Source organism: Neorhizobium lilium, from assembly GCF_004053875.1.
Lineage (GTDB): Bacteria > Pseudomonadota > Alphaproteobacteria > Rhizobiales > Rhizobiaceae > Neorhizobium > Neorhizobium lilii.
In genome coordinates this window covers 505834-562193 of sequence record NZ_SBIP01000002.1, presented here as the reverse complement: position 1 = coordinate 562193, position 56360 = coordinate 505834, and the positions used below count along the sequence as shown (strand labels likewise).

Annotated in this window: 52 protein-coding genes and 1 pseudogene (2 of these 53 only partly in view); 23 read left to right on the top strand and 30 right to left on the bottom strand. The window is 61.0% G+C overall.

The features are described 5' to 3' along the window. Together sbmA and EPK99_RS08895 are read left to right on the top strand one after the other, a co-directional pair. A protein-coding gene (gene sbmA / locus EPK99_RS08900; RefSeq protein WP_128442678.1) for a peptide antibiotic transporter SbmA crosses the window boundary here: on the top strand, window positions 1–494 show its final stretch. It extends 787 nt beyond the left edge of the window; only the last 494 of its 1281 coding nucleotides appear in the window; the start codon falls outside the window, past its left edge; it ends in the stop codon at window positions 492–494. Between the two features lie 541 nt (window positions 495–1035). Beyond that, window positions 1036–1251: a hypothetical protein gene (locus EPK99_RS08895; protein ID WP_128442677.1), complete on the top strand. Its 216-nt coding sequence runs from the start codon at window positions 1036–1038 to the stop codon at window positions 1249–1251. A gap of 9 nt (window positions 1252–1260) precedes the next feature. Here the strand turns inward: EPK99_RS08895 and EPK99_RS08890 are convergent, their stop codons facing one another. Next, complete coding sequence (locus tag EPK99_RS08890) at window positions 1261–2250, bottom strand: polysaccharide deacetylase family protein (protein WP_128442676.1); 990 nt, start codon at window positions 2248–2250, stop codon at window positions 1261–1263. A gap of 199 nt (window positions 2251–2449) precedes the next feature. Between EPK99_RS08890 and EPK99_RS08885 the strand changes: the two genes are divergently transcribed. Both EPK99_RS08885 and der read left to right on the top strand, forming a co-directional pair. After that, window positions 2450–3121 carry a tetratricopeptide repeat protein gene (locus EPK99_RS08885; RefSeq protein ID WP_128442675.1) on the top strand — a complete coding sequence of 224 codons (672 nt, stop codon included), beginning with the start codon at window positions 2450–2452 and terminating at the stop codon, window positions 3119–3121. Between the two features lie 29 nt (window positions 3122–3150). Continuing rightward, window positions 3151–4578, top strand: coding sequence for a ribosome biogenesis GTPase Der (gene der, locus EPK99_RS08880; protein ID WP_128442674.1), 1428 nt, complete (start codon window positions 3151–3153; stop codon window positions 4576–4578). Between the two features lie 219 nt (window positions 4579–4797). Here the strand turns inward: der and EPK99_RS08875 are convergent, their stop codons facing one another. Then, window positions 4798–5871 (bottom strand): glycosyltransferase family 4 protein, encoded by a 1074-nt coding sequence (locus tag EPK99_RS08875; RefSeq protein WP_128442673.1) that lies wholly within the window; start codon window positions 5869–5871, stop codon window positions 4798–4800. 169 nt (window positions 5872–6040) lie between these two features. Here EPK99_RS08875 and EPK99_RS08870 point away from each other — a divergent pair, with 169 nt between their 5' ends. Further along, a complete protein-coding gene (locus EPK99_RS08870; RefSeq protein WP_128442672.1) occupies window positions 6041–6286 on the top strand; it encodes a type II toxin-antitoxin system VapB family antitoxin in 246 nt (81 codons plus the stop codon). Next, window positions 6283–6713 (top strand): annotated as a pseudogene (locus tag EPK99_RS08865) (type II toxin-antitoxin system VapC family toxin). Before EPK99_RS08870 ends, EPK99_RS08865 begins: the two are co-directional and overlap by 4 nt. A 65-nt stretch (window positions 6714–6778) precedes the next feature. Here EPK99_RS08865 and EPK99_RS08860 read toward each other — a convergent pair. Together EPK99_RS08860 and EPK99_RS08855 are read right to left on the bottom strand one after the other, a co-directional pair. Continuing rightward, window positions 6779–7294 carry a hypothetical protein gene (locus tag EPK99_RS08860; RefSeq protein ID WP_128442671.1) on the bottom strand — a complete coding sequence of 172 codons (516 nt, stop codon included), beginning with the start codon at window positions 7292–7294 and terminating at the stop codon, window positions 6779–6781. Between the two features lie 142 nt (window positions 7295–7436). Beyond that, window positions 7437–8348, bottom strand: coding sequence for a sugar kinase (locus tag EPK99_RS08855; protein WP_128442670.1), 912 nt, complete (start codon window positions 8346–8348; stop codon window positions 7437–7439). Window positions 8349–8484: 136 nt separating this feature from the next. Here EPK99_RS08855 and bglA point away from each other — a divergent pair, with 136 nt between their 5' ends. Next, on the top strand, window positions 8485–10134 hold the full coding sequence (gene bglA / locus EPK99_RS08850; RefSeq protein ID WP_128442669.1) for a beta-galactosidase BglA: 1650 nt from the start codon (window positions 8485–8487) through the stop codon (window positions 10132–10134). 46 nt (window positions 10135–10180) lie between these two features. Here bglA and EPK99_RS08845 read toward each other — a convergent pair whose 3' ends face one another. After that, complete coding sequence (locus EPK99_RS08845; RefSeq protein ID WP_128442668.1) at window positions 10181–11722, bottom strand: cation:proton antiporter; 1542 nt, start codon at window positions 11720–11722, stop codon at window positions 10181–10183. A gap of 305 nt (window positions 11723–12027) precedes the next feature. Next, complete coding sequence (locus EPK99_RS08840) at window positions 12028–12792, bottom strand: TetR/AcrR family transcriptional regulator (protein ID WP_245582374.1); 765 nt, start codon at window positions 12790–12792, stop codon at window positions 12028–12030. Between EPK99_RS08840 and EPK99_RS08835 the strand changes: the two genes are divergently transcribed. After that, window positions 12767–13912, top strand: coding sequence for an FAD-dependent oxidoreductase (locus EPK99_RS08835; RefSeq protein WP_128442667.1), 1146 nt, complete (start codon window positions 12767–12769; stop codon window positions 13910–13912). The two genes, EPK99_RS08840 and EPK99_RS08835, sit on opposite strands and share 26 nt — an antisense overlap. Before the next feature lie 125 nt (window positions 13913–14037). Here the strand turns inward: EPK99_RS08835 and EPK99_RS08830 are convergent, their stop codons facing one another. From EPK99_RS08830 to EPK99_RS08800, 7 genes are all read right to left on the bottom strand, one after another. Beyond that, entirely contained in the window at window positions 14038–15144 is a 1107-nt protein-coding gene (locus EPK99_RS08830) for a branched-chain amino acid ABC transporter substrate-binding protein (RefSeq protein ID WP_128442666.1), read from the bottom strand. A gap of 297 nt (window positions 15145–15441) precedes the next feature. Further along, a complete protein-coding gene (gene aptA / locus EPK99_RS08825; RefSeq protein ID WP_128442665.1) occupies window positions 15442–16770 on the bottom strand; it encodes an omega-aminotransferase AptA in 1329 nt (442 codons plus the stop codon). Window positions 16771–17106: 336 nt separating this feature from the next. Next, on the bottom strand, window positions 17107–17427 hold the full coding sequence (locus EPK99_RS08820) for an ArsR/SmtB family transcription factor (RefSeq protein WP_128442664.1): 321 nt from the start codon (window positions 17425–17427) through the stop codon (window positions 17107–17109). A gap of 102 nt (window positions 17428–17529) precedes the next feature. Then, window positions 17530–18264, bottom strand: a complete 735-nt coding sequence (locus EPK99_RS08815; RefSeq protein WP_128442663.1) for a HugZ family pyridoxamine 5'-phosphate oxidase — start codon at window positions 18262–18264, stop codon at window positions 17530–17532. Between the two features lie 107 nt (window positions 18265–18371). Further along, window positions 18372–19430, bottom strand: a complete 1059-nt coding sequence (choV, locus tag EPK99_RS08810) for a choline ABC transporter ATP-binding protein (RefSeq protein WP_128442662.1) — start codon at window positions 19428–19430, stop codon at window positions 18372–18374. Beyond that, on the bottom strand, window positions 19427–20290 hold the full coding sequence (choW, locus tag EPK99_RS08805) for a choline ABC transporter permease subunit (RefSeq protein WP_128442661.1): 864 nt from the start codon (window positions 20288–20290) through the stop codon (window positions 19427–19429). The genes choV and choW overlap by 4 nt, the downstream gene beginning before the upstream one ends. An 85-nt stretch (window positions 20291–20375) precedes the next feature. After that, window positions 20376–21329, bottom strand: a complete 954-nt coding sequence (locus EPK99_RS08800) for a choline ABC transporter substrate-binding protein (protein WP_128442660.1) — start codon at window positions 21327–21329, stop codon at window positions 20376–20378. 189 nt (window positions 21330–21518) lie between these two features. Between EPK99_RS08800 and EPK99_RS08795 the strand changes: the two genes are divergently transcribed. From EPK99_RS08795 to EPK99_RS08785, 3 genes are all read left to right on the top strand, one after another. After that, window positions 21519–22136: a thymidine kinase gene (locus EPK99_RS08795; protein WP_128442659.1), complete on the top strand. Its 618-nt coding sequence runs from the start codon at window positions 21519–21521 to the stop codon at window positions 22134–22136. Window positions 22137–22193: 57 nt separating this feature from the next. Further along, window positions 22194–23105: a hypothetical protein gene (locus EPK99_RS08790; RefSeq protein WP_128442658.1), complete on the top strand. Its 912-nt coding sequence runs from the start codon at window positions 22194–22196 to the stop codon at window positions 23103–23105. Between the two features lie 101 nt (window positions 23106–23206). Further along, the gene (locus EPK99_RS08785; RefSeq protein ID WP_128442657.1) at window positions 23207–24382 is read left to right on the top strand and encodes a DUF2333 family protein; all 1176 of its coding nucleotides are present in this window, start codon (window positions 23207–23209) and stop codon (window positions 24380–24382) included. A 20-nt stretch (window positions 24383–24402) separates the two neighbouring features. Here the strand turns inward: EPK99_RS08785 and EPK99_RS08780 are convergent, their stop codons facing one another. Together EPK99_RS08780 and EPK99_RS08775 are read right to left on the bottom strand one after the other, a co-directional pair. Next, window positions 24403–25119 carry a helix-turn-helix transcriptional regulator gene (locus EPK99_RS08780; protein WP_164901737.1) on the bottom strand — a complete coding sequence of 239 codons (717 nt, stop codon included), beginning with the start codon at window positions 25117–25119 and terminating at the stop codon, window positions 24403–24405. A gap of 309 nt (window positions 25120–25428) precedes the next feature. Next, complete coding sequence (locus EPK99_RS08775; protein ID WP_164901736.1) at window positions 25429–27720, bottom strand: TonB-dependent hemoglobin/transferrin/lactoferrin family receptor; 2292 nt, start codon at window positions 27718–27720, stop codon at window positions 25429–25431. A gap of 325 nt (window positions 27721–28045) precedes the next feature. Between EPK99_RS08775 and EPK99_RS08770 the strand changes: the two genes are divergently transcribed. Together EPK99_RS08770 and EPK99_RS08765 are read left to right on the top strand one after the other, a co-directional pair. Further along, window positions 28046–29722, top strand: a complete 1677-nt coding sequence (locus tag EPK99_RS08770; RefSeq protein WP_128442654.1) for a formate--tetrahydrofolate ligase — start codon at window positions 28046–28048, stop codon at window positions 29720–29722. A gap of 118 nt (window positions 29723–29840) precedes the next feature. Next, window positions 29841–30107, top strand: coding sequence for a hypothetical protein (locus EPK99_RS08765; protein ID WP_128442653.1), 267 nt, complete (start codon window positions 29841–29843; stop codon window positions 30105–30107). Window positions 30108–30323: 216 nt separating this feature from the next. On the opposite strand, the gene EPK99_RS08760 is transcribed toward EPK99_RS08765, so the two are convergent. After that, complete coding sequence (locus tag EPK99_RS08760; RefSeq protein WP_128442652.1) at window positions 30324–31565, bottom strand: extensin family protein; 1242 nt, start codon at window positions 31563–31565, stop codon at window positions 30324–30326. Window positions 31566–31870: 305 nt separating this feature from the next. On the opposite strand from EPK99_RS08760, the gene EPK99_RS08755 reads away from it, so the two are divergent. Further along, window positions 31871–34060 carry an anthranilate synthase gene (locus EPK99_RS08755; RefSeq protein ID WP_128442651.1) on the top strand — a complete coding sequence of 730 codons (2190 nt, stop codon included), beginning with the start codon at window positions 31871–31873 and terminating at the stop codon, window positions 34058–34060. A 97-nt stretch (window positions 34061–34157) separates the two neighbouring features. Here the strand turns inward: EPK99_RS08755 and EPK99_RS08750 are convergent, their stop codons facing one another. Together EPK99_RS08750 and EPK99_RS08745 are read right to left on the bottom strand one after the other, a co-directional pair. Continuing rightward, complete coding sequence (locus EPK99_RS08750) at window positions 34158–34487, bottom strand: hypothetical protein (protein WP_128442650.1); 330 nt, start codon at window positions 34485–34487, stop codon at window positions 34158–34160. Window positions 34488–34593: 106 nt separating this feature from the next. Beyond that, window positions 34594–35514, bottom strand: coding sequence for a LysR family transcriptional regulator (locus EPK99_RS08745; protein ID WP_128442649.1), 921 nt, complete (start codon window positions 35512–35514; stop codon window positions 34594–34596). Between the two features lie 178 nt (window positions 35515–35692). Here EPK99_RS08745 and EPK99_RS08740 point away from each other — a divergent pair, with 178 nt between their 5' ends. The 3 genes from EPK99_RS08740 to queF all read left to right on the top strand — a co-directional run bounded on the left by EPK99_RS08740 (window position 35693) and on the right by queF (window position 38774). Beyond that, complete coding sequence (locus EPK99_RS08740; protein ID WP_128442648.1) at window positions 35693–37270, top strand: MFS transporter; 1578 nt, start codon at window positions 35693–35695, stop codon at window positions 37268–37270. Between the two features lie 131 nt (window positions 37271–37401). Next, entirely contained in the window at window positions 37402–38313 is a 912-nt protein-coding gene (locus tag EPK99_RS08735) for a cation diffusion facilitator family transporter (protein ID WP_128442647.1), read from the top strand. Further along, window positions 38310–38774 carry a preQ(1) synthase gene (gene queF, locus EPK99_RS08730; RefSeq protein WP_128442646.1) on the top strand — a complete coding sequence of 155 codons (465 nt, stop codon included), beginning with the start codon at window positions 38310–38312 and terminating at the stop codon, window positions 38772–38774. The genes EPK99_RS08735 and queF overlap by 4 nt, the downstream gene beginning before the upstream one ends. 79 nt (window positions 38775–38853) lie before the next feature. Here queF and EPK99_RS08725 read toward each other — a convergent pair whose 3' ends face one another. Both EPK99_RS08725 and EPK99_RS08720 read right to left on the bottom strand, forming a co-directional pair. Next, entirely contained in the window at window positions 38854–39708 is an 855-nt protein-coding gene (locus EPK99_RS08725) for a DUF2076 domain-containing protein (protein WP_128442645.1), read from the bottom strand. Window positions 39709–39809: 101 nt separating this feature from the next. Further along, the gene (locus EPK99_RS08720; RefSeq protein ID WP_128442644.1) at window positions 39810–40397 is read right to left on the bottom strand and encodes a HupE/UreJ family protein; all 588 of its coding nucleotides are present in this window, start codon (window positions 40395–40397) and stop codon (window positions 39810–39812) included. A 221-nt stretch (window positions 40398–40618) separates the two neighbouring features. Between EPK99_RS08720 and EPK99_RS08715 the strand changes: the two genes are divergently transcribed. The 3 genes from EPK99_RS08715 (at window position 40619) to leuA (ending at window position 44603) form a co-directional block, all read left to right on the top strand. After that, on the top strand, window positions 40619–41206 hold the full coding sequence (locus tag EPK99_RS08715) for an ATP-dependent Clp protease proteolytic subunit (protein ID WP_128443377.1): 588 nt from the start codon (window positions 40619–40621) through the stop codon (window positions 41204–41206). Window positions 41207–41383: 177 nt separating this feature from the next. After that, a complete protein-coding gene (locus EPK99_RS08710) occupies window positions 41384–42568 on the top strand; it encodes a benzoate/H(+) symporter BenE family transporter (protein WP_128443376.1) in 1185 nt (394 codons plus the stop codon). A 325-nt stretch (window positions 42569–42893) separates the two neighbouring features. Beyond that, complete coding sequence (gene leuA, locus EPK99_RS08705; RefSeq protein ID WP_128442643.1) at window positions 42894–44603, top strand: 2-isopropylmalate synthase; 1710 nt, start codon at window positions 42894–42896, stop codon at window positions 44601–44603. 90 nt (window positions 44604–44693) lie between these two features. Here leuA and EPK99_RS08700 read toward each other — a convergent pair whose 3' ends face one another. The 4 genes from EPK99_RS08700 to EPK99_RS08685 all read right to left on the bottom strand — a co-directional run bounded on the left by EPK99_RS08700 (window position 44694) and on the right by EPK99_RS08685 (window position 48021). Beyond that, on the bottom strand, window positions 44694–45602 hold the full coding sequence (locus EPK99_RS08700; RefSeq protein ID WP_128442642.1) for an agmatinase: 909 nt from the start codon (window positions 45600–45602) through the stop codon (window positions 44694–44696). Window positions 45603–45638: 36 nt separating this feature from the next. Next, window positions 45639–46478 carry an anti-sigma factor family protein gene (locus EPK99_RS08695; protein WP_128442641.1) on the bottom strand — a complete coding sequence of 280 codons (840 nt, stop codon included), beginning with the start codon at window positions 46476–46478 and terminating at the stop codon, window positions 45639–45641. A 3-nt stretch (window positions 46479–46481) separates the two neighbouring features. Continuing rightward, a complete protein-coding gene (locus tag EPK99_RS08690) occupies window positions 46482–46964 on the bottom strand; it encodes an RNA polymerase sigma factor (protein ID WP_128442640.1) in 483 nt (160 codons plus the stop codon). Window positions 46965–47064: 100 nt separating this feature from the next. After that, on the bottom strand, window positions 47065–48021 hold the full coding sequence (locus EPK99_RS08685; RefSeq protein WP_128443375.1) for a metallophosphoesterase family protein: 957 nt from the start codon (window positions 48019–48021) through the stop codon (window positions 47065–47067). Window positions 48022–48085: 64 nt separating this feature from the next. On the opposite strand from EPK99_RS08685, the gene EPK99_RS08680 reads away from it, so the two are divergent. Further along, complete coding sequence (locus EPK99_RS08680; RefSeq protein ID WP_128442639.1) at window positions 48086–48574, top strand: NUDIX domain-containing protein; 489 nt, start codon at window positions 48086–48088, stop codon at window positions 48572–48574. Window positions 48575–48615: 41 nt separating this feature from the next. On the opposite strand, the gene EPK99_RS08675 is transcribed toward EPK99_RS08680, so the two are convergent. Together EPK99_RS08675 and EPK99_RS08670 are read right to left on the bottom strand one after the other, a co-directional pair. Continuing rightward, a complete protein-coding gene (locus EPK99_RS08675; RefSeq protein ID WP_128442638.1) occupies window positions 48616–49680 on the bottom strand; it encodes a trypsin-like peptidase domain-containing protein in 1065 nt (354 codons plus the stop codon). 66 nt (window positions 49681–49746) lie between these two features. Further along, window positions 49747–50748 (bottom strand): glutathione S-transferase family protein, encoded by a 1002-nt coding sequence (locus tag EPK99_RS08670; protein ID WP_128442637.1) that lies wholly within the window; start codon window positions 50746–50748, stop codon window positions 49747–49749. Between the two features lie 269 nt (window positions 50749–51017). Here EPK99_RS08670 and EPK99_RS08665 point away from each other — a divergent pair, with 269 nt between their 5' ends. Next, on the top strand, window positions 51018–51518 hold the full coding sequence (locus tag EPK99_RS08665) for a GNAT family N-acetyltransferase (RefSeq protein ID WP_128443374.1): 501 nt from the start codon (window positions 51018–51020) through the stop codon (window positions 51516–51518). Window positions 51519–51588: 70 nt separating this feature from the next. After that, on the top strand, window positions 51589–52902 hold the full coding sequence (locus EPK99_RS08660; protein WP_128442636.1) for an MFS transporter: 1314 nt from the start codon (window positions 51589–51591) through the stop codon (window positions 52900–52902). Here EPK99_RS08660 and EPK99_RS08655 read toward each other — a convergent pair. The 4 genes from EPK99_RS08655 to EPK99_RS08640 form a co-directional block, all read right to left on the bottom strand. After that, window positions 52891–53328, bottom strand: coding sequence for a GNAT family N-acetyltransferase (locus EPK99_RS08655; RefSeq protein ID WP_128442635.1), 438 nt, complete (start codon window positions 53326–53328; stop codon window positions 52891–52893). The two genes, EPK99_RS08660 and EPK99_RS08655, sit on opposite strands and share 12 nt — an antisense overlap. Before the next feature lies 1 nt (window position 53329). After that, window positions 53330–53746, bottom strand: a complete 417-nt coding sequence (locus EPK99_RS08650; protein WP_128442634.1) for a GNAT family N-acetyltransferase — start codon at window positions 53744–53746, stop codon at window positions 53330–53332. A 2-nt stretch (window positions 53747–53748) separates the two neighbouring features. Then, on the bottom strand, window positions 53749–55827 hold the full coding sequence (locus tag EPK99_RS08645; RefSeq protein ID WP_128442633.1) for a hypothetical protein: 2079 nt from the start codon (window positions 55825–55827) through the stop codon (window positions 53749–53751). A gap of 264 nt (window positions 55828–56091) precedes the next feature. After that, window positions 56092–56360 carry the end of a DUF4159 domain-containing protein gene (locus EPK99_RS08640; RefSeq protein ID WP_128442632.1) on the bottom strand. Its footprint extends 2578 nt past the window's final position, so the window shows 269 of its 2847 coding nt (coding positions 2579–2847); its start codon lies off the right edge, out of view; the stop codon is at window positions 56092–56094.

Genomic DNA, 56360 nt, shown 5'->3' with positions numbered 1-56360 from the left:
TTGCCGTCGTCGGCATCAAATTGCCAGGGCTGCAGTTCCGCAATCAGCGCGTCGAAGCTGCGTTCCGTAAGGAACTCGTCTATGGCGAGGATCACGAGGACCGTGCCCAGCCGCCGACAATGCAGGAGCTTTTCGCCAACGTGCGTAAGAACTATTTCCGTATGTATTGGCATTACACCTACTTCAATTTTGCCCGTTACACATTTGGCCAGCTCGATGGGCAGGTCCTGACCTTCATGCTGATCCCGACCATCGTTGCGGGCAAGATCACAATGGGGTTGTGGCAGCAGATCGCCACTGCTTTCGGTCAGGTGAGCGACAGTTTCCAATATCTTGTCGCCTCCTGGTCGACGATCATCGAGCTGTTATCGATCCGCAAACGTCTGGTCGCATTCGAGGCTGCCATCGATGACCAGCCGCTGCCTGGTATCGACCAGCGCTATCTGGCCCGGGAAGAAATGGACGGCGGGATCGCAGCCGACAAGCCGTATTAATCGAGAGAGATTTCCAGCAGTTTTGGCCGCGCCGGATCGTCAGTCCGGCGCGGTTCTGCGTTTGGGGATCGGCAAGAGCAAGGGCGTGCCGATCCTTGGGAACGGGGCAGGCGGGGTATTAGGTATTGAGGGTGGTCGGGTTTTGCCTGCCCCGGCCGCTTGCGCCGTCCTTGGAGGATTTCCGAGCCCTCCTCGACTTGGCGCTCACAACCATCATCGGGAACCGGCTCCTTGGGAACCTTAAGGGGGAGGCCGGTTCGCGAACCCGGTTTCCCACCCGATGACAGGGCGATTATAGGTAACCTTGCCGGGGCGGGGAAAAAGGCCAGCGCCGATCCGCCAGATGATATTGATAGGTCAGCCGGATCTTTCGCGAGCGACGGCGGAACGTCCCCGCTATTGCGGTGCCGTAGTAGGCCGCCGCCGTTTACCCTGTTCGAAGTTAGTACAAATAGCGGTATTTATTTACCCGGTCTTTACCATAGGATGTCTACCGTCAGGTGTGCCCAATGAGTGGGTGTGCACCAGCTATGGAATCAACATGTACGTTGTGTCAGTGCTCGATAATGGCGACCTGCGGACTTTCGTGTCGCAAAGCCTCAAGATCCTGGACAGGGTCGTCTACGCCGTAGTGCGTGGTTCGGAAAAGCGTTTTCCGCTTTCGGAGATCGTGGACATCGTGCCCGTAAGCACGGCCCCGACCAAGGTTCCCGTCACCGTGGCGACGCCGCGGATGATCACCACCCAGATCCAGTAACGTGGCAGATCAGAGTCCGGAGGTTTCCGGCCGCTTCTCGCGTTCCTTCAGCATACGGATTGCTTCCGAATAGCTGACGCAGGCGACGTCCGCGCGGCTGCAGACGTCGGTCACCAGCCTCTCCATTGCCCGCCAATAGGCGCCGTCGTTCATCTCCACGAAATGCAGGCCGATCTGCAGCGGAATGCGTTCGCCGTCATACTGTTTGTCGAAGGCCGCCTTGAAGGCCGAATAGGCACGCTCCTCGTAGTCGGCGGCATGTGCGGGGTCGTTGACGCCCTTGGAATGCCGGACGAAGAGATTGTAGTCCATGGCGATGATGGGCTTGGCCGACGGGCCTTCCGGAATGAGCGGCAGACCGAAGCGCAGGAGGCTGTTTTCCTGCTGAGGCATGGCGGGACCTTTGGTCACGAGGCTCGCGTCATAGGCGATGCCGGCGGATTTCTCGGCCTCCACCATGCCGGCGCTTGTGGAAAAGTAAGGCGCGCGGAAGCCGCGAATGCCGTTCTGGACGAAATCCTGCCAGCCTTGCGGCTCTTGTGCTGCGACGCCGAGCCGCGTCCAGGCATTGCCCAGCACTTCGCGGAAGGTGTGGAACTCGGCGGTCCAGTCGCTCGCGGCCCAGTCCTTGCCGTCGAAATGGCCGCAGGTGTGGCTTGAAATGTCGTGGCCTTCGAGATGCGCCTGCCAGATGTGCTGCAAGCGCCCGCGGGCTTCTTCTGCGGTCTGGGCGAAGCCGATATTGGATTTGCCCGGCTTCTGGTGCGGCCCCTGATAGATTTTGGCGTTGGCGCGGTCGATCAACAACGTGCAGGACAGGAAATAGCTGAAATGCGCATTGTTGCGCTTGGCGATGTCGCGGCTCCTTTGCCAGAGGGCATTCGGGCCTGCGCCATCGAATGAGATCATCACCAGCTGCTTCGGCTTCTCCTCGGCCCGCGCACCGGCCGCAAACATGCAGGCAGCCATGACAAGGGCGAGAAGGGATGATGGACGCATGTATCGACTTTCCTTCAGATGAGGCCGAGCTTATTCGCTCCCGAATAAGGCGAAGCTTTGAAAAGCACCCTCCGAAAGACGAATTCCTATCGCTGTCGGCTTAACAAGGGCTTCGAGTTTTGCTTGGGGGCCTTACATCCGTTGCAAAATAGGCTAGAACGCGCTTTTCCCAAGGTGGGCCGCATGGCCGGAGACGTTGATGGCGCAGAACGACGACAGTTTTTTTCGCGAGGTGAATGAAGAGCTTCGTTCCGATCAGTTGCGATTTGTGTGGAAGCGGTTCGGCAGGATTCTCATCGGCGCCGCAGCACTGATCGTGATCGGCACGGCTGGCTATCGCGGTTACGAATACTGGGGTCAGCATAACGCCTCGCAATCCGGCGACCGCTTCATCGCCGCCCTGCAACTTGCATCCGAAAACAAGAACGACGAGGCGCTGGCTGCGCTCGGCGCCATCGAGAAGGAGGGCACGGGTTCTTATCCCGTGCTTGCCAAGCTGCGCGCCGCCTCCGTCCAGGCGAGCAAGGGCGATACGACCGGTGCCGTTGCAGGTCTGACCGAGATCGGCAATGACGGCAAGGCGCCGCAGGCCATTCGCGATCTCGCAAAGCTTCGCGCCGCCTGGCTGCTGATCGACACCGGCACCTACGAACAGGTTTCCGCCCAGGCGGAAGGCATGACGGCGCCGGGCCAGATGCTTGCCAATTCCGCGCGCGAGGCGCTGGGCCTTGCGGCTTACAAGGCTGGCAATCTCGCGCAGGCCAAGCAGTGGTTCAAGCAGATCGCGGACGACAGCACGGCCCCGCGCAATGTGGCCAACCGCGCGCAGATCATGCTCGACAATATCGCCGCTTCGGGCAAGGCGCCCTAACCAACCCGGATAGGGTTCGAGGAAACATCATGAGCTTTACCGTCGCCATCGTCGGCCGCCCGAATGTCGGCAAGTCCACGCTCTTCAACCGGCTCGTGGGCAAGAAGCTGGCGCTGGTGGACGACACGCCGGGTGTCACCCGCGACCGTCGTCCGGGCGACGCCAAGCTGCTCGACCTGAAGTTCATCATCATCGATACTGCCGGTCTGGAAGAGGCCGGACCGGACACGCTCGAAGGCCGCATGCGCGCGCAGACCGAGGCGGCAGTCGCCGAGGCCGACCTGACGCTGTTCGTGGTCGATGCCAAGTTCGGCCTGACCCCGCTCGACAAAACCTTCGGCGAACTTCTGCGGCGTAGCGGCAAGCCGGTGGTGCTGGTCGCCAACAAGTCGGAAGCCAAGGGTTCCGATGGCGGTTTCTACGACGCCTATACTCTGGGGCTGGGCGAGCCGGTGCCGATTTCCGCCGAGCACGGCGGAGGGATGCTGGACCTTCGCGACGCCATTGTAGAAGCGATCGGCGAAGAGGTGGCTTTCCCCGAGGCGGAGGACGTGGCCGAGACGGATATCGACCTGCCGCCCTCGCTGCCGGGGGACGGCGAAGACGACGAGGCCGAGCCGGAATATGACGAGACCAAGCCGCTGCGCGTCGCTATTATCGGCCGCCCGAATGCCGGCAAGTCCACGCTGATCAACCGTTTTCTCGGCGAAGACCGGCTGCTGACCGGCCCCGAAGCCGGTATTACCCGCGATTCCATTTCGGTGGAGTGGGAGTGGCGCGGCCGCACCATCAAGATGTTCGATACCGCCGGCATGCGCAAGAAGGCGCGCGTTCAGGAAAAGCTGGAAAAGCTATCGGTCGCGGATGCGCTGCGGTCCATCCGCTTTGCCGAAACCGTGGTCATCGTGTTCGACGCGACCATTCCCTTCGAAAAGCAGGACCTGCAACTGGTCGATCTGGTGATCCGCGAAGGCCGTGCCGCCGTGCTTGCTTTCAACAAATGGGATCTGGTCGAGGACACCCAGGCCGTGCTTGCCGATCTGCGCGAGAAGACGGAGCGCCTGCTGCCGCAGGCGCGCGGCATCCGCGCCGTGCCGATCGCTGGTCAGACGGGCTACGGCCTCGACAAGCTGATGCAGAGCATCATCGATACGGACAAGGTGTGGAACAAGCGCATCTCGACGGCGCGGCTCAATCGCTGGCTGGACGGCACTCAGGCGCAGCATCCGCCACCGGCCGTTTCGGGTCGCCGCCTGAAGCTCAAGTACATGACGCAGGTAAAGGCGCGGCCGCCGGCCTTCATGATTTCCTGTACCCGTCCGGAATCTCTGCCGGAAAGCTATGTTCGCTATTTGACCAACGGCCTGCGCGCGGACTTCGACATCCCGGGCGTGCCAATCCGCATCCACTTCAAGGCGAGCGAAAACCCGTTCGAAGGGCGCAAACGGAAGCGTTAGTTTTTCCTGATGCAAGGCAAGCTTGCAATTTGGCCAGTAGCATGATCCACTCTTCAGGTTGCTGCAACGCAGGAGGGCGTTGCAGGCGACCATTGGAGGAGAATTTCATGATCATTGTTGGCCTGTTGGCAGCCGTCTGTCTTGGTGCGGGAAGCGTCGTCTATTTCGTCTGGCGCGACCGCAAGGTCTGATCCGGCCGTTCCGAGGCCCGAATTGCACTCAGGCCGGGCCGATAAGCCGGTTGCTGTCCTTGGGCAGCACCGGAGCCGCCAGCAAGCTACGATTTTGTGCCGTCAGCACATTGCTCAGGAACTGCCTTGTGGCAGCTTCCCAGGTAAATTTGCGGGCGAGTAACCGCGCGCTTTCGCGCGAGCAGCGCAGGGCGGACAGGCAGGCTTCCCGCAGATCCTCGCTCATGGCGCCGGCGCCCGAACCTTCCTCGATGATATCCACCGGACCAGTGACCGGATAGGCCGCGACCGGAACGCCGCTTGCCAGTGCTTCCAGAATCGTGTTGCCGAACGTGTCGGTCTTGGACGGGAACACGAAGACGTCGGCCTGGGCATAGGCTTCGGCGAGCTCGTTGCCTGTCTTCATGCCGGTGAACAGCACGTTCGGATAGCGCTTCTGGAGATCCGCGCGGGCAGGGCCGTCTCCGACCACGACTTTGGAGCCAGGCAGGTCGAGATCCAGGAAAGCCGGCAGGTTCTTTTCCACCGCGACGCGCCCGACCGTAATGAAGATCGGGCGCGGCAGGCCGAAAGGATTGTCGTTTCGTTCCATGGGGTGGAAGACCGTCTGGTCTATGCCGCGGCTCCAGCGCAGAAGATTTCGGATGCCGAGCCTGGAGAGTTCGCGCTCGAGGCTTGCCGTGGCCACCATGCAGCCATTGCCGGCATTGTGGAACCAGCGCACGAAAGCATGCAGCCAGCGCAGCGGCACAGGAAACCGGGCGGACACATATTCCGGAAACCGCGTGTGGTAGCTGGTCGAGAAGGGCATGCGGTTCTTCAGGCACCAGCGGCGCGCAATGATGCCGAGCGGGCCTTCGGTGGCGATGTGGATGGCGGTCGGCAGGGTCGCTTCGATGGCATGCGCGACCTGGCCAAAAGTGGCAATGGACAGCCGGATTTCCGGATAGGTGGGGCAGGGGATGTTTGCGAAGTCCTTTGGAGTGACCATGCAGACCTCGACCCCCATCCGCGTCAGTTCGCGATTGGTGTTCTCGATGGAGCGCACGACGCCATTGACCTGGGGGTGCCAGGCATCCGAGACGATGGTGATTCTGGTCATCGACTTGGCCCCGTTGCCGACCCGCCGGCGACTCAAAGGCCGGCAAAGCGTTTCAGCTTCATATCGGCGATCATTGTAACAGGCGCATGAAGGGGCGTTCCGAGAGGCCTTGGCGACGATTGCGACCCGTCTCTCATGGTGATATCTTCCTGTAATATAGGAGATATCCATGGCTCTTTTTGTGCGCGATGAGGAGGTCTCGGCCATGACGGCGGAGCTTCAGGGCCTGCTGAAGGCTTCCACCAAGACGGAGACTTTGCGACTGGCTCTGCAGCATGAACTGGAGAGAGTCCGGGCCGCCTTGCCTATGCGCGAACGGCTTGCCAGAGCACGTGCCATTGCAGATTCAATTGGACCCTCCGATCCCGATTTCGACCAGAAAGCCTTTTCCGACGATCTTTGGGACGAAAGCTGATGTTCGTAGACGCATCGGTGATCGTGGCAATCCTGAAGCCGGAAGACGACGCGGAGCAGCAGATACAGCGCCTCAGCGATGCTGGTGGCCCTTTCTACATCTCACCCGTTGTACGAATGGAAGCGACTTTGTCGCTGGCCCGCGCCAAGGCGGCAGCAATGATGAAGGAAGGTCGTCCCACGTTACAAATGGTTGAAACTGCTGCATTGGCAGTTGATAGCTTCATAAATGGCCTGCAGGCGGAAGAGGTCGAGATCTCGGGCGCAATCGGGCTTGCTGCCCGCGATGCAGCGATGCGGTACGGCAAAATTGTCGGACACAAAGCGAAGCTTAATCTCGGCGATTGCTTTGCCTACGCTTGCGCTGTCAGTCTGGGCAGAAGATTGCTTACAAGGGCGGAGACTTCGTTCATACCGACATGGGATGAACGTGTGATTGACCTCGGGCCGCTTTGGGCTTGGCCCAAAGGTCAATCAATATGGGCTCAAGCCTTCACTCCACGATCGTCACATCCTGCTCGACAACCGAGGTCTGGTTGCCGCTCATGTCGTGGATCGTGTATTGCAGCTTGTACTTACCGGCCGGAACGCCGGTCAGCGTCAGGGTGAAATCCATCGAGAATTCCATGTTGGCGTTGTGGCTCTGGAGCACGTTCTTGGCAAAGCCCTTCTGGTCGGTGACGACTTCGCCACTTTCCGTCTTGAACAGCAGGTCGGAGACGAAGTTCATCTCGTACATGTCGCCCGGAAGCTCTTTCCAGCTATAGCCGATAGGCTCCACATAGGTGATGATCTTTTCGCCCACCTTGAAGATGCTGGACTGTTTGTCCTGATACATTCCGTAGCCCTGGGACGGGCCGGTGATGAAGGTCACGGCGCGTTCCGTCAGCGGCAGCTTGCCCCAGGCTTCGTAGGTCTTGGTTTCGGCCTTGGTGAGAACATCCACTGCATCGGCGTGGGCGGTTTGCGACAAGGCGATAAATGCGAAGGCGGTAATAAAAGCGCGCATGAATACTCCTGAGGATTAAATTTATAGCTCTCAGAATGTATGACACCAAATTATTGAAATAGAATTATAGTTCTTCATAAGAACAGCAGGATTGAGTGCTTTCGTAGCGCTCATTATCCATTTCAGGCATTGTCCTACCAGACTAGCGCGGGAGCAGGTCGGGGCTGATCAATGCGCCATGGTGGCCGATCACCACGGAGGCGATGGCGGCGCCGAAAGCCGCCGCGTCTCCCGGTGAATTGTCGCCGAGCAGGCGCGACAGGAAGGCGCCGTTGAAGCTGTCGCCGGCGCTGGTCGTGTCGATTATCTTGTCGGTTGCCACGCCCGGAACATGAACCTCCACCTCGCCGAAGCTCAGATAAGCGCCGTCCGCACCGTTCTTGACGACGACATCCCTGACGCCCAACCCGTGGTAACGCGCAATGGTATCGGTGATGGTGGCATCGCCGAAATGGGTGGCCTCGTCATCGAAGCTCGGAAGAACAAGACTGGCGGCGCGGGCGCCCTCCTCGATCGTGCGGAGCATGACATCATTGTTTATCCAGAGCCGGGGACGCAGATTGGGGTCGAAGGCGACGGTCTTGCCGGCCGCCTTGGCACGGCGCAGTTCGGCCAGCAGGGTATCGATGGCTTCGGGAGCCAGGATGCCGAGGGTAATGCCGGAAAAATAGATGAGATCGGCTTGTTCGATCGCCGCGCGAAGATGATCGGCATCGTCTGCAATCTTCCTGGCGGCGGCGCTGTCGCGCCAGTAGCTGAAGGTGCGCTCGCCGTTCTTCAGGGTAATGAGATAGAGGCCAGGCGTCTTGCCAGAGATGCGGCGGATGAAGCCGGTGCCGATTCCGGCAGATGTCATCATGTCGAGCATCTCGCCCGACAAGGGATCGTCGCCGAGGACGGTGAAATAATCGACACTCCAATCGGCAGGCAGGCAGGCGCGGGCATACCATGCCGTGTTGAACGTATCGCCGGCAAAGCCCTTGCGCAGAAGGCCTTCGCCCCCCTGCGACAGTTCCACCATGCATTCGCCGATCGAAAGAAGCCGTCCGCCCATCATGTTCCTCCACTTTTCTGTCGCATATGCCGAAGTTCCGAACGTGACAAGTGCAATGCAGGCCTTTGCTTTCGCGTTGTCTTTTGCGCGGGCCATACTAGGTTGGCTTGAAACGCAGGCAAAGGAATCGATGTGCATGGCGACAGAAGCGAAGGCAGCGGATGCAAACTGGTGGCGCGGCGCGGTGATCTATCAGATCTATCCGCGCTCCTTCCAGGACACGAGCGGTGACGGTCTCGGAGACATCAAGGGGATCACGCAGCGCCTGCCTTATGTCGCGTCGCTTGGCGTCGATGCGATCTGGCTCTCGCCCTTCTTCACCTCGCCCATGGCGGACATGGGTTATGACGTGTCCGATTACTGCAATGTCGATCCGATGTTCGGTACGCTTGCCGATTTCGACGAGATGATGGAGGAGGCGCATCGGCTGGGGCTGAAGGTGATCATCGACCAGGTGATCAGCCATACGTCCGACCGCCATCCCTGGTTCATCGAGAGCCGCTCCAGCCGCACCAACGCGAAGGCCGACTGGTATGTCTGGGCCGATCCGAAGCCGGACGGCACGGCCCCCACCAACTGGCTCTCCATCTTCGGCGGTCCGGGCTGGGAATGGGACGGAGTGCGCAAGCAATATTACATGCACAACTTCCTGATCTCCCAGCCGGACCTCAACTTCCACAATCCCGACGTCCAGGAGGCGATGCTCGGCACGGTCAAATTCTGGCTGGAGCGCGGCGTGGACGGCTTCCGGCTCGATACGGTCAACTACTACTTCCACGACAAGCAGCTGCGTGACAATCCGCCGATGGTCTACGACACCGACGGGGCCGGCATGGAGACGGATACCAACCCCTATTCCATGCAGAACCACCTCTACGACAAGAGCCAGCCGGAGAATATCGAGTTCCTGAAGCGGCTGCGGTCGCTGCTCGACACATACGAGAACCGCGCCACGGTGGGGGAGGTGGGCGATGGGCCGCGCTCCCTGACGACGCTTGCCATCTACACGAGCGGCAATGACAAGCTGCATATGTGCTATACGTTCGACCTGCTGGGGCCGGCGTTTTCCGCTGGTTATATCCGCAGGATACTGACCACGGTGCAAGACACGGTGACGAATGGCTGGGTCTGCTGGGCCTTTTCCAACCACGACGTGGTGCGCCATGCGACCCGCTTCATCGAGACGCCGGAGGAACAGGATCGGGTGGCGAAACTTTCGGTCACGCTTCTTTCCTCGCTGCGCGGCTCGATCTGCCTCTATCAGGGCGAGGAACTGGGGCTGACGGAGGCGGAGCTTTCCTTCGAGGACCTGCGCGATCCTTATGGCATCCGCTTCTGGCCGGCCTTCAAGGGCCGTGACGGATGCCGCACGCCGATGGTGTGGGATGCGGGCGCCCCGCATGCGGGCTTCACCAGCGGGTCGAAGACCTGGCTGCCGGTGCCCGGAGAGCATGCGAGCCGCGCTGTCGATGCGCAGGAATCGCTATCGGACTCGGTGCTGCACCATTACCGGGCAGCAATTGCCTTCCGTAAATCGCACCCGGCGCTGATCGACGGCGACATGACTTTCCTGGAGACCAATCAGGACCTGCTGGCCTTCATCCGCGAGAAGGGAGGCGAGAAACTGCTGTTCGTCTACAACCTGACGCGGGAGCCGCAGAGCTTCACCCTGCCGAAGCGAATGGGCGACGTTCTGCCGGTATCGCTGCCGGGCTTCCAGTCGTCGCGGATCGAGGGCGGCGTCGTCGCGCTCGACGCGCTGGACGTGTTCTGCGGCAGGGTGTGAGCCACCCACCCGCCGTGGGTCACCCTGCGGCGGGTGCTACAAGAGATCAGATCTCTTCGATGCGTCGTTCCTCTTCCGGGAGTACGGAAAGTTCGCGCCAGTCGATCTCTTCAAGGAGAAGATTGTAGAGATCCGGGTTGAGTTGATGCTCGATCCGCAAACGCTCAAGAGCCTGGCGCTGACCGGCAATCGCATCCAGCGCGAGCGTCCGGTAGCGTTTCAACGACGTCATTTCCTCTGTCGAAAGCGAGTGCTTCTCCATCCGCATCTTCGTGCGCAGCAACTCCGCCTCGTCACCCGTCGCACCTTCGAGCTTGGAGAGGCCCGCGATGGCGATATCCCGGCGAAGGTCGTTGAGATTGTTGCCGGCTTCTCCCTTGAGGTCGAAACGCAGCCATTGGATCACATAGCGCAGGGACAGGCCCTGGATGACCACCGTTGCCAGCACCACGGCGAAGGCCGTGAGCACAACCACATTACGATTGGGGAAATCGCCGGGCAGTGCGAAGGCGGTCGCAAGGGTCAGCAGGCCGCGCATGCCGCACCAGCCTGCGAGGATCGCCTGCTTGAAGCTTGGTGGCTGGTCGCGCCCGTCCCGCCTCGCCGCATAGGCCTCGTATCGGTTGAAGCCGATGCAGAGAGCGAAGCGTGTGACGATGACGATGACCACGACGCCCCCCGCAAAGAGGGCGGCTTCGCCCATGTGGTTCGGCTCCATGTCTGCCAGGATGGCGCGCACCTGCATGCCCATCAGCAGGAAAGCCATGACATTCAGCACGAAGACGACCACGCTCCAGACCGCATAGGACTGGACCCGCATGCGGGCGGAGGAGGCGAGTGGGTCGCTGAAATAGGCCGTTGTCATGGCAAAGGCGACGATGGCCAGAACCGGCGACAGATGCAGGCGCTCGGCGAGTATCCACAGGAGGAAAGTCTGCACGAACTGGAGGATGTTGCCGCCAAGCGTCCCGACGACGAAACGGTAGAGGTAACGCAGCACCCAGGCGGATGCCACACCGAGCAGGATACCGCCGGGAGCCGCTAGCACGAGGCTTGCCGTTTCGGCACCGTCCAATGCGCCGGCAGACTGGACCGAAAGCGCCGCGGTAAAGATCAGCAGTGCAGCAGCGTCATTGAAGAGGCTTTCGCCGCGCAGTACCGCATCGACATTGCGGGGAACAGAGACGGAGGAGAGGACAGCCGTGGAAGCAGCCGCATCCGGCGGCGCGACGATGGCGCCGAGTACCAGGGCGGCAGCAAAGGGCAGTCCGGCAAACGTCCAGCCGGCCAGCGCAACGGTCAGCGTGGTGACAACGACACCGCCAATGGCAAAGACAAGAAGCGGCAGCCAGAAGCGGCGCGCGGTCCCAAGCGGAAAATCATAAGCCGCATCGAGAAGTGCCGGCGCGATGAACAGGGCCAGTGCTATCTGCGGGTCAAGGGTCAGATCCGGCGTGCCGGGAACGATCGCCACGGCTATACCGGCCAGTGCCAGCATGGACGGATAGGGGATGAGGAGGCGCCGCGACACCTGCAGCAGGATAATCGCGACCAGGAGAAGCAGCAGCAGGCTTTCGAAAAACTGCATGGGTCGCTCGTGCCTTCTCGCGCAAAGCGCGTGCCGCTAATATATATGCCACCACCATAACCGTAGATGAGATCAGCGCAATATTGCAGGCAAGCGTTCTAAAGCGTGTCGCGATCTTCCAGATTCGCTTTCCACGCTTTGAGCCTTTGTCTTATCGCATGTCGTTGACGCAAAACCGATACACACTTTTGCGCGACATGCCGTAGGTGTGATGCGCGCGGGATACATCCAACTTGCGTTGATATTACCAGGACGTGAACCATCTACGCCGAATTGGTCGAAGCTCTGCGATCGTCGGGGTCTCGTCAGCGCTGCTGCGACACGCCCCCGAGGATGAGATCGATCCCGCCAAGAAAGTCTTCACGGTCGTCATGGATACGAAATTGTTGGGCTACACCCGTCGAGAACGGGTATTCCAGCGGGTCCAGCTGGGACCAGGCGGTCGAGACCTTGTCAAGGTAGTCGGTTCGATCGAGGTCGTTCTCCTTGGCCAACCTCGCGTTCGCCGCGTTCTGGCCAGCGACACCAAAAACGTAGCTGATAAGAGCCGAAGCCGTCACCCACAGTTTCTCTTGTTGAACGCCAAGCGCCTGCACCTGCTGCCCGATGGGTTCAAGCAGGCGCACCATCGGCATCTGTCCTGCCGATCGCGACAGCACCGAGCCAACCCACGGATGGACGTCGATCATGTCGAAGACGCGGAGCGCGATCCTTTTGATCGTTTCCTGCGGGGTCTCCCCCACGATCGAGGAGGACATCGCGGCAGCAACAACAGTGTCGCAGGCGGCTGCGATCAGGTCGTCCTTGTTCTCGACGTGCCAGTAGATCGCACCGGGGCCGGTCGATAGACGCTTGGACAAAACCTGAAACGTCAGACGGCCTTCACCGACTTCGTCCAGAAGCTTGATAGCCGCATCTACAATGCTCTCCCGGGTAAGGGAGCCCTGCCGCCGCTTGCTGTTTCCAGTTTTTCTCATGACGTATCTTGACACATCTGGAATGACATTCCAACTATGGAATAGTGTTCCAATGAAAGTTCGGTCAATGAACGACAAAAAGATAACAGTCATCGGAGCAGGTCTTGGCGGCCTGATGCTGGCCCGCGTCCTCGACCTCCACGGCATAGCCGCGACCGTGTACGAAGCGGATAGCTCGCCTGACATCCGCGCGCAGGGCGGCATGCTCGACATCCATGAGGCGGACGGACAGTTCGCTCTAAGGGAAGCGGGACTGTTCGAACGGTTTCTCGAACTGGTTCATCCCGGTGGCCAGCAGACCCGGGTCATGGACATGCATGGCACGCTTCTCTTCGACGAACCGGACGACGGCACAGGGGCACGGCCGGAAGTTCCGAGGGGCGAACTGAGACGAATCCTGCTCGAGTCCCTCTCTTCCGACAAGGTTCTTTGGGGACACAAACTCTCGTCGGCCCGTCCACTCGGTGATGGCCGACACGAGCTGACCTTCGCGAACGGCGGAACGGTGACGACCGATCTTCTCGTCGGAGCCGACGGTGCCTGGTCCAGGGTCCGCCCTCTTCTTTCGAACGCCAAACCAATTTATGTCGGTACGTCTTTCGTCGAGACCTATCTGACGGAGGCCGACACTCGTCACAAGGCAAGCGCGAATGCCGTCGGCGGGGGATCGCTGATGGCGGTGGCGCATGGAAAAGGCATTCTGGCGCATAGGGAACCCGACGGGGTGCTCCATGCCTACGTCGCCCTGGTCAAACCCAAGGACTGGATCGACGCTACCGACTTCAGCGATCGGGCATCGGCCACGGCCCGCGTGGCCGCAGAATTCGACGGCTGGGACCCGGCGCTGAGAGCGCTGGTCACGGATGCGGAAACTGCCCCCGTCCTTCGCGCCCTCCACCGCCTTCCAGACGACCATCGTTGGGAACGAATACTTGGAGTGACCCTGCTCGGCGACGCGGCGCATCTGATGGTTCCATCCGGCGAGGGAGCGAACCTAGCAATGATCGACGGCGCCGAACTCGGTAAGGCGATTGTGAACTGCGACGGTGATTTCGAGAAGGCGCTGATGTCCTTCGAGGAGAAGATGTTCGCTCGCAGCGCCGCGGCGGCTGCAGACGCCACCCAGCTTCTCGACGTCTTGTTCGGCCCAGACACGCCGCAGAGCCTGCTGGAATTCTTTGCCTCGTACCAGCCGACCTCACCTGGTCTTTGAGTAGACCCGTAACCTTAGCAGCGCTCTAGCTGTGAGCGCTGGCCCTAAGAGCACCTGCATGTTCGATACGGATTTGGTGATCCCGGAGACACTCACCATGCCGCCGGAATCGGTATTCGCAGTGGTTATTCGGCCGGCACGATCTTGCCGTCCTGCCATTTGAAGAGCGAGAAGCTCTGCGAGGTCAGGTCGCCCGTCTCGCCATAGGTCAGCTTTCCGATCGCGGTCGGGATCGGTTCCCCGCTCTTCAGCGCGGCCGCGACGGCTTCCGCATCGTCCGTGCTCTTTGCCTTCTCCATGCCAGCCTTGATGACTTCGACGGCGGCGTAGGCGTTGAGCGTGAATGCCTCGGCCGGGATTTTGCGCGCGGCAAGTGCCTCTGCTGCTGCCTTGGAATCCGGGCTTTTGGTGGCGTCTGCGGCATTGGTGAAGATGGTGCCGGCAGCGGCTTCGTTGCCGATCGTCCAGTATTCGCTGTTGGACAGGCCATCACCGCCGATGATCACCGCCTTGACGCCGAGATCGGCCAGCTGGCGGGCGAGCAGACCGCCTTCCGGATGATAGCCGCCGAAATAGACGACATCCACTTTTTCCGACTTCAGGCGGGTGGTCAGCGCGCTGAAATCCTTGTCGCCCGGAGTCAGGGCGTCGTTCAGAACTTCCTGCACGCCGCCGGCGTTCAACGTCGTCTTGAAGGCGTCGGCGAGACCCTTGCCGTAGGCGCCCTTGTCATTGATGATGGCGACCCGTTTGCCCTTCAGGGTCTTCAGCACGTATTGCGCAGCGACTTCGGCCTGCTGGTCATCGCGGCCGCAGGTGCGCAGCACGTTGGTAAGACCGCGGCTGGTGAGTGCCGGCGTGGTGGCCGTCGGCGTGACCATGAGAACGCCGTTCTCCGCCAGCGCATCGGAGGCGGGCATGGCGACACCCGAGGTGACGGGGCCGACCACGAAGTGGATGCCTTCGCCGACGAGTTGGTTTGCGGCCGAAACGCCCTGCTTGGGTTCTGCGGCATCGTCGGCGGCTTTCAGAACCACTTTCTCACCCAGAATTCCGCCCTTCTTGTTGATCTCGTCAATGGCGGTTTCGACCCCGTTCTTGACCTGGGCGCCATAGGCGGCGACCGGGCCGGTCAGCGGCGCGATGAGGCCTATGGTGATATCCGCATGCGCAAGCGGCGCAAACGACAGCGAGGCGAGGGCAGTTGCGCCCATAAAACTCTTGAAGTTCATGATCTGTCTCCTTGGGGCGGGGCCGATGGCCCCGGTCAGCGCCGCACCTCTGCCTCCGTCTGCGCGTACCCTGTGGGCACGCGTGCCAACGACGCCGGCGGATGCGGTCGATGCCGGTTCGAGTCATATTTGACTTTCGTCACCGGCTGCAGATTTTGTATGAATTGAAGTCATATTGCGCAAGAACATATCATTGCGCTGCCCATTTTTGTTGCTTTGGGCAATCGGAGGGCGGTCAAGACAACAAAAAAGCGGCCGTTGTGGCCGCTTTTCGTTCCCGTCATACCGTGCCTGCGGTCAGATATTGCTCGTCAGAATATCGCGCAGCTTTCCGAAGATCTCGTCGATATGGTGTTTCTCGACGATCAGCGGCGGCGACATGGCAATGGTATCGCCGGTGGTACGGATCAACAAGCCATCCTCATAAGCCTTCAGGAAGGCGGTGAAGGCGCGTTTGGTGGGTTCGCCAGCGATCGGATCGAGCTCGATTGCGCCGATCAGGCCGAGATTGCGGATATCGATGACGTTGGGCAGATCCTTCAGCGAGTGCAGAGCTTCTTCCCAATAGGGAGAAATGTCGAGAGCACGGTCGAACAGGCCTTCTTCCTTATAGGTTTCCAGCGTCGCAAGGCCAGCGGCCGAGGCAATCGGGTTGCCGGAATAGGTGTATCCGTGCATGAACTCGATCATGTGTTCCGGGCCGTTCATGAACGCGTCATGGATCTCGGAGGTCACGAAGACGGCGCCCATGGGAACTACGCCGTTGGTGAGGCCCTTGGCGGTGGTGATGATGTCCGGCTTGACGTCGAAATACTGCGCCGCGAAGGGCGCGCCCAGACGGCCAAAGCCGGTGATGACTTCGTCAAAGATCAGCAATATGCCGTGCTTGGTGCAGATCTCGCGCAGCTTCTGCAGGTACCCCTTCGGCGGAATGAGAACGCCAGTAGAGCCGGCAACCGGCTCGACGATCACGGCGGCGACGGTCGAGGCGTCGTGGAGGGTGACGATTCGCTCCAGTTCGGTCGCCAGATCGCCGCCATGTTCCGGCTCGCCCTTCGTAAAGGCATTTTGGGCCGGAAGATGCGTGTGCGGCATGTGATCGACGCCGGTCAGCAGCGTGCCGAACATCTTGCGGTTGGAGACGATGCCGCCCACCGAGATACCGCCGAAATTGACGCCGTGATAACCGCGCTCGCGGCCAATCAGGCGGAAGCGGGAGCCATTGCCTTTCACGCGGTGATAGGCGAGCGCCACCTTGAGGGCGGTCTCGACCGATTCGGAGCCGGAATTGGTGTAGAGCACATGGTTCATGCCCTCAGGGGCGATATCGACCAGCCGATTGGCGAGCTCGAACGCCTTGGGATGGCCAAGCTGGAAGGCAGGCGCGTAGTCCAGTTCGCCAGCCTGTTCGCGGATCGCCTCGGTAATCTTGGGGCGGCAGTGGCCGGCATTGACGCACCAGAGGCCAGCCGTGGCATCGAGCACCTGGCGTCCGTCATGCGTGGTGTAGTGCATGTCCTTGGCGCCGACGAAGAGGCGCGGTTCCTTCTTGAACTGGCGATTCGCCGTGAACGGCATCCAGAAGGCGCGTAGGTCGTTCGGCGTGGTGTTGAGGCGGTTGGACATGCTGTTCTCCTGCGGCCCTCTTCATTGTTCCCAGGGGCCGTTCCCGGTTGGCGGCGCAGCGCCAAGTGTGACTGAACTGCCAAACTATCAAGGGCATCGGGGGCGTCAACCCGGACCAGCGATGCAGTGGGCCGGTTTCCTGCGGAGAGGGCCTGCTTGCGATAGCGCGGCCGATCCGGTGCTCGGCGGCCGCAGGTGCTGTGAGCTGTGGCAGCAGGAAATACAACTAAGAAAACGGCGGCTTGCAAGGCCGCCGATTCTCACAGTCTCTATTTTCTACAATGACAGCGCTGACGCGACCTGCTCCCCCGAGCACGTCATGTCAGCGCTGTCATTTCATGCTGCAGCAGAGTGTTTTTCTTCCGGAGCGCAATAGAGCTCTTCGAGAGTCGCCAGTACCTTCAGGACCGATTCCGAAGTGCTGGAGTAATAGATGGTCTGTGCGTCGCGCCTTGTCTTTACGAGCTTCTGCGCCCGCAGCTTTGACAGGTGCTGCGAGAGGGCAGACTGGCTGAGGCCAACCTGCGACGCAAGCGCACCGACTGCGACCTCGCCTTTGACAAGGCAGCACAAGATCAGCAGCCGCTTTGGATTGGCCATGGCAGACAAAAGATTGGCCGCTGCCGTCGAATGCTCAGAAAGTGTTTTCGTATCCATAATAGAGTCCCCTCATGACCAAAGCAGCAACTTTGGCAGTCGTGCGTCCTTAGATTAGATCAATAGAAGTTGAAGTTAAATTCCTAGATTTAGGGTGATAATTTATTCTACTGCGGCTGGTTTGGACATGTAGTCCATCACATCACGCGGCGAAGAAAAAACTCTCTCAAATTCGTGCCGCAACTGGATATCACCTGCCACCAGATCAAGGCCCGCGGGATCCACGCCTCCGAAGCGCCAGCGGCGTTCCTTTTTTGCTCCAACTTTATCGGCAAAATCATTTGCCTCATTCGTCATGGTTTTCAAGCGTTTTTGCAGTTCCAGCCATTCTTCGACGCAAGTCGGCTCCTTGATGACCAGATCCGCGCCGGGCAGCGCGTAGGCGCGGCCGAAGCCGCCATTCAGCGAGGCGGTCACGGGCATCAAGCGGAAGAAGCGGAAATCGGGGAAGTCCACATAGAGCTCGGCCTTGGGGTGCCGGTCGAGAAAGCGCTGGCGGATGCGATCATGCGCTGCATCTGTTCGTGACACGGTTTCGGCGTCGCATTGGAGGGTGATCCTCGGATGGGCGAGCGGATCGCCCTTCGCCGGCTCTCCTGCCAGAAGCGAACAACGGCGGTCCGCGAGCAATGCCTTCGTATGGGCGGAAAGGCCCGAGACGAGAATTACCGGAACGCCGTCAAGATCGGTCGCCGTCAACACACGGCTGGCGGAGGGATAGCCCGTCTGCGGATCGACGACCGCGATTGCCATGTAGCGCGCACCGCGAACCAGCACGCGTGCAAGCTGGCGCGCCTCGTCGTCCGTTTCCCGCAGAACCTGGGGCTTATCTGCCATATGCCGTTTCTCACCGTTGAGAAGCGCGAGAATTAGCATGCTCCAACAAAGAGCGAAAGACGAGCGCCTTAGTCAACTTCAGTAATATAAGGTTGTTCGCGGCACTTCTAGCGGAGGCTCGCTCTGCGGCGGTGTCTCGTCAGACCAGTGATAACATCGTCCGACGAGATGGTGCCGATGATGGCTCCATTCTCCACGACGGCGATCGAGCCCGTCTGCCGCGACAGGGCATCGAGGATGTCCACCAGCGGTGTTTCGCTTCGGGCCGTGCCTGCGACCGATGCCGATGCCGCTTCCGGCTGAACCCCGGCGCGCATGACATCTCCGGCCGTGAGCATGGTGATCGGGTTGAGGTGCTGCACGAAGTCTGCGACGTAATTGTCGGCAGGCTCGCGGACAATCTCCTGCGGCGTACCGCATTGGACAATGCGGCCGCCTTCCATGATGGCGATGCGATTGCCGATGCGGAAGGCCTCGTCGAGATCGTGGCTGACGAAGAGGATGGTTTTCTTGAGCCTGCGCTGGAACTCCAGAAGCTCGTCCTGCAGGCGCGTGCGGATCAACGGATCGAGAGCGGAAAAGGGCTCGTCCATAAGAAGAATCGGCGCACCGGTTGCAAAGGCGCGGGCAAGGCCGACGCGCTGCTGCATGCCGCCCGACAGTTCGCCCACCTTGCGATCCGCCCATTTGGCCAGGTTCACCAGTTCGAGCTGTTCGGCGACCCGCTTGCGGCGTTCGGCCTCGGCCACGCCTGCAAGCTCGAGACCAAAGCCGACATTTTCGGCCACCGTGCGCCAGGGCAGGAGGCCGAACTGCTGGAACACCATGGAGACGGTGTGCATGCGCAGATCACGCAATGTCTTGGCGCTTGCCTTGTATGGATCGACCGGACCCGATGGCGTCGCCACGGTCACGCTGCCGCGCACGACCGGTGCAAGGCCATTGACCGCCCGCAGCAGGGTCGATTTTCCGGAGCCGGAAAGCCCCATCAGCACGAGGATTTCGCCTTCGCGAATGGCGAGCGAGGCATCGGCAACCCCGAGTACGATTCCCGTTTCGGCGGCGATCTCGTCTCGTGTGCGGCCCTGATCGATCAGTGCAATCGCGCGTTCCGGACGGTCGCCGAAGACGATGTCGACATTGCCGAAGATAACTGCGTCGCTCATGACTTCTTCCCCGCTTCAGCGGTGCGGAACATGCGGTCCAGGATGATGGCGAGGATGACGATGCAGAAGCCTGCATCGAAGCCGCGGGCGATGTTGACCGTATTCAGTGCCCGTACGACTGGGACGCCGAGCCCCGGGGCGCCGACCAGGGCTGCGATCACCACCATGGAAAGCGAGAGCATGATGGTCTGGGTGAGGCCGGCCATGATCTGCGGCATGGCATAGGGAAGCTCCACCTTGCGCAGTACCTGCGAGGGTGTGGCGCCGAAGGCAATGGCCGCTTCCGTCAGGGCTTCCGGCGTCGAGATGATGCCAAGCCTCGTCAGGCGGACGGGCGCCGGAATGGCGAAGATGACGGTTGCGATGAGGCCCGGGACCATGCCGAGGCCGAACAGGATGAGCGCCGGGATAAGGTAGACGAAGGTCGGGATGGTCTGCATCAGGTCGAGGATGGGGCGCAGGAATTCGTAGAGCCAGGGGCGGCGGGCGGAAGCGATGCCAAGCGGGATGCCGACAAGCATGCAGACGGCGGTTGCGGCGAGAACCAGTGCCAGCGTTTCCGTCGTCTCCTTCCAGTAGCCCTGGTTATAGATGAGCAGGAGGCCGATCCCGGTGAAGGCGGTGATCCCGATCGAGCGACGCAGCAGAAAGGCGAGGGCCGTGACCACAGCGATCAGCACGAAGGGGTTCGGCCACTGGAGGACGAAAAGAAGAGCATTGATCATGGCCGAAAGAACTGCGGAGAGCCAGTCGAAGAACCAGTCGGCATGAGCCGTCAGCCCATCCACGACGTCCTTCGCCCAGTTGCCGAGGCGCAGTTTGCCGGTCGAATCCGCGAGCCATTCGGGAAGCCAGTTCACGTCTCTTGCCTGCCTTGTCGGAGTAAAATCTCAGCCGGGAAGCGGAAGGGCCGGATGCCGGCCCTTCGCCATGACAAACGTGATCTTACAGGCCGAGCTTGGCCTTGACGGCTGCAGCACCGGGCTTGCCGTCCTTGGTCGTGACATTGGCCAGCCACGGCTCAACGGCCGAACCATTCGCTTTCAGCCATTTGGTGGCTGCCGCTTCCGGCTCGTCGCCATCGTTCAGAATGCTGCCCATGATCTGATTTTCCATGGGAAGAGCGAACTTCAGGTTCTTGATGAAGGTGCCAACATTCGTGCATTCCTGCGCATAGCCGGCGCGGATATTGGTAAAGACTTCGGCGCCGCCGAAATTGGGGCCGAAGACATCGTCGCCGCCGGTCAGGTAGGTGAGCTTGAAATTGCTGTTCATCGGATGAGGCTCCCAACCGAGGAAGATTACCGGCTGGCCGGCCTTTTCGGCGCGGGCGACCTGGGCCAGCATGCCCTGTTCGGAGGATTCGACCACTTCGAAGCCCTTGAGGCCGAAGCTGTTCTTTTCGATCATGCCGAGGATAAGGCGGTTGCCGTCATTGCCGGGCTCGATGCCGTAAATCTTGCCCTCCAGCGCATCCTTCTTGGCGGCGATATCCTTGAAATCCTTGATGCCGAGTTCCGCACCCTTGGCATTGGTTGCGAGCGTGTACTTGGCGCCGACCAGGTTGGGGCCGAAGGATTCGACGCTCTTGTCGGTCAGGAAGGGGCGAACATCGGCTTCCTGCGTCGGCATCCAGTTGCCGAGGAAGACGTCGATATCCTTGTTCTTGAGCGAAGAGTAGGTGACCGGCACGGACAGGACCTTGATGTCGGTCTCGTAGCCGAGCGCCTTCAGGAGCACGGAGGCTGTGGCGGTGGTGGCCGTGATGTCAGTCCAGCCGACGTCGGAGAACCGGACCTTGCCGCAGCTTTCAGGCTCGGCGGCCGCAGCCGTCCCCGCAAGGACGAGAAGAGAGGCGGCAAAGGCGAGGGTCGTCTTCAGCGGAGAGGTGATGCGCATGATGTGCTCCCGTTTTTATGTTCCCGCCATTATCAATAACTCTCTTCAACAGGCAAGCGTGCGCATTGCACCCTTTGAAGAGGGGTATTTGCGACATCGTGTTCCGCGGCATGATGGTGCCCCGAGTTTTTTGTGGTTATCGCAGCCCAGATGCTTCCCTTGGATCGCAATGCGCATCAAAAGACGCTCATGGCCAAGCTCTATTTCCACTACGCGACAATGAATGCCGGCAAGTCCACCATGCTCCTGCAGGCCTCCTACAATTACCGGGAGCGCGGCATGCGTACAGTGATATTCACTGCCGGTCTGGACGATCGTGCCGGCAAGGGGCGGGTGTCGTCGCGCATCGGATTGTCGTCCGACGCCATTCCCTTCAGCGCTGCGGATGACCTGCTCGAGACGATCAGCGGTTTGTGTACGCAGGAGCCGATCGCCTGCGTTTTCGTGGATGAGGCACAGTTCCTGTCGGCGGAGCAGGTGTGGCAGTTGGCGCGGGTGTCGGATCGGCTGGGCATCCCTGTCATGGCCTATGGGTTGCGGACGGACTTCCAGGGCAAGCTGTTTCCGGGTTCGCTGGAGCTTCTGGCGATCGCCGACGAGTTGCGCGAAGTACGAACCATCTGCTTTTGCGGCCGCAAAGCAACCATGGTCGTGCGTCTCGACCTGGAGGGCAGGTTGGTTCGCGAAGGGGCGCAGGTGGAAGTAGGCGGAAACGAGAAATATGTCTCGCTTTGCCGGCGCCACTGGGAAGCGCAGATGTCCTGTGAGGCGGTGCCAATCACCGCATACGAGGGTGACCAACCATAGCCGCTGGCGAAATTCGCTGCTCACGCTATCTTGACCGCAGCGGCGGAGGGAATGTGCGTGGCGGAACCGGGCTTCAACCAGAAACTCGCGGAGATCGGGAGGCATTTGACCGCCATGCGGGCTTCCGTCGAAGCGTCTCGCAGCGTGCTGTCGCAGGCGGTCCAGCAGCGGCGCCTGCCGGAGGACGAGGTTCTGGCGGCAGAAGAGCAACGCCAGCGCGATGATGCGGGCCGATGGCGGAACACGGAAGGGGCGCTTGCAGCAGAGGTCGCCATGCTTGGCGAGGCAGCGGCCCGTCATAAGCTTGCTTTCGACCGGCGCGACCAGCCAACCGGCATGGAGCGCCTGCTCGGTCGTTTCTCCAGAGCGGCCATGCGAAAGCGTACCGTGCGCCGTTGGTTAAGGCTCGACAGCTTCGATCGCTTAGGCGCTATGATGCGGCAGGCGGATGCGCTCTACGGTCTCCTGTCGGCGGAAAGGCAGCATCTTCTGGAGGAGCGGCATGGCTGCGAGTCGGATCTGGTGCAATTGGCTCAGCAGCGGGCAGATATGCTGCAGCAGTTGGAGATGGAGCCGGGCGCCGCAGCACGCGCGGAGGCGGTCGGCTTGGTGGAGGACACTCTGCGCCTGTTCGGAACCCTGGCGACGGCTTTGAACGACCGCGTGGCGAGCTGCAACGTCCTCCTGCATAAACTCGCGGTGGAGACGGAGGAAATTCTGATCCTCTACCGGGTGCTGGCCGATCTCGGAGCGCAGGGTCCGGCGGCGGAGGCCGATCTTGCGCGCCTGCCGCATCTTCGCGAGGCTCATGAACGGTTCCGCAGCGGACGGCTGATCGGGCTTGATCTGGACCGGCTGCGGGAGAAGGCCGATGCCGGTTTCTTCCTGAAGTTTCCAGCGCATGCACCGGCGCGGTCAGGCTCCGAAACTGCATCGGGCTCGCCAGTTTCGTCCGGCAATTCCGGCTGACCGAGTGTTCCGCGGGATCGGCGGACGCGGGCGCTGTTGTGGAATGCCGAGCCAGCACATATCTGTGTGGCTCGGATGCCAGCGCTTCACAGGAGACTGCAATGCTCGACCGCATGACCGCCTTTTTCCAGCGGATGGGCCAGATGGCCGGCAGAGGGGTCGGCCTTCTTATCGCCTGGCTGGTCTGGCCGTTCATGGCGGCGCATGGCTGGTATCGAGGCCGGCACTGGATGGTGAAGGGACCGGTGCTGGCTCTGCTTGTGCTGTTTGCCGGCCTCTACGGCTATTTCCTATGGCAGACGCAGGTCTGGAAGGACTTCGACCCCAATTACGTGGATCGCTACCGCTGGTCGGAACGGGTAGTGCCAGCTGGGCAGGAACTGCCGGCAATCGCGCCCGCCAGTGCGAATGCTACCATCGCCGCACCTCAGACGACCCAAGCCTCCCAGGCGCCCGCGGCCAAGCAGTGCCAGTCTTCCGCGATCGTCGATGTGGCTGCCGATCTCACCGATATGAACGTCAACCAGAACGCCTGGATTTCGTCCATGCTGCTCTACAGGCTGGGTCTGTTCGGGATGGATTGGGACAGCACGCCGTTTCTGGACAACAAGGCCTCCTTCCAGCGCGGGGTCAACCAGGCGGTCCGACGCACTTCTGTCGAACTGGTCGATACGCTGGCGAGGATGAGGGGCACGTCCGGCATCAACAACAATCTCCAGATCGCCCGCAGCAATCTGCAGTTCGATGAATACTCCTGGTATTTCGGCTTAAGCCCCTTCGGGCCGAAAACTCCGACACCCAGCTATTACCGCTCGGCCATCAACAATCTGCGGACGTTCAATACTGAGCTGACCGCCTGCGGCGCAGTGTTCGACAGCCGGGCGGATAACCTGGTGCAGTTCATCGACCGCATCGCCAACGATCTCGGCGGCACCTCGGCGATCCTCAAGGAGCGGTCGGAAAACTTCAATGGCGGCTGGTTCGACACGCGCGCAGACGACCGCTTCTGGTTCGCCTATGGCCAGCTCTACGGCTATTACGGAATACTTGCCGCCGCCGGCGCTGACTTCTCACAGGTCATTCGCGAGCGGAACCTCGGGCCGCTGTGGATGGAAACGCTGGCGCAGCTGAAGTCGGCGCTGCGCATCCAGCCGGCAATTATTTCGAACGGCCGCGAAGATGGCTGGATCATGCCGACCCATCTCGCCGTCATGGGCTTCTATATTCTGCGGGTGCGTTCGAACCTGGTGGAAGTGCGCGCGGTGCTCGACCGCTAGATCGTCTCGGGCATATCGGATTATGCGATGAGCTTTAGTCTCAAGGCCTTGGCGACCAGCTGGGTGCGGTTCGCGCAATCGAGCTTCTTGATGGCATTGTTCATGTAGGCGTTGATCGTGTGGTCCGACAGGGACAGGATCTTTCCGATCTCGACAGAGGTCTTGCCCTGCGACGTCCACCTTAGTACCTCGAGTTCGCGCAATGTCAGCAGGCTGGCGGCTCTCGACTCGGCCCGGCGGATCCGGTCGAACACTCCGAAAACGTGAAGCAGGATCATGCCGATCTCGTTGAGTTCCACCTGCGTCAGCCGTGGACGGCTACCGTCGAGGTGCAAACGAAATCCACTGCCATCCACCGAGTGGAGCGCCATGGCGACGCTGGTGATCATCTCATATTTGCGCTGAAGGTTCACGAGTTCCGGCGTGAAAGTCATGTCATGGGGCTGGATGCTGTCATCGAGCGTCCAGCACAGGGGAGGAGCAATATGCGCCAGGGTTGAGTCGACGGGACATTTGCGCAGAAGCCGTTGCCGGTCATACTCGCGAATATAGTCCTTTGGCAGATTGCTCTCCAGGAGGACCCGCTCCAGCAGAACTTCCTCGATTTGAGGCACTGCGACCAGCATGAAATGGCGGAAACCGAATTCATGGGTAATACGTGCAAGAGCTTGAGTAATCTCAAGCCGCGACTCTGCAGCGGAAATTTCACTGCTAAGAATAGACTGCCGCTCCAGCATGATCATATCTGAGGCAAAATTTTCTCTGATTAAGATGCGGGCAAGGTTTAAAGGAACGGTCCTGAAATACTAGTGGAATTTATGGTATGGAACCGCTTGCAACCAACTATCCCGATCTAATATCGGATTGTGACGTCGAATAGTCGGAGAGAGACGCTTTGGCCGAGCGAGCATCCGAATCGGATCTTGTCCTCGCCCTTGTTCAACCGGGGCCGGTCGATCGATCCCAAGCATACGAATATCAAGCATACGAATATGCTGAAACGCCGCGGGCAAGCCCGCGGCGTTTTTGTCATGTTTACAATGTCCTCAGAACTGTTTGGTGATCGATACCTTGAAGCTGCGGCCAGGCTCGCTGAAGTAGTCCCTTGCAGCGACAGTGGTTCCATCCGGGACGCCGACGGCATCCCAATACTTCTTGTCGAAGATGTTGAAGACGCCTGCCTGTACCTTCAGTCCGGACACGTCCATTTCCCCGATCTTTGTCGGCGCCCACCAGATGGTGGCATCGACAAGGCCGTAGCCCGGCGCCTTGAAGCCGGTGCCGCTGACCTTGTTGCGGGCGGAAGCAAGGGTCAGGGAGACGTCGGAGCCCCAAGTTTCGGCGGAGTAGCCGAGGCCGACAATGGCTCTCAAGGGCGCAACCGAGTTCAGATATTCGTTGCTGTCGGTATCCCTGCCATGGGTCCAGGCAAATGAGCCCCATGTGCGCCAGTTCGGATCGAAGCGCCATTCGCCGCCGAGTTCCACGCCATAGATGCGGACGTGGTTGAGATTGTCGTAGCCGGTGATGCCGCCGACCGGATATTCCCCACCCGGAGGAGCGATCGTCACCGTATCGATGAAGTTGCGGTAGTAGTTGTTGAAGACGCTTGCCTTCAGCGAATAGTCGGTCGCGTCATATTTGGCGCCGATCTCGAAGCCGTTGCTGGTTTCCGTTTCCAGCTGCGGGTTGCCGATCGTGGCGTAGGAGCCTGGCGCACCGTAGTTCTGGTAGAGCTCGGTCGCCGTCGGTGCCCGGAAGCCACGCGCATATTGCGCGTAGAGCTCGAGTTCCTGCGTGGCTTTCCAGCCAATGCGAAGCTTGGGCGAAATGCCGAAATCGTCGTTCGATTGCAGATAAGCCGGATCGAAATTGGGGCTGCCCTCGAAGGCTGCGGTGGATTTCGGGTCGTAGCTGTACCAGTCGAAACGAAGGCCTGGCGTCACCGTCAGACGATCCTCGAAGAACTTGATGTCGTCTTCCGCATACATGCCGAAAGTGACGCCGTTCACGTCGGGCATGTCGGAGGAGTTGGAATGCAGCAGCCGGCATGACTGAGGACCGAACGGCTGCGGGATGGTGGTCCAATCCACGTCGGGGCAATTGTCTACGCCTGAGGAATACTGGTGAATATCCTGCCAGGAGAGTTCGCCGCCGAAGCGGAAGCTGTGCTTCAGGCCGCCGAATTCCGTTTCCTTGGCTGCGCTGCCCGTCAGGCCGTAAGTCGATTGCTCGATCATGTTGTCGCGCTTGTAGGGCCCGAATGGGAAGCCGTAATAATTTGCCGCGCCGGCTGGGGTGCCGCCCAGCGCGCTTGGAATGCGGATGCCGTCCGTCGTGTTGTTGAGCCTCTGACGCTGCCAGTAGGCGGTGAGGTTGGCCTGGTCGAGCCAATCCGTATTGTCGGGAGAGACGAAGTCATAGGAGGCGGAGATGCGCTTGCGGTCTGTCTCCTCGCCTGACTTCAGGCTGCCCGGCACATAGCTGGACGTGCTGCCGCGCCTGTTGTCGGTATCGTCGTCGCGGTTGAAGAATTCGCCGGTGAGGCCGAGCCGATGACCGCCCTCCAGATACTGGTGGAACTTCACCAGCAGGTTTTTCTGGTTGTAATCCATCGGGTTGGCTTCGGTGCGGCTGGCGCCGTAACTGTCGATATCGCCCTGGTTGTCGGTCTCGTGGCCGCGCTTGTAGCCACCCTGGACCAATAGCCAGGTATCGTCCACATGCCCGGCGATGGCCGCATTGCTGCCGACGCTGTTGTCGGTGCTGTCATAGGTCGTTTTGGTGAGCGCGCCGAAGCTCTTGCCCTCAGGCACGATGTCTTCCGGGTTGAGCGTGTAGAGCTGAACGGCGCCACCGAGCGCGCCGGAGCCGACGCGGCTGGAATCTGCGCCCTTCGTGATATCCATCGAAGACAGGCTCTCGAAGTCGAAGGAGTTGGCGCCACCCTTGGCACTCTGGCGCGGGTCGATCAGCCAGGGGATGCGAATGCCGTCGATGGTCGTCAGCACGCGCTCGTCCTGCAGGCCGCGGATATTGATGCTCTTGCTATTGCTGTTGAAGTTGACGCCCGCATCCACCCGGCGCGCAAAATCGCGGAAATCGGTGACCATGCGCTGCTGGAGGACGGTGCGTTCCGTGGTCTCCGTCAGGGGCGAATCGATCACCCGACCCGTCTTCTTGTCGCGCAGCACGATTGGTTTTAGTTCCGTCGACACGGCGGCGGAATCTTCGGCTTTGGCCGCATCCTGCGCCTGGGTCGGAAGCGCCAGTCCCCAGCCAAGAATGAAGGCTGTGCCGGCAGCTAAATAACGGTGTCGTGGCGAACGCGTAGCCATAATTACCCCCTGAAAAAAGACATGCAGAAACCTCGCGCGCCGCGATGTCCGGGCGCACGTGGAACCGATTGACAGTGTTGATTTCCGCCACCGCGGAAGCCCCGGCTGCAGACTTATTAAATCTCCACATTTTGAGTCAAGTTTAAAGTTGGGCTTCTTGGTCATGTTTTTAATTGCGTGGTAATTGCGCATCCGAGGCCTCACGTCTCATTCGTCCGTCGGACGAATGAGCGTCTTCACTTTCGGACCTATTCCCACGTGAGCCGGGGTTCGCTATCCATGGCTCGGCCACCTGCAGGTGGCGAAGGATTGGCAGAGGGACAAGATGGCTTTCAAATCGGATATCGAGATCGCGCGCGCTGCCTCCAAGAAGCCGATCCTGGAGATCGGCGCGAAGCTCGGCATCCCGGCCGAGGCGCTGGCGCCCTATGGTCATGACAAGGCAAAGATCGGCGCCGATTTCATTCACTCCCTGTCCGATCGCAAGGACGGGAAGCTGATCCTGGTGACGGCAATCAACCCAACGCCTGCGGGTGAAGGGAAGACGACAACGACGGTCGGGCTCGGCGACGGGCTGAACCGCATTGGCAAGCAAGCCGTGATCTGCGTGCGAGAGCCTTCGCTCGGTCCATGTTTCGGGGTCAAGGGCGGGGCGGCCGGCGGCGGCTATGCGCAGGTGGTGCCCATGGAGGACATCAACCTGCATTTCACCGGCGATTTCCACGCGATCACCTCGGCGCATAATCTGCTCTCAGCGATGATCGACAACCACATCTACTGGGGTAACGAACTGGACATCGATACGCGCCGCATCAGCTGGCGGCGGGTGATGGACATGAACGACAGGGCGCTGCGTCAGGCGGTCATTTCACTCGGCGGCGTCTCCAACGGGTTTCCACGCGAGAGCGGGTTCGACATTACCGTCGCCTCGGAGGTCATGGCGATCCTGTGTCTGGCGCAGGATCTGGCTGACCTCGAAAAACGGCTCGGCGACATCGTCGTCGCCTACCGCTTCGACCGCTCGCCTGTCTTTGCGCGGGACCTGAAGGCTGACCGCGCCATGGCAGTGCTCTTGAAGGACGCCATGCAGCCCAATCTGGTCCAGACGCTCGAAAACAATCCGGCGCTTGTGCATGGCGGTCCCTTCGCCAATATCGCCCATGGCTGCAATTCGGTGATCGCCACCAAGGCGGCGCTGAAGCTGGGCGACTATGTGGTGACCGAGGCGGGCTTCGGTGCCGATCTGGGGGCCGAGAAGTTCTTCGACATCAAATGCCGCAAGGCTGGGTTGAGGCCCGACGCGGCGGTCATCGTCGCGACGGTGCGGGCGCTGAAGATGAATGGCGGCGTGAAGAAGGACGAGCTTTCGGCGGAAAATGTAGATGCTCTTGTCCGCGGTTGCGCCAATCTTGGCCGTCACATTGCCAATGTCCGCAAGTTCGGCGTGCCGGTGGTGGTGGCAATCAACCACTTTACCTCCGACACGGATGCGGAAGTGGCGGCGGTCAAGGAATACGTGTCGCGGCATGGTGCGGAAGCGATCCTCTGCCGCCATTGGGCGGAAGGCTCGGCCGGCATAGAGGATCTGGCATACAAAGTGGTCGAACTCGCCGAAGGCGGGCAGGCTGATTTTCAGCCGCTGTACCCGGACGCGATGCCACTGCTCGAGAAGATCGAGACGGTCGCCACCAAGATCTATCACGCGGCGGAGGTCACCGCCGATCGGACGGTGCGCGATCAGTTGAAGGCCTGGGAGGAACAGGGCTACGGTGATCTGCCTGTCTGCATCGCGAAGACGCAATATTCCTTTTCCACCAATCCGACGCTTCTGGGCGCACCGGAAGGGCATGTGGTGCATGTTCGCGAAGTTCGGCTTTCAGCGGGGGCCGGCTTCGTGGTCGCGATCACCGGCGATATCATGACCATGCCGGGCCTGCCGCGCGTGCCTTCCGCCGAGCGGATATTTCTCAACGAGGAAGGTTTGATCGAAGGTTTATTTTGAAATTCCTAATAAAATCCTTTGGGATCCAAGTAAGGAACACAAACGCTTCTTCCGTATTATGGCTGCGTGGGAACGACGTGACGTCCGTTCCATCCAATTCTGCGCGGAGAAGGTCCATATGTCAGTTTCATTCAAGAAAATGTCGTTGATTGCTTTTGCTGCCCTGGCTGGGGCCGCAGCGGTGCAAGCTCCTGTTCAAGCCGCCGATCCGGTTGTCGGCTATTATGCACAGCCGGCGGTTCGGGTGCATCGGGAACGGCCACGCGTGATCCGCACCACCTACATCCACCGCGAGCCGCTGGATTGCCAGACGCTGAAGATCACCGAGCCGGATCACACCAAATTCGTGAAGCACTGCTTCCCGCCGGTCTTCGATCGTTCCTGATATCGATTGATCGACAAACGGCCGATGCCGCCGCAGGGCTGCATCGGCTTTTTGCGTCTTCGATTCATGAGTCTCACCAAAGGCTTGCGCTGCCGCTTTGAGGCAGGATTTGATGCTCTTCACAATTCGATTCAACGATAAGTGAAGCCGTCATGCGGGGGGCTGGTCTCAGGCCGCATCGCTAGCCTTCGTTCTCGCCAAATTGATGCCGTAAGATTACTCGCAGATCCGGTAGCCGCCGTTGCGGTCGATCACGTCAAGATGCATGTGGGTCTCGTGCGACGCGTCGCTTCCAGGTGCCAGCACGGTGGTGAAGTGAAGGCAGGCACCTGCCGTCACCGTGCGCTGGAAAGCGCCCTCCATCGTGTGATCGTTGCTGCGGGGCGTCATCTCCATCTTCTCCCCATTGTCGAACTTGAACGCGGCGACATCAAAGCCATTGCCGCGAGCGTGTTCGGAGATCTTGCCGGTTGCCGCGCTGTTGCGAAGGCGGCAGGCATAAGTAGATCCCGGAACAATGACTGTAATGCGGCGGGCAGGAATGGCGACGCTCATGGCGGGTTGCACCGTATCCTTCAGCCAATGACCGAGGGCCTGCGCCGTCTTGCAGCGCATGACGGCTCCGCCGACATCAATGCCCGGCAGCACTTCTGCGACCTTGATCGGCTTGTCTATGCCGCAGCCCTCGCCATCGTCGATCCGGTCGATCGGCTTGAATTTGGTGCCCAAGGCTTCGAGGTCTGCGAGGCAGGCCTTCAGCTCCTCCGGATCTTCCGTGGCAATGGGCGGCGGTGGTGGGGGTGCCGGCTCCTCGGGCTTTTGGTCTGGCTTAGGTGGCTCGGCATTGCTCGGCTGGGCAGGCGTCGGCTCTGCCGGTGACGCGCTTGCAGGCGCTGGGTTGGCGACGGGTGCCTCTACTTTGCCTGGCGCGGGACTTTCATCGGCGGGCTTGGGCAGGGGCTTCGGAACGTCGGCCTCGTGCGCCGGCTCGGACGCGGTCGCGGGCTGCTGCACGGTCGGCGCTTCCGGCTGGTCTGCGGGCGCGGGAGCGGTGGTTGGCTGGCTTGCCGGCTGATCGGCCGGTCGGCTTGGGCTCGGCGTCACCGGCGCCGTTTCCGGAACGGGCGTTGCGACGGCGGGAGCGGCAGGCTCCGTTGCCGGTACAGGCGGTGCACTTGTGTCAGCCTCCGTGGTGGGCTTCGGCGTCGGCACGGGGATCACAGCAGGCGCCGACGGAGCGGTCGGGCGGGCCTGCGACGTGCGGGTACGGCGGTTGGTCGCAGGGGAATGACGACGCCCGCCATTATCCTGCAATAGGCGATCCAGAAAGTTGACCTCCACGACATTCGCTTGCTGCGTCTGGTTTTGCGAGGCCTGGGGTATCGGTCGGTTCGGCGGCGGGCTTGCCCCCACAAGCAGGGGAAGACCCGCCAGAACTGCCATCCATGCGTGCTGCATCCACTAACCTTCCCAGCCGTGTTCCCGATTTTCAGTCAGGTAACGCGCATGTCGTGGATTTGGTCGCACGGGAACCCCCAAGAAATTCACTTGCGCGTCGTTGCGGCTCACGGTAACAACTTCGCCCATGACGAACTCGATGAACATTGGCAACTGGTGGTGGGTACGCTTCGTGCGGCCTTGACCAGTCATGTCCATCGACAAGACGACACAAGCCGCCCGGGAACCGAGGCGGCTTTTTTATTGGCCGTTTTCAGGATCCGGGCAGACGGAAATTCCGGGAAGCAGGCATCGGAGAGGCAGACATGGTAACCATTATCCGGGACGACGGGTCCGAAACCTACGAGACAAGGGGCGGCATCGCGGTCAGCCGGCAACGGCGGGCCGCCGATTATGCCACGGCGATCTCCTCCTATGTCGATAGGCTGGACGAGCGCCGCGGCGCCGTGTTTTCCTCGAATTACGAATATCCGGGCCGCTACACCCGTTGGGACACGGCAATCGCCGACCCGCCGCTCGGCATTTCCTCGCTCGGCCGCAAGGTCTGGATCGAGGCCTTCAACGAGCGCGGCGAAGTGCTGCTCGGCTTCGTGTCCGATCGCCTGAAGACCGTCGAGGAGCTGGCGTTGGGCGAGCGCACCGTCCGCCGTCTCGATCTCGATGTTCGCGAACCGAGCCGCGCCTTCACGGAAGAAGAACGCTCCAAAATGCCGACAGTTTTTACCGTTCTGCGCGCAATCGTCGATCTCTTCCACTCCGACGCGGATTCCGCCATCGGCCTGTTCGGCGCCTTCGGCTACGATCTCGCCTTCCAGTTCGACGCGATCAAGCTGTCCATGCAGCGGCCGGAAGACCAGCGCGACATGGTGCTTTACCTGCCCGACGAAATCCTGGTGGTGGATCACCATGCCGCAAAGGCCTGGATCGATCGTTATGATTTTGCCAGGGACGGTATGACGACCGACGGCAAGTCGGACGAGATCGCGCCGGATCCCTTCCAGCGTACGACGGTGGTGCCGCCGAAGGGCGACCACAAGCCGGGCGAATATGCGAGCCTCGTCACCAAGGCCAAAGAAAGTTTCCGGCGCGGCGACCTGTTCGAAGTGGTGCCCGGCCAGAAGTTCATGGAACGCTGCGACTCGAAGCCATCGGAGATCTCCAACCGGCTGAAGGCGATCAACCCGTCGCCCTATTCCTTCTTCATCAATCTCGGCCACCAGGAATATCTGGTCGGCGCCTCGCCGGAAATGTTCGTGCGGGTCTCCGGCCGCCGCATCGAGACCTGCCCGATCTCAGGCACGATCAAGCGCGGCGAGGACGCGATCTCGGACTCGGAGCAGATCCTGAAGCTGCTGAATTCCAAGAAGGACGAGTCGGAACTGACCATGTGCTCCGACGTGGACCGCAACGACAAGTCCCGCGTCTGCGAGCCCGGATCGGTCAAGGTGATCGGCCGGCGCCAGATCGAGATGTATTCGCGCCTCATCCACACGGTGGACCATATCGAGGGACGCCTACGGCCGGATATGGATGCGTTCGACGCCTTCCTCAGCCACGCCTGGGCGGTGACCGTCACCGGCGCCCCAAAGCTCTGGGCAATGCGGTTCGTCGAGGCCAATGAAAAGAGCCCGCGCGCCTGGTATGGTGGGGCGATCGGCATGGTCGGCTTCAATGGCGACATGAATACGGGGCTGACCCTGCGCACCATCCGCATCAAGGATGGCATCGCCGAAGTGCGTGCGGGTGCGACGCTCCTGAACGACAGCGATCCGCATGAAGAAGAGGCCGAGACCGAGCTCAAGGCGTCTGCCATGCTCGCCGCCATTCGCGATGCCCGCTCCGGCAATACCGCCAAGCCGGGCCGAGACGTGGCGAAGGTGGGACTAGGCGTCAAGATCCTGCTGGTCGATCACGAGGACAGTTTCGTCCATACGCTGGCCAATTATTTCCGCCAGACGGGTGCCACGGTTTCGACCGTCCGCACCCCGGTGGCGGAGGAGATCTTCGACCGCATCGATCCCGATCTCGTGGTTCTGTCGCCGGGGCCGGGCAATCCTAAGGATTTCGACTGCAAGACGACGATCAAGACGGCGCGCGCCAAGGGCCTGCCGATCTTCGGTGTCTGCCTCGGCCTGCAGGCGCTGGCGGAAGCCTATGGCGGCGACCTGCGGCACCTGGCGGTGCCGATGCACGGCAAGCCTTCGCGAATCCGCATTCTGGAGCCGGGCGTCGTCTTCTCCGGGCTCGCGCATGAGGTGACGGTCGGGCGCTACCACTCGATCTTCGCCGATCCGAAGACCCTGCATACCGACTTCATGATCACCGCCGAAAGCGAGGACGGCACGATCATGGGCATTGAGCACGTCAAGGAGCCGATAGCGGCGGTGCAGTTCCATCCCGAATCGATCATGTCTTTGGGCGGCGATGCCGGCATGCGGATGATCGAGAACGTGGTGGCGCATCTGGCGCGGCGGCGAGAAACCAAGGCCGCTTAACGGAACCGGGCCCTGCGCCGGCAAAGTTTTCGAAGAGATGCGCCGCCCTCGGCTGGAGGGGCGGCCTTACATCTCGTCATGGCCAGACTGTAGATGCTTAGACCCAGTCCAGTGCCCGTAATACCCCAAGGCCTGCCACCAGCCAGATCGCGAGCGAGATCGTGATCACCACGAGGACGCTTCGGGACGGCGGCGCCTCCATTTTGAGGTCGTCGTAAACCGCGTGCTCGGGCACGCCTTCATCTATCAACCGGCGGGCGAGGGCAAGCTTGTCCTTGAGGGTGACGCTTTGGCTGTCGCTTTCCCAGCCCTTGTCGAACTGGAGGCGGATCACCATCAGGAAGCGCCCACCGTCGATCTGGCGCACTGAAATGCGCCTGATCGTCTCTCGATCCACATCGACAAAAAACTCGAGATCTGACGGCATTTCCTATCCGAAAATGTTAGTTAGAGTTTTCTAACGCAACTTTAAGAAACTATGTATCTCGGATGTTTCTTTCCATAACGCTAACGCGACTCTTTTCCAGAATTTTTTACGCCGAAAGCGGCGGCAGGCTCTCAAAGGTGTCGGCGAACAGGGTTTCGCTGAGATAATCGACGAGAACCCGTACCTTCGGTGAAAGGTGCCTGCTTGATGGCCAGAGCAGGTGGAATTGCCCTGGCGCGTTCAGATGCGCGTCTAGAATAGTTTCCAGCTTCCCCTCGGCGATAGGTTGGCGGGCAAGGAAATCCGGCATGCAGCCAATTCCGAGTCCGTTGATCACGGTGCTTCTGAGCGCTTCCATATTGTTGCAGGTGAAGACCGTGCGCGTATGCAGTTCCGAAGGCTCGTCGGGCAGAATAAGCGGCCATTCCTGCATTCTGCGACTATTCGGGTAGCGGAAGCGGATCGCAAGATGGCCATCCAGATCGCGCGGACATTGGGGTCTACCATGCGCGGCCAAATAGGAAGGAGCTGCGCAAAGCAGCAGCCGGAAAGGCCGCAGCGTGCGTGAAACCAGCCGCGAGTCCGGCAGTTCGCCGCTGCGGATCGCCACATCGATCTCCTCCTCGATCAGATCGATGACCCGATCGTTGAAATCGAGATCGAGTTCGACTTCCGGGTAGCGTCGCATGAATTCCGGCAGCACCGGCAGAAGCAGGTGATAGGTGACGACCGGAACGCTGACGCGCAGCCGCCCGCGCGGAATGGTTATGGTATTCGCCATCGAAGCTTCCGCGTCGTCCAGATCGTCGAGGATGCGCCGGCACCGTTCGTGGAACAGCCGGCCTTCATCGGTCAGACGCAGGCTGCGTGTCGAGCGCTGGAAGAGCCGGACGCCGAGCTCTTTTTCAAGACTCGTCACCGCCTTGCCGACGGCGGACGGCGACAAGCCAAGTATACGGCCCGCCGCGACGAAACTGCCAAAATCGGCAGTGCGCACAAAGGCCGTCAGGTTTCCGAGGCTATTCATTTGCACCTCATTCGAGCGTTCTTTTCCGCAATGTAAGGAAGGTCAGCGAGATTTTTAATCCCAGGCATCCGATTTATCTTCAAAGCGTCAAACAAACGCTTCCGGCCGGAGCGTTGCGGCGACGGCTTCTCCCAGGCCGCCGCTGCTCTTTCCCATTCAAACAGAGCGGATTCAGGATATGACGAAACCCTTACCTGTCGCGACGCGCGAACGCATTTTCGTGCTGATTGCCGTCTGCTGCACGGCCATTGCCATGCCGCTCACATTCACCGGCACAGCGGTTGCCCTGCCATCCATCAGCAGGATGCTCGGCGGCAGTCCTATCGCGCTGAACTGGGTGACCAACGCCTTCATGCTGACCTTCGGAAGCTTGCTGATGGCGGCGGGGGCGCTTGCCGATTGCTATGGACGCAAACGTATCTTCCTGATCGGCCTTGCGCTGTTCGGCCTGTTTTCCGCCGGCCTCGCATTCTCGGCCAATATCGTCTGGTTCGACATGCTGCGTGCCCTGCAGGGTGTCGGCGCCGCAGCGGCTTTCTCCGGCGGCATGGCGTCGCTGGCGCAGAAGTTCGACGGAGAGGCGAGACTGCGCGCCTTCAGCGTTGTCGGCGCCAGCTTCGGGATCGGCCTTGCCTTCGGACCGATCGCGTCGGGCATGATGATCTCGCAATTCGGATGGCCATCGATTTTTGTGCTGGTGATCGGCCTTGCGGTTTTGGCGTTTACGCTGGGTGCGATCTTCCTCGGCGAATCGCGTGATCCGGATGCCACTGGACTCGACTGGAAGGGCGCCGTGAGCTTCACGCTTGCCCTGACGGCGCTGACCTTTGGCGTGTTGCAGGCGCCCGACAGCGGCTGGAGCGATCCATTGGTGATCGTCATGCTGGCGGCGGCAGGCCTGCTGTTTCTGACCTTCGTGCTGATCGAACGATCCGTGCCGCGCCCGATGCTCGATCTTTCGCTGTTCCGTTATCCACGGTTCGTCGGCGTGCAACTGCTGGCTGCCGCGCCCGCCTATGCCTTCGTGGTTCTACTCATCCTGCTGCCGCTGCGGTTCATCGGCATCGAGGGCATGAACGAAGTCGCCGGCGGCCGGATGATGATCGCGCTTTCCGGACCGTTGCTCATCTTGCCGATTGCGGCCGGTCTGCTGACACGATGGTTTTCGCCGGCCATCATCTGCGGTGTCGGACTGGCAATTTCGGCCGCCGGGCTGTTCTGGCTGAGCCGGTTGCCGGTCGGGTCGAATTCCTCGGCGCTGATTGCGCCGCTCTTGACGATCGGCGTCGGCATCAGCCTGCCCTGGGGGCTGATGGACGGCCTAGCCGTCAGCGTCGTGCCGAAGGAGCGGGCCGGCATGGCGACCGGCATATTCAGCACGACGCGGGTTGCGGGCGAAGGCGTGGCGCTGGCCATCGTCACCGCTGTGCTATCTGGCCTGACGGGCGCCAATCTCGGCGTGGCAGCCGGCGACCATGCCGGGGCGATTGCACAGCGGCTAGCGACCGGCGACCTGGCAGATGCCGCAAGTCTTGTACCCTCGCTGGCACCGGCCGATCTGCTCGCCGCCTACAGTGCCGGTTTTTCGACCCTGCTATGGCTGCTGACGGCAATCACTGCTTTCACGGCCCTCGTCGTCTTCGGCTTTCTGGGGCGAGGTGGGGATATCGAAAAGGACCTCGCTGAGGATAAAGACCGGTCGGTTGCGACAAGCGTTGCTGCCCGCGAAGAGCGGATACGCAGTTCCGTCATTTGACAAAACCGGCCGCCCCCGCCATACAGGCACCATTCAAAACCGCCGCAGCGAGATCAACTCGCTGCGGCGGTTTTGCCGTTTTGGGGCAAGCGGTCTGCAAATCACTCGCAGGCGCAATAAGGATTACGCAGGTGGAAGACAGAAGGATCGTCGAGCGGCTGGCTTTGTGGGGTATCCCCGTGTCGCTTCTCGTGCTGGGGCTGAAGCTTGCCGCCTGGTGGGTGACGGGCTCGGTGGCGCTGCTCTCGGATGGGCTGGAATCGCTGGTCAACGTGGTCGCCGCGGTGATTGCCTATTTCGTCATCCGCTATGCGCAGCGGCCTGCGGACGACGACCACCAGTTCGGCCATCACAAGGCGGAATATCTGTCCGCAGTAGTCGAGGGCGTGTTGATCGTGGTTGCAGCGATCCTCATCATCCAGGAGGCCGTTCCTGCGCTCATGGCTCCGAGCCTGCCGGAAACGCCGTGGCTGGGGCTTGCCATCAATGCTGTGGCTGGCGTCATCAATGCGGTCTGGGCAACGATCCTCATCCGGGTCGGGACAGCGCATCGGTCCCCGGCCATGACGGCAGACGGCCACCACATCATGTCGGACGTGGTGACCTCCGGCGGCGTCTTCATCGGTCTCGTGCTGGCGGTTCTGACAGGATATGCCATTCTCGACCCCTTGCTCGCCGTTCTCGTTGCGTTGAACATCCTGTGGCAGGGCTACAAGGTGATTTCCCATTCGCTCGGCGGATTGATGGACAAGGCACTGGAGCCTGGAGAAGAGGCGTCGGTGCGCGATGCGATCGCCACCCATTCCGGCGGCGCGCTCGGAGTGCATGACCTCAAGTCGCGCCGCGCAGGTGTGGTCGCCTTTATCGACTTCCATCTCGTCGTGCCGGAGATCATGACGGTGCGGGAAGCGCACAATATCTGCGATCGCTTGGAAGAGGCGATCAAAACCGTTATTCCCGGCGCCACATTGGCGATCCATGTGGAGCCGGAAGGCGAAAATCCGCATGGACAGAAGGTTGAAGTCGAAGGAAAAAGCATATGACAATGACGGATGTCAGCGGGCTGTCGCAGCTCGGCGCGCAGGTCGAAGCACCGAAAACGCCCGAAGAAGCGATGTTGGAGAAGGTGCCGAACGGCAACCAGGGCACGGACTACGTGGTGCGGTTCACGGCGCCGGAATTTACCTCGCTCTGCCCGATGACGGGACAGCCCGACTTCGCCCATATCGTGATCGATTACATTCCGGATGGCTTCCTGGTGGAATCGAAGTCGTTGAAGCTCTTCCTGCACTCGTTCCGCAATCACGGTGCCTTCCACGAAGATTGCTCTGTCTACATCGCCAAGCGAATCGTCGATCTGCTCACCCCGAAATGGCTGAGGATCGGCGCCTACTGGTATCCGCGCGGCGGCATCCCGATCGACGTCTTCTGGCAGACGGGCGAGGTTCCGGCCGGCGTCTGGCTGCCGGACCAGGGCGTTGCGACCTATCGCGGTCGCGGGTGACATTCGTTTCCCTACACCGCATGAAAAAGCGCCGGACGATCAATCCGGCGCTTAGCTTTTTCATGACGGCTGAACAAGGTCAGACATTCAGGTTGTCGTCACCACCGGTATCGTCGCTGCCGAAATCGTCCTGACTTGGATCGTAGCTGTCATTGCCAAAATCGGCCTGCTGCAGACCGTCATCGGGCGTGGGGTCGGGGAGGTCATCGCCGGAGGCTTGGCGGATCGCATCGTCGCCATAGTAGTTGTTGTTGATGACGGTTTCTTCGACCGGAGCCTGGGGCGTGCCGAAGGGGTTGGACGTTTCGTTGAAGGGCGAGCCTAGGCCAAGGGCAGAGGTATGGCTGCTGAAGGCGCTGGACAACGTGTTGGCCAACAGCATGCCGCCCGCCACGCCCGCAGCCGTACCAAGCGCACCGCGCAGGAAGCTGCCGCCGGCCGAGGGCTGGCCGCCTGCCTGATTGCCCCAACCGCTGCCGAAAGCGCCGCTCATCGGGGCCTGCTGTGGCGGCGGCGCACGATATCCGTCATCATAGTCCCGCCGTCCGTAGTTGGGATCCTGTTGATAGGACTGGCGCTGGGTATTGCCCCAAGGGCCGGTCTGTGGCGCGTTGGAGGCAGGAACCGGAGCTGGGGCACGACTGGAGCCGAAGATGGAGCTCAGGAAGCCGCCACCTTGTTCCGCGCGACGGTGATCGTCTTCGCCTGCCTCAAGCTGGCGGATGTGGTCCTCCAGCTCCTTGATTCGGTTGGCTGCGGCCTCAAGGCCCTTCTCCTGCACGATCACCGCCTGCGCCAGGTAATAGGTGGCATAGGGCTGGTCGCGCGTCGCCTGCTGGATCAGGGCTTCGGCTTCGGGATCGCGCGGCGTTGCGGATGCGGTGCGGACGCGATCGAAAAGGCCGTTCAGTAGCTGGCGTTCTTCCGGTGACATGGCTGCCTCCTTGCGGACTGTTGTCTGCACAAGGAGGTAGGCCCGGATTGCGGATTTTCAAAGCGACAGATTCTAAAATCTCTGTAACCTGGGACGGCCGTTCAGCCGAAGACCAGCGATAGACCGAGGAGGGCAGTCAATGCGCCCAGGATACGAGACAGGTTGGGGCTGAAGCGGGAGACGAAAAGGCCAAGCCCGATGCCCGACATATGCAAAAGGGCCGTCGCGATCATGAAGCCGATGCCGAATTGCAAAGCGCCGGCTGCTCCAAGCTCCACTCCATGGGCATGGCCGTGGAAAAGCGCAAAAACACCGACGACGGCCGAGCACGCAATCGTCGGCAGGCGAACGGAGACCGCAACCAGCAGACCAAGTGCAATCACCGACGCCAGGATAGCGGGCTCCACGAAGGGCAGGGGCATGCCGGCCACGCCCGCTGCGAAACCGAGCGCCATGGCGGCCACAAAGGCCAGCGGCACCATCCAGAGCGCGCGATGATCTCGGTTCTGTCCGCTGAGTTGTGCGGCCCAGAGGCCGACAGCCACCATGACCAGGATATGATCGAGGCCGAAGAGCGGGTGGGAGACGCCCGCCATGAAGGAGCCGTGCGCCAAGGGATCGAGATGCGCGAATGCGGGCACTGCCGCGGCAGCGAAAATAGCGGCGGAAATTGAAAGGCGTCTCAGCATCTTGTTCCCCTTATCGTCATGAGCGACCGATGCGAGGATAGGCAAGCGATGCGGGCCTGTCCATCGCTCCGGCAAGGAGGCTGCCTCTCTCCTCCTACGTCATTCACCTTAGTCGTGGTTCGTGGGGGTAGCTGCGCGCTCTGGTGCCGGTTTCCATTGTTTTACGGCTGCGAACACATTATGTCCCTTAGCAGAATTCCATGCAGGAGACTTTGACCGTGCTGAACGACGAAGACGACAACGAAGACAAGACGAAGGAACTGCCGCTCGGCAAGGAAACGGAGGCGAATCTTTTCAAGTCGCGTTCGATCTTCATTTACGGTTCGATCACCCAGGAACTGGCGCAGAAGGTCAACACGCAGCTGGTGGCGCTTTCGGCCGCAAGCGACGAAGACATCCGCATCTATGTGAACTCACCCGGCGGTCACGTGGAATCGGGCGATTCCATTCATGACATGATCAAGTTCATCAAGCCGAAGGTCTGGATGATCGGGACGGGCTGGGTGGCTTCCGCCGGCGCGCTCATCTATGTGGCCGCTCCGAAGGAACGCCGTATCGCGCTGCCGAACACCCGCTTCCTGCTTCATCAACCCTCTGGCGGCACCCGCGGCATGGCCTCGGATATCGAAATCCAGGCTCGCGAGATCATCAAGATGAACGAGCGGCTGATCAGGATCTTCGCAAAGGCCACCGGCCAGACGGAAGAAAAGATCGCCAAGGACATCGAACGCGACTACTGGCTGAGCGCTGAAGATGCCCTCAGCTATGGCCTGGTTTCGCGCGTCGTGACCTCGCAGAGCGAAATCTGATTGCTGATGTAATGTCTTAAATCCTCCGCTGGTGCGAGCCGGCGGAGGATTTTTCGTTTCTGCGCCCTTCGTGCGGCGTTGCTTCGGAGCGGCGTACCCGTAGGGCATTCCGACGGCTTGCCTAAAGCAGCAGCGTCATGCTCCATGCCATTTTATGTGTCGATCGAGTCTGCCCGCATGGTGAAGGATTTTTCCGTTTCGGCCTTGATGATGGGCCTGCTCACAGCCTTTGTGGGCTTCATAAGTTCGTTTGCCGTCATCATGCAGGGATTGCAGGCGATGGGCGCGACGGCGCCCGAGATCGCATCTGCGCTGCTGGCGCTTTCGATTGCCATGGGCGTGCTGGCCATCGGCTTTTCCGCCTGGTTCCGCATGCCGATCAGCATCGCCTGGTCCACGCCGGGAGCGGCGCTGCTGTCCGGTATCGGCATGATCGAGGGGGGATTTCCAGCGGCAGTCGGCGCTTTCGTCGTCTGCGCAGGTCTAATCGTGATTTGCGGTCTGTTCCGGCCGCTCGGCCGTGCCATCAGGATGATACCGGCGCCGCTCGCCAATGCCATGCTGGCGGGCATACTGCTCGCGCTATGCCTGGCGCCGGTCAAGGCCGTCGCCTTCAACCCGCTGCTCGGCCTGCCGATCGTGCTCACCTGGGCGGTCGTCGTCTCCCGCTGGCGGCTGTGGGCGGTGCCGGCATCGCTGGGCGCCCTCATCCTGGTGCTGATCTTCGGCGTCGATGTGGCGCCGGACGCCATGGCGCAGATTCGTGCAGCCGTCCATCCGGACTTGGTCTTCATTGCACCGGTGTTCACCTTGCATGGCGCGATTTCGGTGGCGGTGCCGCTGTTCATCGTCACCATGGCCTCACAGAACATCCCCGGTATCGCCATCCTCAAGCTGCACGATTACGAGCCGCCTCCCGGCGTGCTGTTTGCCGGCACAGGCCTGTTTTCGATGCTTTCCAGCCTGGCCGGCGGCGTTCCGGTCAATATGGCCGCCATCACGGCCGCCATGTGCGCCAGCGAGGACGCCAATCCGGATCCCGCCAAGCGCTACTGGTCGGCGATCGTCGCAGGTTTCGGCTACATCGTGCTCGGGTTGCTTGCCGGCGGCATCATCGCCTTCGTGTCGTTGGCGCCGCCGATACTGCTGCAGGCGGTCGCGGGGCTTGGCCTCGTCGGTGCATTTTCCAACGCCGCGTTTGCCGCCTATCGCGATCCGGAAACGCGGGAAGCCGCCGCCATCACTTTTCTCGTCACGGCGTCCGGCCTGTCCTTCGCCGGCATATCCGGCGCCTTTTGGGGGCTGGTCGCCGGCGGGGTGATGATGACGCTCAAGCATTTCGTGCGGAAGCCAAAAAGCTGATCGGGGGCTTGCCTCGATTTTCGGCCGCAGGTATAGCTTCGAACATGACCATGACAGGCGCAATCATGTCCAACCGTTCGTTCACCTGCCGCACAGCGGCGGGAACGACGGTATTTGCGCTTTCCTCGCTTCTTAGCCTCGACCTTACGCGCGGTTGCCGGGTCCGTTGAGGAGCGCCCGGCGGCCGACACGCCGCCCGGCATAAGAGCTCCTCGCACGAACATTCAAGATCAGGCCATACCAGACCGATTAAGGTCCGCATCGATTAAGGCTTTTCCCGAGCTAGGGAGCCGAACGACGCGTGAAGCGAGAAGAGACGACGACAATGGACGCAAAAACCTCATCGCCCACATCCGCCATGCCCCTGGCGGCAACCAAGTACCAGCCCTATCCGCAGGTTGATATTGCCGACCGGACCTGGCCCTCGAAGATGATCACCAAGGCGCCGATCTGGTGTTCCGTGGACTTGCGCGACGGCAATCAGGCGCTGGTCAACCCGATGGGCCATGACCGTAAGGCCCGCATGTTCAAGCTGCTGCTCGACATGGGCTTCAAGGATATCGAAGTCGGCTTTCCCTCCGCCTCTCAGACCGATTTCGACTTTACGCGCTGGTGTGTCGAAGAAGGTAATGTTTCGGACGATGTCTCGCTGCAGGTGTTGGTGCAGTGCCGCCCGGAATTGATCGAGCGCACCTTCGAATCTCTGGCCGGCGCCCGCCATCCGATCATTCACTTCTACAATTCGACAAGCGAGGCGCAACGTCGGCTGGTGTTCGGCAAGGACGTCGCCGGCATCAAGGCGATCGCAACCGACGCCGCCAAGATGATCGTCGACATGGCGGCAAAGGCGGGTGGCGGATACCGCTTCCAGTATTCCCCGGAGAGCTTCTCGGGCACCGAGTTGGAAGTGGCGTTGGAAATCTGCAATGCCGTGACGGAAATCGTCAAGCCGACGCCGGAAAACAAGCTGATCATGAACCTGCCGTTGACCGTGGAGACGGCGACGCCGAACATCTATGCCGACCGTATCGAATGGATGATCCGACATCTCGACAACCGCGAAAACCTCATCATTTCCGTGCATCCGCATAACGACCGTGGCACTGGCGTGGCTGCCACGGAACTGTCGCTGATGGCTGGCGCAGAGCGTGTCGAGGGAACGCTGTTCGGAAATGGCGAGCGAACCGGCAATGTCGATATCATCAACCTGGCGCTGAACATGTACACGCAAGGCGTCGATCCCGAACTGGATTGCTCCGATATCGAGCGGATCAAGGACGTCTACGAATATTCGAACGAGATGACGATCCCGGACCGGCATCCTTATGTGGGCGAACTGGTCTACACCGCCTTCTCGGGTTCGCATCAGGATGCGATCAACAAGGGCATGAAGGCCAAGCAGGTGGCGAACAGTCCCATATGGGAAGTGCCTTACCTGCCGATCGATCCGCGCGATGTGGGGCGCTCCTACGAGGCGATCATCCGCATCAACTCCCAATCGGGCAAGGGCGGCATAGCCTATATCTTGCAGCAGGATTACGGTCTGAACCTGCCGCGCAACCTGCAGGTGGAATATCGCGAGGAGATCCAGCGGATCACCGATGAAGAGGGCATGGAGCTTCCATCCAAACGCATCTACGGACATTTCATCAACCGCTATGTGGAGCAGCCCGAGGCGCGTCTGAAGTTTGTCGATCACCACACCTATCCGGCAGGCACGGACCATAAGGGCATTCGGATCGTCGCCGCCGAGATCACCGATCGCGGTGAGTTGAAGCGTATCGAAGGCAAGGGGACTGGCCCGATCGACGGCTTTATCAACGCGCTCTCGACGTATCTGGGCATAGAGCTGTCGGTTGCGGATTATTCCGAGCACTCGCTGCAACACGGCTCGAATGCGTCGGCCATTGCCTATGTCGAAATGGAGTACCCGGGCGGCAAGCTGTTCGGGGCCGGCATCAACACCAATATCGTTGCAGCCTCGCTGGAAGCAATCGTTTCGGCCGCCAACCGGGTGCTGCAGGCGAGAGGGTAAAAGTCCCGCCACCATCGAAAAACGAAGGCCGCTCTATCCTTGGGCGGCCTATCTTGTCGCGCAAGAAAGTGGTGCAGGCGCGGTGACGCTCTAGCCCTGCCGGACGATGGCGCCGATAACGTTGACGAGCAGGCGCGAGGCGGTGACGGCCGATAGGCTGTCGATATCGGCCTGAGGGTAGAGTTCGACGAGGTCGAAGCCTGCAATCCTGGCCCGCTTGCCAAGCCCGGCGATCAGGTCGATTGCCTGCGTATAGGTGAGGCCACCCGGGGTGCGTGCTGCGACGCCAGGCATGATGCTTGGATCGAGGGAATCGCAGTCAAGGGTGACTACGACGTGTGCTCCTTGCGGAATATGCCGGAGAGCCGCTTCGACGCCATGGGCGTGGATCTCACGGGCGGTCACCAGATGGCTTCCGAAGGCCTGGGCTGCCTCAATTTCAGCGCCACCCGCGCTGCCGACGCTGCGCAGGCCAACCTGCACCATTCCGGCGACATGGAGCATCTCGCTCGCCCGTCGCATGGGGCTGGAATAGCCAAAGCGCTCGCCATGCAACTCGTCGCGCCAGTCGATATGAGCGTCGATCTGAAGGACCCAGACCGGGCCATGGTCAGCAAAGCCGGCGATGAAGGGTATAGTGACGGAGCAATCGCCGCCAAGCAGGATCGGTACGGCGGGCATAGCCAGAATGTCCCGAGTCTTCGACTCGATTGCGGCCCGATTGCCGGCATTGTCGTGCATTGCGGTTGGGATGTCGCCTGCATCGATGCAGCTGATCGGCTTGCCATCGAATAGCGGTCCTCCGAGATCGAAATCCCAGTGGTCGATAAGCGGAGCATCCTCCTGGCTGGCGAGCCGGATCACATCGGCCGCCAAGGCATGGCCGCTGCTGTCCTTGGCCGGGTAGGTGCTGCCATGACCCGCTCCGAAAATCACGGTGCGGGGTGTTCGGTTTGGAAGGCTGTCGGGCAAGCCTAGAAATAAAGGCGATACGGTCATGTCTGCATGGCTCCGATGATGGGCTGTGCGGACGCCTCAGATCAGTCCGGCGGCCTTGGCGGCGATGTCGTCAAGATCGGCTGCGGAGGAAGGCCCGACGACAACATAGGTCGCGAGTGCCGTGTTCCAGGACACGAGGGCCGTGTCGCTGCGGATGTCTTCGATCGATTTGCCCAGGTCCGGGCTGCTCTTGGCAAAGGTGATCGCGACCACATCGCCATCGCCGTCGCTGCGCTTGTAGAAGAGGACACCCAACGGATGCCCCTTCGCTGCGACCAGACGCGCGCCTGCGAAGGTGAGGCCGCTTTCGCTCAAATCCGGAATGCGGAATCCGACGCCGGTATTGGTCGTCAGCCATTCGAGAATGTCAGCCTTCCCGTCAGGCCCGATCTCGGCCAGATGCTTGGGCTGTCGCTCGTATAGCCGGTAGGTCGCCACCACGTCGTCCAGCCAGTCCCTCTCGTCCGATGCGGGCGCCGCTAGCGCGGAAATGTCGGGACCTGCCGGATTTGCGCCGAACATATAGCCAATGCCGCCGCCCAGCGCCAAAAACAGCAGGCAGCCGGCAAGCGCCTGAGGTCCGCTCGGCCGGAAAGCGACGGGCGAGCGTGGCCCATTCGGCAGGCGTACGGCCCGGCGCGGCAGGGGCGCATTCTTGATGGTGCGCACCATTTCCAGCGGCACGGGTTCCTTCAGCAGGTCCTCGAAGAAGCGTCGCCCGGCCTCCGTGCCCCGTTTGAGCGAATCCTGCTGCGCACGGGCCTGCGGATCGTTGACAAGGAGCGCATCGATGTCATGGCGCTCCTGTTCGCCGGTTTCGCCGTCATTGTGGGCCGAAAGGCGCAGTTGCAAGAAAGAGGGCGGGCTCACCGGCATGGCTCATGCTCTCCGTTCGGCAGTTTCGACGCCAAGCGCCGCAAGCCGCAGGCGGGCCGCACACAAACGCGAGGCGAAGAGATCGCGCGGAATGCCTAGAATGGCGGAGGCTTCCTTATAGTTGAAGCCCTCGACCTCACCAAGAAGGAAGGCGCTCGCCAAGCCTTCCGGCATGCTCAAGATCGGATTGGACTGCTTCTCGGCCTCGATCGAGGCGGTGCCACGGGCTGTATCGATAGCCGCTTCGGACTTACGCTTCTTGCGGGCATCAGCACAGGTGCTACGCATCATGCTGAACAGCCAGCTTTCGATGCGTCCTTCGCCTTTCCAGTGGTGGCTTTTCTGGATGGCGCGGTTACAGACCTCGCGAACCAAATCATCCGCTTCGGGAGCCGAGGCCGCAAGCGTGAGCGCGAACCGGCGTAGTCGCGGCAGCAATGCCACGAGGTCGCGGCGGATGTCTGATATGGCAGTCGGTTGGCTCATCGGCTGAAAACAGCTTTACCTGATAGAAGCGTTGCGAATTAGGAAGTCATCCTAGCTATGAATCGATTGTGTCGATTTCGCAACAGCTGACAGGTAAAATCTACAACATTCTTGCCACGTCCGGAATGGAAAGCGGCTCACCCGGAATGGCGCCGTAGAAGACCTTGCTATCTTCAAGCGCCACGCCGCCGCCGTTTTCGGTTAGGCTGTATCGCTCCCGCAGAAGGTTCCAGTTGCCCGGCTCGCCTGTCAGCGTGAAGAGATTGTAGGCAGCGCGGGGCTTATGACCGCCGGGTCCCTGCGAGGCTGACGCGATTCCCACGACCGGGACCTGTTTCTCCCGGCCCTTGAGCCAGTAGAGCGTGTTGAGGTGCGTGTGTCCGTGGAGCACGAGTTCCGCGCCGCCGGTCGAGATAACCGCGCCGAAGCGGCGAATGCCCATCATCCGCTTATGGGAGGCGGCGGCGCCGCGAATGGGTGGATGATGGATCAGCACGACGCGAAACAGCCCTTCCTCACCGGCCTGCTTCAGAAGGTTCACCGTTTCGCGTGCCTGGCGGGAGCCGAAATATCCGGACGCCGAGAACGGAAGGGTCGCGTTGGAGGTGGAACAGCCAATGATGGCGATCGGTCCGCGGCGGCGCATGGTAGGGAAGATGTGATCGTCCTCCGGCCATTCGTCGGGATCGTTGTCACTTTTGATATATGGATACCATTCGTTGACGGATTTGTCGTGGGCGCCCGGCACATAGGCATCGTGATTGCCCGGCACCACCGTGGTGTTCTCCGGCTCACCGATTGTCCGCAGCCACTCGCCGGCAAGCCTGGTTTCGATCTTGGTCGCAAGATTGACCAGATCGCCGGTAATCATCAGCTGGTCGGGCTCACGCGTCTTCAAATCGCTCAGAAGCAGGTCGAGCGTGTTGACGAAAAGGTGCTTGCGGCGGTTTCGATGCCAGTTCACAAAGCCCGTAATGCGCTTCGAAAACAGCTCTCGGAACGTCAGTTGCGGAAGCGGCCCCAGATGGATGTCGGAAATATGCGCGAATTTGAACATGGCGCAGGCATAACGCACGAAGACGAAAATCGTTATCGATTTTCTCTCATATGGGTGAGCGCGCATGCGTAGCGACGGAATTCAGGAAATCGGCAGCCGGCGGACGCGGGTGCTGGTGTGGCTCATGCACCACGTCTTCATCCTGACGCGTGGGATGACCATGGGCGTGCGCGCCGCCTGTTTCGATAACAGCGGGCGAATTTTCCTGGTTCGTCATACCTATGTCCCGGGTTGGTATATGCCGGGCGGCGGCATGGAGCGTGGCGAAACTGCACTTGAAGCATTGGCCAAGGAGTTGCGTGAGGAGGGAAACCTGGTCGCCAGCTCTGAGCCGGAGCTTTTCCACGTTTATTACAACAGGAATGCGAGCCCGCGTGATCACGTGCTCTTCTACCGTGTGACGGTCGAGCAGACGGCGCCGCGGTCCCCCGACCGCGAGATTGCGGAGAGCGGCTTTTTCTCTCTCGACTCGCTGCCGGACGGCGTGACGGCGGCGACGCTGCGCCGGCTGCAGGAGCTTCAGGGCGAGGTGGAACGCTCGGATTACTGGTGAGACGTCAGAATAGGGGAGTGACCAATGAGCGACAAAAGACCTTAAAGGCCTACTCCGTGAACCACGGACATACCCTCGTTGCCATGTTCAAGCAACGTACGTAAGGAACGCCCTCTAACCTCTGGCTCGTCTAGAGGAAGTTCCATAGCTGGACCGAGCATCGAACCAAAAGCATGCTCTTCGCCCGAGAAGCTGCGACTGACGACACCTCGAATTACCGCTCCATGCGCTCCGAAAACTGGCGCTCCGCTCATTTTTCCGGGGACACGGGCGTCGAAGTCGAAACAAGGTCCAGGTGTTGAAACTTCTCTCGCGAGGTGATTTTGCGGAAATGTGCTAAGAATGTTTCCAGCGGTGACATAAGTGTTGAGCCGAAACGCTCTATCAGAAATGCCTCCGGTTTTGCTGTTGATCTGAATGTCCGGCATCTCTGCATAACCTATCGAATATGCTTCTTCGCCCGGCATAAATGGATAGAGGGACATATTAAGCGGCTGATGCGGTTGCCCATTTGGCATTTCCGGAATTTTGCAGACGGCTACATCTGTCAGATATTCCCAGCGATCATCTTCATGTAGCAACGGGCTCTGTTTCCATTCGCCCCACGCCCACATTTTCTTAAACGGAAAGAAACGAAATGCTTTCGCGAAGTAGATGCCGCCCACTGGCGCCATGTAAGGAATCATAACCCCAAAGTTTAGATCCTCGCGATGCTCTACCTTTCCTCCAACACGCGTGGCGCCGTAGCCGGATTCTAGTGGATCAAGGAGGACATGGCCTGCTGTGATTACATATCCCGTGCAACTAATAATCGAAGCGGTGCCGATGCATCTGATCTCTGTTTCTCCTTCAAGCCAAGCCACAACCGGCACGATGCTCTGCTGCATTAAATAGTCTGTGGTGCCGACAAGAGATAGTACATCCGGAAACTGGCCGTTTGGATGATTGGTCATCAGTTCAAGGTCGCCACCCAGAAGAAAGTAGCGTTCATCGCGTCCAGACTCCGATCGCAGCGTCAGTCCCTTTATGTCGTATATCGCCCAAATCCCATCGGCTCGTCGCGTCCAGAGGGATTTTAAGATTTGTAAGGGAAACTTGAGCGACATTTGGAGCTTTCTTGGATCGAAGTGGATTGCCGGGGGTCGGCTGTGTAGGCAACCTGCAGTTTGCGCTCAAGCCGCCCGTCGCAACTTCTCCCGACCATGCGGCGCGTCGAGATCGAGAACCGGTCCAACAGGCACGATGCCGGTCGGATTGATGGTCTTGTGGCTCTGGTAATAGTGGTTCTTGATGTGGAAGAGATTGCAGGTCTCGGCCACGCCGGGCTGCTGGTAGAGGTCGCGGAGATAGCCTGACAGGTTCGGGTAATCGTCGATACGGCGGATGTTGCACTTGAAGTGGCCGACATAGACGGCATCGAACCGCACGAGCGTGGTGAAGAGCCGCCAGTCCGCCTCGGTGGCATGGTCGCCGAGGAGATAGCGCGAGCTGCCAAGCCGTTCGTCCAGCCGGTCGAGGGTTTCGAAAAGCCTGGTTACGGCCTCCTCATAGGCTTCCTGCGTCGTGGCGAAGCCAGCCTTGTAGACGCCGTTGTTGACGGTGTCGTAGACCAGCGTATTCATGGCGTCGATCTCGCCGCGCAGGTCCGCCGGGTAGAGGTCCAGCGTCGATCCGGTCAGGCCATCGAAGGCGCTGTTGAGCATGCGGATGATCTCGGCGCTTTCGTTCGAGACGATGGTATTCTGATGCTTGTCCCAGAGGACAGGAACGGTGACGCGCCCCGAATAAACGGGATCTGCCTTCAGATAGACCTGGTAGAGATAATCGGCGCCGAAGAGATCGTCGCCGGTCGCGCCATTTTCGTCATTGTCGCGCTTCTTGAACTCCCAGCCGTTCTCGACCATCAGATAATCCACAACGGACACCGAGATCAGATCCTCCAGCTTCTTCAGCTTGCGGTAGATCAGCGTGCGGTGCGCCCAGGGACATGCGAGCGAGACATAGAGGTGGTAGCGCCCGGCCTCCGCCTTGAAACCGCCGCGACCCGAAGGACCGGCTGCGCCATCGGCGGTTACCCAGTTGCGGAACTGCGAGACCGATCTTTCGAAGCGGCCCTTGCTGGCTTTGGTATCGTACCAGACGTCTTGCCACTTGCCCTCGACCAGCATGCCCATGACCATCTCCTTGTTCGCGTTGCCCTATAGATACGCCAGTGCACCCATATGGCGAGGTCCTGTTTTGCGAACGCATTGTTTTTGGATTGGACGGCTGAAGTTTTTCTTGCTAAGGGCGTTTTCGAACATCGAGGACTTTCCATGACTGAAGCACGGACCCTGCGACGACGCTGAACCTTCGACAAGACGCTTTGCTGCGTCATCGATCTCGCTTGTCCTTGTCCGCTCATTTTCTACGGCTTCAATCTCCCATGTCCAAGCACAACCTCCTGCCCAAGCACGACCTCGTCTACCTCACCGAAGATGCCTCTCATGATGATGTCATCGAGCTCATCAACGAAGAAGCATTCGGTCCCGGCCGCCATACGCGTGCTGCCGCCCGGATCCGGGAACAGGGGCCGCATGATCGGTCGCTGTCTTTCGTCTGCGCCGACGACGGCGAAACAATTGCCTCCGTCCGGATGACGCCGGTGCTGGCGGGCAGCGTCAAGGGACATCTGCTCGGCCCGCTTGCGGTGCGTCCGTCGCACAAGAACCGCGGGATCGGCCGCGAACTCGTCCGCATCGCCATTGAGGCTGCGCGGCGTAAGGGGTCGGAAGCCGTCATTCTGGTTGGTGATCCGCCCTATTACGGTCCGCTCGGGTTTGAGAAGGTCGCCTTTGCCGCACTTCAGTTTCCCGGACCTGTCGATCCCAATCGGGTGCTTGTGGTCCCGCTTGGCCATGAAGTCCATGCACGACTGAAGGGCATGATCGGCTGGCGGCCCTGACAGGTTTCGGATAAGCCTTTGCCGAGGCTGGCCGGAGTCATCCTCATGGCAAAGGGCGGGGCTGGGGCACATGAGCACGATTACACTGGACGAGGCGTTGGACCGGGCGGGCGCAGGGCGGTATCAGCGCAGGCTGATCGGCGTTTTCGGGCTTGTCTGGGCGGCGGATGCCATGCAGGTTCTTGCCGTCGGCTTCACGGCGGCGTCGATCGCCGCGAGCTTCGGGCTGACTGTTCCCGAAGCTCTGCAAACAGGCTCCGTCTTCTTTCTTGGCATGCTTTTCGGCGCGATCGGCTTCGGACGGCTCGCCGACCGTATCGGCCGCCGGACGGTGCTGATCACCACTGTCGCCTGCGATGCCTTGTTCGGCATACTCTCCATCTTCGCGCCAGACTTCACCATTCTGCTCGTTCTGCGTTTTCTGACCGGGATGGCGGTGGGCGGCACGCTGCCCGTCGATTACGCCATGATGTCGGAATTTCTACCGGCCAAGAATCGCGGCCGCTGGCTGGTGCTGCTCGAAGGCTTCTGGGCCATCGGCACGCTGGTCGTGGCACTGACGGCCTGGATTGCGAGTACGGCCGGTATTGCCGATGCCTGGCGGGTGATCTTCGCGGTGACCGCACTTCCGGCGCTGGCCGGCATCGGCATGCGTGTGCTCATCCCCGATTCGCCTATCTATCTGCTGCGGGCAGGCCGTGGCGAGGAGGCGCGAGAAGTGCTGAACCGCATGCTGGCGGTCAACGGCCGGACGGAACTCGCCGATGACGAGGAGATTGCACTGCCGCCCGCCTCGCCGCGAACCGGCCTATTCTCGCCGGATCTGCGCAGGCGAAGCATTACCATTCTCTCCATCTGGTTCCTGGTTTCGGTCGCCTATTACGGCGTGTTTACCTGGATGCCGGCAAGGCTTGCGGGCGAGGGCTTCGGCTTCGTGCGCGGCTACGGCTTCCTGGTGCTGATGGCGCTTGCGCAGCTGCCGGGTTACGCACTGGCCGCCTATGGGGTGGAGACATGGGGCCGCAAGCCGACCCTGATCGGCTTCTGCCTTCTCTCGGCCTTCGGCTGCCTGCTGTTCGTTGCCGCCTTCAACGCTCTCCTTATCGCTTCGTCGCTGATGATCATGAGCTTTGCGCTTCTCGGCACCTGGGGCGCCCTCTATGCCTACACGCCGGAGCTTTTCCCCACCCGGTCGCGGGCAACAGGCATGGGAGCCGCAGGTGCCATGGCGCGCCTTGGCGGGCTGCTGGCACCCTCGCTGATGGGCTATGTCGTTGCACATGGCTTCGGCCTCACGGTCGGCATCTTCGCGGGCCTGCTTCTGATTGCGGCTATTGCGGGTATGACGATGACGACCGAGACGCGCGACGCATCACTCGCCTGAAGCGGGTTCCGATGCAAAGCGCTTCTCAAGCCAGGTGACGGCATGGCCGCCTGCGAGCTCCTGCAGGCTGCCGATCTCGCGGTAACCTTGTCTCAGGTAGAGCTGCCGCGCCTGCGGGTTCATGGTGTCGATATAGGCGCCGATGCAGCCCCGCCGGCGCGCCTCTTGTTCGGCCATATCAAGCATGCGGCCAGCCAAGCCCCGGCCGCGAAGCTCTTGCGGAACGAAGAGCATGGACGTGTAGAGCCAGCCGCGGCCGGTATAGCCGACAAGGCCGCCGGTGATCGCGCCTTTATCGTCGTAAAGCGGTATGTAGAGATCGCGCCGATCGCTCTCTCCGAATGTTTCGAGATTGTAAGCCTTCAGACGCTCCAGGATCTCCGTCTCTTCCTGCGGAGCCAAGCCTTCGGTGATGGCAAGTTCCATTCTAGAGCGCTTTTTTGAGGAAGGTGCGGGTACGGTCGGTCACGAAGCTCGGCAGTTCGCCAAAGACCTCATAACCCTGCCGCATATAGACTTTGCGGGCGTTAGGGTTGAACGTGTCGATCCAGGCGCCGTGGCAGCCACGGCGGCGGGCCTCGTCCTCTGCCTGGGTCAGAATGCGGCCGGCCCAACCCTGTCCCTGCAGCGAGGCCGGAATGAACAGCAGTTGCGTAAACAGCCAGCCCCAGGCGGTGTAGCCGGACAGGCCGCCGATGGCGCGGCCGCTCTCGTCGCGGATCAGCACCGTGAGCGTTTGCCGGTCGGAGGGACCGACTTCCATCTGGTTAAAGGAGGTCAGGCCTTCAGAGATGATCGCCAGTTCGTCGGGCGAAGGCGCCGCCGTGAGGTCGATGGTTGCCATGGTCAGCGGCCCTCCCGCCACCAGGTGCCGGCAATCACCAGGAGCAGCGCCGACAGGCCGGCAAAACCGGCAAACAGCGGCAGCGTGTTGATGCCCCGCAGCACGGTTTCGTCCGTCATGCGGATGACCATGCGGTTCGGATCGCTGACCCGCACCTCGCCGCGCACCGGCAGGATATCCGGCAGCGAAATCGTGTCGCCAGAGGAGACGCGGGTGACGAGGCCCCGGGTCTTGTCCGCATAGGGCTTCAGGGTCTCCTCCGTCGAGATCATCGCCTTGAATTCCGGCGCATCCACGGTTCCCACATGGACGAGCGTGGAGAACTGACCGTTGGAGACCTCGAACAGGCCGGTCTCTTCCATGCGACGCTCCAGCTTGTATTGGCCGGGTCCCGCCGCCGTCATCGCCATGGTTTCGGTGCGACCGGAGGGATACTTGATGGTCGCGGGGCCGGGATCGGCGCCAATTGTCTGGCGGGTCGCTTCGAGCGAGCGGCCGGAGGCGCGGGCGGTCAGCGCCTCCTCCTCCAGTTCTGGCTCCTTCATCAGCCAGTGGGCGATGCGCCGGTAGAGCGACACATGCGGGCCGCCGCCTTCGAAGCCGCGAGCCCAGAGCCAGCCCTGGTCGGAGAGGAGCATGGCGACCCGGCCCTGGCCCTGGCGGTTCAGCACGAGGAGCGGGCGGTTGCCATCGCCTTCCATTACGGTCTGCCCGCGCGGCGGATCGACGTCCACCGTGCTGAACCAGCGGCCCCAGGCGGGCGGATTTGCGCCTGAGGGGTCAAGGCCGCGGGTCACCGGATGCTTTGCCCCGAGTTCCGACAGATGCGGATAGAAGGCCGCATTGTGCATTTCGCCGGTGGGAGCGGCGGGCAGGACCTGTTCGAGCGGGGTAGCGGCAATCGAGTCCTCGCCGGCATGTTCTGGACCAGCCGCGATCAGAAGCGCGCCGCCGTTTTCGACATATTGAGCGATGTAGTCGTAATAGAGGATGGGCAGCACGCCGCGATGCTTGTAGCGGTCGAAGATGATCAGGTCGAAATCCTTGATCTTCTCCACGAAGAGTTCACGCGTCGGGAAGGCGATCAGGGACAGCTCGTTGATCGGTGTGCCGTCCTGCTTTTCCGGCGGCCGCAGGATGGTGAAATGGACGAGATCCACCGAGGCGTCGGATTTCAGGAGATTGCGCCAGGCGCGCTCGCCCGCATGCGGTTCGCCGGAGACGAGCAGGACCCGCAGGTTCTGGCGGATGCCGTCTATCACATGAACGGCGCGGTTGTTTGCGGTGGTGACCTCGCCCGGCAGTTCTGCGACGGAGAATTCCATGACGTTGTTGCCGCCGCGAGGGACAGTGAAGGAGAAGGGCGTCTCGGTTCCCGGTCGTGCCCGGAGCGTCGCGATCTGCTCGCCGTTCATACGCACCGTCACTTCCGCCGTGCCGCCATTCTGGCCTGCCGGCTGGCGACCGTCATCGAAAACGCGCAGGGTCAGTTCCTGCTCCTCGCCGACAATGCCGAAGCGCGGCGCGCGCACCACTTCGACGCGGCGATCGAATTCGTCCGGCTTGCCGGTGATCAGGCCGTGAACCGGAGCGTTGAAGCCGAGATCCTGGTTGACGCCAGGCAAATCGTGGATCTGTCCATCCGTCAGGAAGACGGCGCCGCCAACGCGAGCCGGAGGCACATCCGACAAGGCGGAGCGCAGGGCGGTGAAGAGCTTTGTAGCAGGCGTGTCGGAGTTTTCGTCGTCCGCCACCTCTACGATGCGGGTTTCGATGCGCGGATAGCGGGAGAAGCGATCCTTGAGGCTTGCCAGGGCTTCGTCCGTCTGTTGCTTGCGGCCGGCCGTATCCTGGCTTTGGGAGCGGTCCACGATCACGGGAACGATGGTCGATAGCGGTTCGCGGTCTTCCTGGTTGAGCGTCGGATTGGAGAGCGCAAGCAGGAGGGAGGCGAGTGCCAAAGCGCGGATGCTTGCGCCTCGCACACCGCGCCAGAAGGCGAGCGCGGCCAGAATGAGAGCGAGTACGGCTAGACCTGCCAGCACCGGCCAGGGGAAGAAGGGTGCAAATTCAATGGTCATGAGGAATTCCCTCTAGGGGAGAGGGGGGAAGGTGAAGGATGCCGGAGCCTCCATGCGATTCCTGTATGGGGGATGGAGTTGGTGCAATCGTACAAAAGGGCCCTCTCTGGCCTGCCGGCCATCTCCCCCACAAGGGGGGAGAAAACCCGCGGCAACCACCCACCACCATCGAGCCTCGGCGTAACGGCTGGGTTAAGCCCTCCCCCTTGTGGGGAGGGTGGGGAGGGGTCTTTTTCTATACGCGACTTGCTCACCATCATTGCGTCACTGCCCAAGCCGTTCCAGGAGAGCCGGCACATGCACCTGATCGGCCTTGTAGTTGCCGGTCAGCATGTACATCAGGATGTTGACGCCGGCGCGGAAGGCATATTCCCGCTGCATCTCGTCCGGCGGCACTGTCGGCAACACAGGCGAGCCCTGTGCGTCGATCGCCCAGGCTCCCGCAAAGTCGTTGCCGGTGATGAGGATCGGCGTGACGCCGTCGCCGGTCGAGGAGAGCTTGGAGCCGCTGTTCTTGGCGTCCTGACGGGCTT

Coding starts and splice junctions, on each gene's coding strand:
- EPK99_RS08895 (WP_128442677.1), top strand. CDS start 1,036: ATGTACGTTGTGTCAGTGCTCGATAATGGCGACCTGCGGACTTTCGTG.
- EPK99_RS08890 (WP_128442676.1), bottom strand. CDS start 2,250: ATGCGTCCATCATCCCTTCTCGCCCTTGTCATGGCTGCCTGCATGTTT.
- EPK99_RS08885 (WP_128442675.1), top strand. CDS start 2,450: ATGGCGCAGAACGACGACAGTTTTTTTCGCGAGGTGAATGAAGAGCTT.
- der (WP_128442674.1), top strand. CDS start 3,151: ATGAGCTTTACCGTCGCCATCGTCGGCCGCCCGAATGTCGGCAAGTCC.
- EPK99_RS08875 (WP_128442673.1), bottom strand. CDS start 5,871: ATGACCAGAATCACCATCGTCTCGGATGCCTGGCACCCCCAGGTCAAT.
- EPK99_RS08870 (WP_128442672.1), top strand. CDS start 6,041: ATGGCTCTTTTTGTGCGCGATGAGGAGGTCTCGGCCATGACGGCGGAG.
- EPK99_RS08860 (WP_128442671.1), bottom strand. CDS start 7,294: ATGCGCGCTTTTATTACCGCCTTCGCATTTATCGCCTTGTCGCAAACC.
- EPK99_RS08855 (WP_128442670.1), bottom strand. CDS start 8,348: ATGGGCGGACGGCTTCTTTCGATCGGCGAATGCATGGTGGAACTGTCG.
- bglA (WP_128442669.1), top strand. CDS start 8,485: ATGGCGACAGAAGCGAAGGCAGCGGATGCAAACTGGTGGCGCGGCGCG.
- EPK99_RS08845 (WP_128442668.1), bottom strand. CDS start 11,722: ATGCAGTTTTTCGAAAGCCTGCTGCTGCTTCTCCTGGTCGCGATTATC.
- EPK99_RS08835 (WP_128442667.1), top strand. CDS start 12,767: ATGAACGACAAAAAGATAACAGTCATCGGAGCAGGTCTTGGCGGCCTG.
- EPK99_RS08840 (WP_245582374.1), bottom strand. CDS start 12,792: ATGACTGTTATCTTTTTGTCGTTCATTGACCGAACTTTCATTGGAACA.
- EPK99_RS08830 (WP_128442666.1), bottom strand. CDS start 15,144: ATGAACTTCAAGAGTTTTATGGGCGCAACTGCCCTCGCCTCGCTGTCG.
- aptA (WP_128442665.1), bottom strand. CDS start 16,770: ATGTCCAACCGCCTCAACACCACGCCGAACGACCTACGCGCCTTCTGG.
- EPK99_RS08820 (WP_128442664.1), bottom strand. CDS start 17,427: ATGGATACGAAAACACTTTCTGAGCATTCGACGGCAGCGGCCAATCTT.
- EPK99_RS08815 (WP_128442663.1), bottom strand. CDS start 18,264: ATGGCAGATAAGCCCCAGGTTCTGCGGGAAACGGACGACGAGGCGCGC.
- choV (WP_128442662.1), bottom strand. CDS start 19,430: ATGAGCGACGCAGTTATCTTCGGCAATGTCGACATCGTCTTCGGCGAC.
- EPK99_RS08800 (WP_128442660.1), bottom strand. CDS start 21,329: ATGCGCATCACCTCTCCGCTGAAGACGACCCTCGCCTTTGCCGCCTCT.
- EPK99_RS08795 (WP_128442659.1), top strand. CDS start 21,519: ATGGCCAAGCTCTATTTCCACTACGCGACAATGAATGCCGGCAAGTCC.
- EPK99_RS08785 (WP_128442657.1), top strand. CDS start 23,207: ATGCTCGACCGCATGACCGCCTTTTTCCAGCGGATGGGCCAGATGGCC.
- EPK99_RS08780 (WP_164901737.1), bottom strand. CDS start 25,119: ATGCTGGAGCGGCAGTCTATTCTTAGCAGTGAAATTTCCGCTGCAGAG.
- EPK99_RS08775 (WP_164901736.1), bottom strand. CDS start 27,720: ATGGCTACGCGTTCGCCACGACACCGTTATTTAGCTGCCGGCACAGCC.
- EPK99_RS08770 (WP_128442654.1), top strand. CDS start 28,046: ATGGCTTTCAAATCGGATATCGAGATCGCGCGCGCTGCCTCCAAGAAG.
- EPK99_RS08765 (WP_128442653.1), top strand. CDS start 29,841: ATGTCAGTTTCATTCAAGAAAATGTCGTTGATTGCTTTTGCTGCCCTG.
- EPK99_RS08760 (WP_128442652.1), bottom strand. CDS start 31,565: ATGCAGCACGCATGGATGGCAGTTCTGGCGGGTCTTCCCCTGCTTGTG.
- EPK99_RS08755 (WP_128442651.1), top strand. CDS start 31,871: ATGGTAACCATTATCCGGGACGACGGGTCCGAAACCTACGAGACAAGG.
- EPK99_RS08750 (WP_128442650.1), bottom strand. CDS start 34,487: ATGCCGTCAGATCTCGAGTTTTTTGTCGATGTGGATCGAGAGACGATC.
- EPK99_RS08745 (WP_128442649.1), bottom strand. CDS start 35,514: ATGAATAGCCTCGGAAACCTGACGGCCTTTGTGCGCACTGCCGATTTT.
- EPK99_RS08740 (WP_128442648.1), top strand. CDS start 35,693: ATGACGAAACCCTTACCTGTCGCGACGCGCGAACGCATTTTCGTGCTG.
- queF (WP_128442646.1), top strand. CDS start 38,310: ATGACAATGACGGATGTCAGCGGGCTGTCGCAGCTCGGCGCGCAGGTC.
- EPK99_RS08725 (WP_128442645.1), bottom strand. CDS start 39,708: ATGTCACCGGAAGAACGCCAGCTACTGAACGGCCTTTTCGATCGCGTC.
- EPK99_RS08720 (WP_128442644.1), bottom strand. CDS start 40,397: ATGCTGAGACGCCTTTCAATTTCCGCCGCTATTTTCGCTGCCGCGGCA.
- EPK99_RS08710 (WP_128443376.1), top strand. CDS start 41,384: ATGGTGAAGGATTTTTCCGTTTCGGCCTTGATGATGGGCCTGCTCACA.
- leuA (WP_128442643.1), top strand. CDS start 42,894: ATGGACGCAAAAACCTCATCGCCCACATCCGCCATGCCCCTGGCGGCA.
- EPK99_RS08700 (WP_128442642.1), bottom strand. CDS start 45,602: ATGACCGTATCGCCTTTATTTCTAGGCTTGCCCGACAGCCTTCCAAAC.
- EPK99_RS08695 (WP_128442641.1), bottom strand. CDS start 46,478: ATGCCGGTGAGCCCGCCCTCTTTCTTGCAACTGCGCCTTTCGGCCCAC.
- EPK99_RS08690 (WP_128442640.1), bottom strand. CDS start 46,964: ATGAGCCAACCGACTGCCATATCAGACATCCGCCGCGACCTCGTGGCA.
- EPK99_RS08685 (WP_128443375.1), bottom strand. CDS start 48,021: ATGTTCAAATTCGCGCATATTTCCGACATCCATCTGGGGCCGCTTCCG.
- EPK99_RS08680 (WP_128442639.1), top strand. CDS start 48,086: ATGCGTAGCGACGGAATTCAGGAAATCGGCAGCCGGCGGACGCGGGTG.
- EPK99_RS08675 (WP_128442638.1), bottom strand. CDS start 49,680: ATGTCGCTCAAGTTTCCCTTACAAATCTTAAAATCCCTCTGGACGCGA.
- EPK99_RS08670 (WP_128442637.1), bottom strand. CDS start 50,748: ATGGGCATGCTGGTCGAGGGCAAGTGGCAAGACGTCTGGTACGATACC.
- EPK99_RS08660 (WP_128442636.1), top strand. CDS start 51,589: ATGAGCACGATTACACTGGACGAGGCGTTGGACCGGGCGGGCGCAGGG.
- EPK99_RS08655 (WP_128442635.1), bottom strand. CDS start 53,328: ATGGAACTTGCCATCACCGAAGGCTTGGCTCCGCAGGAAGAGACGGAG.
- EPK99_RS08650 (WP_128442634.1), bottom strand. CDS start 53,746: ATGGCAACCATCGACCTCACGGCGGCGCCTTCGCCCGACGAACTGGCG.
- EPK99_RS08645 (WP_128442633.1), bottom strand. CDS start 55,827: ATGACCATTGAATTTGCACCCTTCTTCCCCTGGCCGGTGCTGGCAGGT.